Source organism: Arsenophonus endosymbiont of Crataerina pallida (assembly GCF_964020125.1).
In the GTDB taxonomy this organism is placed as follows: Bacteria; Pseudomonadota; Gammaproteobacteria; order Enterobacterales; family Enterobacteriaceae; genus Arsenophonus; species Arsenophonus nilaparvatae.
On record NZ_OZ026540.1, the window covers coordinates 3,140,481 to 3,198,151 of the forward strand.

The 57,671-nt window shown below is 35.1% G+C and carries 41 protein-coding genes, 1 tRNA gene and 6 pseudogenes (2 of these 48 cut by a window edge); 19 read left to right on the forward strand and 29 right to left on the reverse strand.

What is annotated here, in order from left to right; all coding sequences use genetic code 11:
* Positions 1-209 carry the end of a radical SAM family heme chaperone HemW gene (gene hemW, locus AACL31_RS16765; protein ID WP_310511673.1) on the forward strand. It extends 922 nt beyond the left edge of the window, so the window shows 209 of its 1,131 coding nt (coding positions 923-1,131); its start codon lies off the left edge, out of view; it ends in the stop codon at positions 207-209.
* Positions 210-274: 65 nt separating this feature from the next.
* Here the strand turns inward: hemW and AACL31_RS16770 are convergent, their stop codons facing one another.
* From AACL31_RS16770 to trmB, 5 genes and pseudogenes are all read right to left on the reverse strand, one after another.
* Complete coding sequence (locus AACL31_RS16770; protein ID WP_310511672.1) at positions 275-1,327, reverse strand: hypothetical protein; 1,053 nt, start codon at positions 1,325-1,327, stop codon at positions 275-277.
* A 426-nt stretch (positions 1,328-1,753) separates the two neighbouring features.
* On the reverse strand, positions 1,754-2,479 hold the full coding sequence (locus tag AACL31_RS16775; protein WP_310511671.1) for a DUF2884 family protein: 726 nt from the start codon (positions 2,477-2,479) through the stop codon (positions 1,754-1,756).
* Between the two features lie 38 nt (positions 2,480-2,517).
* Positions 2,518-3,449 (reverse strand): annotated as a pseudogene (gene glsB / locus AACL31_RS16780) (glutaminase B).
* A 903-nt stretch (positions 3,450-4,352) separates the two neighbouring features.
* Positions 4,353-4,679, reverse strand: coding sequence for a YggL family protein (locus AACL31_RS16785; protein ID WP_310511670.1), 327 nt, complete (start codon positions 4,677-4,679; stop codon positions 4,353-4,355).
* Positions 4,679-5,398, reverse strand: a complete 720-nt coding sequence (trmB, locus tag AACL31_RS16790) for a tRNA (guanosine(46)-N7)-methyltransferase TrmB (RefSeq protein ID WP_310511669.1) — start codon at positions 5,396-5,398, stop codon at positions 4,679-4,681. The genes AACL31_RS16785 and trmB overlap by 1 nt, the downstream gene beginning before the upstream one ends.
* A 70-nt stretch (positions 5,399-5,468) precedes the next feature.
* On the opposite strand from trmB, the gene AACL31_RS16795 reads away from it, so the two are divergent.
* From AACL31_RS16795 to AACL31_RS16815, 5 genes are all read left to right on the forward strand, one after another.
* Positions 5,469-5,618 carry a hypothetical protein gene (locus AACL31_RS16795; RefSeq protein ID WP_187290952.1) on the forward strand — a complete coding sequence of 50 codons (150 nt, stop codon included), beginning with the start codon at positions 5,469-5,471 and terminating at the stop codon, positions 5,616-5,618.
* 26 nt (positions 5,619-5,644) lie between these two features.
* Positions 5,645-6,685 carry an A/G-specific adenine glycosylase gene (gene mutY / locus AACL31_RS16800; RefSeq protein WP_310510433.1) on the forward strand — a complete coding sequence of 347 codons (1,041 nt, stop codon included), beginning with the start codon at positions 5,645-5,647 and terminating at the stop codon, positions 6,683-6,685.
* A gap of 25 nt (positions 6,686-6,710) precedes the next feature.
* Complete coding sequence (locus tag AACL31_RS16805; protein WP_032115532.1) at positions 6,711-6,983, forward strand: oxidative damage protection protein; 273 nt, start codon at positions 6,711-6,713, stop codon at positions 6,981-6,983.
* Between the two features lie 63 nt (positions 6,984-7,046).
* A complete protein-coding gene (gene mltC / locus AACL31_RS16810) occupies positions 7,047-8,117 on the forward strand; it encodes a membrane-bound lytic murein transglycosylase MltC (RefSeq protein WP_310511668.1) in 1,071 nt (356 codons plus the stop codon).
* Between the two features lie 183 nt (positions 8,118-8,300).
* A tRNA-Phe gene (locus tag AACL31_RS16815) sits at positions 8,301-8,376 on the forward strand.
* 1,042 nt (positions 8,377-9,418) lie between these two features.
* On the opposite strand, the gene AACL31_RS16820 is transcribed toward AACL31_RS16815, so the two are convergent.
* The 18 genes and pseudogenes from AACL31_RS16820 to AACL31_RS16910 form a co-directional block, all read right to left on the reverse strand.
* The gene (locus AACL31_RS16820) at positions 9,419-10,648 is read right to left on the reverse strand and encodes a glycosyltransferase family 4 protein (protein ID WP_310511667.1); all 1,230 of its coding nucleotides are present in this window, start codon (positions 10,646-10,648) and stop codon (positions 9,419-9,421) included.
* Positions 10,649-10,660: 12 nt separating this feature from the next.
* Positions 10,661-12,481 (reverse strand): hypothetical protein, encoded by a 1,821-nt coding sequence (locus AACL31_RS16825; RefSeq protein ID WP_310511666.1) that lies wholly within the window; start codon positions 12,479-12,481, stop codon positions 10,661-10,663.
* 75 nt (positions 12,482-12,556) lie between these two features.
* Positions 12,557-13,678 (reverse strand): glycosyltransferase family 4 protein, encoded by a 1,122-nt coding sequence (locus tag AACL31_RS16830; protein ID WP_310511665.1) that lies wholly within the window; start codon positions 13,676-13,678, stop codon positions 12,557-12,559.
* A 144-nt stretch (positions 13,679-13,822) separates the two neighbouring features.
* Positions 13,823-15,103, reverse strand: coding sequence for a hypothetical protein (locus AACL31_RS16835; RefSeq protein WP_310511664.1), 1,281 nt, complete (start codon positions 15,101-15,103; stop codon positions 13,823-13,825).
* Between the two features lie 54 nt (positions 15,104-15,157).
* Entirely contained in the window at positions 15,158-16,513 is a 1,356-nt protein-coding gene (locus AACL31_RS16840; protein ID WP_310511663.1) for a polysaccharide deacetylase family protein, read from the reverse strand.
* 126 nt (positions 16,514-16,639) lie between these two features.
* The gene (locus AACL31_RS16845; RefSeq protein ID WP_310511662.1) at positions 16,640-17,512 is read right to left on the reverse strand and encodes an AAC(3) family N-acetyltransferase; all 873 of its coding nucleotides are present in this window, start codon (positions 17,510-17,512) and stop codon (positions 16,640-16,642) included.
* 92 nt (positions 17,513-17,604) lie between these two features.
* A complete protein-coding gene (locus AACL31_RS16850; protein WP_310511661.1) occupies positions 17,605-18,876 on the reverse strand; it encodes a lipopolysaccharide biosynthesis protein in 1,272 nt (423 codons plus the stop codon).
* Positions 18,873-19,964, reverse strand: a complete 1,092-nt coding sequence (locus AACL31_RS16855; protein ID WP_310511660.1) for a DegT/DnrJ/EryC1/StrS family aminotransferase — start codon at positions 19,962-19,964, stop codon at positions 18,873-18,875. The genes AACL31_RS16850 and AACL31_RS16855 overlap by 4 nt, the downstream gene beginning before the upstream one ends.
* A 35-nt stretch (positions 19,965-19,999) precedes the next feature.
* Positions 20,000-20,581, reverse strand: coding sequence for an acyltransferase (locus AACL31_RS16860; protein WP_310511659.1), 582 nt, complete (start codon positions 20,579-20,581; stop codon positions 20,000-20,002).
* 17 nt (positions 20,582-20,598) lie between these two features.
* Positions 20,599-21,549, reverse strand: a complete 951-nt coding sequence (locus AACL31_RS16865) for a Gfo/Idh/MocA family oxidoreductase (RefSeq protein WP_310511658.1) — start codon at positions 21,547-21,549, stop codon at positions 20,599-20,601.
* A gap of 38 nt (positions 21,550-21,587) precedes the next feature.
* The gene (locus tag AACL31_RS16870; protein WP_310511657.1) at positions 21,588-22,898 is read right to left on the reverse strand and encodes a nucleotide sugar dehydrogenase; all 1,311 of its coding nucleotides are present in this window, start codon (positions 22,896-22,898) and stop codon (positions 21,588-21,590) included.
* An 888-nt stretch (positions 22,899-23,786) separates the two neighbouring features.
* A pseudogene (locus AACL31_RS21160) lies at positions 23,787-25,647 on the reverse strand (glycoside hydrolase family 3 protein).
* Positions 25,648-25,791: 144 nt separating this feature from the next.
* The gene (locus tag AACL31_RS16885; RefSeq protein ID WP_339053431.1) at positions 25,792-26,664 is read right to left on the reverse strand and encodes an ABC transporter ATP-binding protein; all 873 of its coding nucleotides are present in this window, start codon (positions 26,662-26,664) and stop codon (positions 25,792-25,794) included.
* Positions 26,664-27,710, reverse strand: coding sequence for a FecCD family ABC transporter permease (locus AACL31_RS16890; RefSeq protein ID WP_310511653.1), 1,047 nt, complete (start codon positions 27,708-27,710; stop codon positions 26,664-26,666). The genes AACL31_RS16885 and AACL31_RS16890 overlap by 1 nt, the downstream gene beginning before the upstream one ends.
* A gap of 3 nt (positions 27,711-27,713) precedes the next feature.
* A pseudogene (locus tag AACL31_RS16895) lies at positions 27,714-28,711 on the reverse strand (FecCD family ABC transporter permease).
* Positions 28,698-29,738 carry an iron-siderophore ABC transporter substrate-binding protein gene (locus tag AACL31_RS16900; protein WP_310511652.1) on the reverse strand — a complete coding sequence of 347 codons (1,041 nt, stop codon included), beginning with the start codon at positions 29,736-29,738 and terminating at the stop codon, positions 28,698-28,700. Before AACL31_RS16900 ends, AACL31_RS16895 begins: the two are co-directional and overlap by 14 nt.
* A gap of 138 nt (positions 29,739-29,876) precedes the next feature.
* Positions 29,877-30,335, reverse strand: coding sequence for a TonB-dependent receptor domain-containing protein (locus AACL31_RS16905; RefSeq protein ID WP_339053432.1), 459 nt, complete (start codon positions 30,333-30,335; stop codon positions 29,877-29,879).
* A gap of 215 nt (positions 30,336-30,550) precedes the next feature.
* On the reverse strand, positions 30,551-31,390 hold the full coding sequence (locus tag AACL31_RS16910; RefSeq protein WP_310511650.1) for a CoA ester lyase: 840 nt from the start codon (positions 31,388-31,390) through the stop codon (positions 30,551-30,553).
* A 223-nt stretch (positions 31,391-31,613) separates the two neighbouring features.
* Between AACL31_RS16910 and AACL31_RS16915 the strand changes: the two genes are divergently transcribed.
* Genes AACL31_RS16915 through AACL31_RS16955 form a run of 9 tightly spaced genes read left to right on the forward strand, consistent with a single transcriptional unit; the run spans position 31,614 to position 43,197 of the window.
* The gene (locus AACL31_RS16915) at positions 31,614-33,467 is read left to right on the forward strand and encodes an IucA/IucC family protein (RefSeq protein ID WP_409013909.1); all 1,854 of its coding nucleotides are present in this window, start codon (positions 31,614-31,616) and stop codon (positions 33,465-33,467) included.
* 26 nt (positions 33,468-33,493) lie between these two features.
* Entirely contained in the window at positions 33,494-35,620 is a 2,127-nt protein-coding gene (locus tag AACL31_RS16920) for a TonB-dependent siderophore receptor (RefSeq protein ID WP_339053433.1), read from the forward strand.
* Between the two features lie 10 nt (positions 35,621-35,630).
* Complete coding sequence (locus AACL31_RS16925; RefSeq protein WP_310511648.1) at positions 35,631-37,034, forward strand: Y4yA family PLP-dependent enzyme; 1,404 nt, start codon at positions 35,631-35,633, stop codon at positions 37,032-37,034.
* 11 nt (positions 37,035-37,045) lie between these two features.
* Complete coding sequence (locus AACL31_RS16930; RefSeq protein ID WP_310511647.1) at positions 37,046-38,062, forward strand: cysteine synthase family protein; 1,017 nt, start codon at positions 37,046-37,048, stop codon at positions 38,060-38,062.
* Positions 38,059-39,249 (forward strand): NAD/NADP octopine/nopaline dehydrogenase family protein, encoded by a 1,191-nt coding sequence (locus AACL31_RS16935; RefSeq protein WP_310511646.1) that lies wholly within the window; start codon positions 38,059-38,061, stop codon positions 39,247-39,249. The genes AACL31_RS16930 and AACL31_RS16935 overlap by 4 nt, the downstream gene beginning before the upstream one ends.
* On the forward strand, positions 39,240-40,463 hold the full coding sequence (locus tag AACL31_RS16940) for an MFS transporter (protein WP_310511645.1): 1,224 nt from the start codon (positions 39,240-39,242) through the stop codon (positions 40,461-40,463). Before AACL31_RS16935 ends, AACL31_RS16940 begins: the two co-directional genes overlap by 10 nt.
* Positions 40,460-41,620 carry an ABC transporter substrate-binding protein gene (locus tag AACL31_RS16945; protein WP_310511644.1) on the forward strand — a complete coding sequence of 387 codons (1,161 nt, stop codon included), beginning with the start codon at positions 40,460-40,462 and terminating at the stop codon, positions 41,618-41,620. The genes AACL31_RS16940 and AACL31_RS16945 overlap by 4 nt, the downstream gene beginning before the upstream one ends.
* Positions 41,589-42,773, forward strand: a complete 1,185-nt coding sequence (locus AACL31_RS16950) for an aminotransferase class V-fold PLP-dependent enzyme (protein ID WP_310509717.1) — start codon at positions 41,589-41,591, stop codon at positions 42,771-42,773. The genes AACL31_RS16945 and AACL31_RS16950 overlap by 32 nt, the downstream gene beginning before the upstream one ends.
* Positions 42,774-42,780: 7 nt before the next feature.
* The gene (locus tag AACL31_RS16955) at positions 42,781-43,197 is read left to right on the forward strand and encodes a transcriptional regulator (protein WP_310511643.1); all 417 of its coding nucleotides are present in this window, start codon (positions 42,781-42,783) and stop codon (positions 43,195-43,197) included.
* 175 nt (positions 43,198-43,372) lie between these two features.
* Here the strand turns inward: AACL31_RS16955 and pgmB are convergent, their stop codons facing one another.
* The 3 genes and pseudogenes from pgmB to treB all read right to left on the reverse strand — a co-directional run bounded on the left by pgmB (position 43,373) and on the right by treB (position 48,223).
* On the reverse strand, positions 43,373-44,023 hold the full coding sequence (gene pgmB / locus AACL31_RS16960) for a beta-phosphoglucomutase (protein ID WP_310511642.1): 651 nt from the start codon (positions 44,021-44,023) through the stop codon (positions 43,373-43,375).
* Positions 44,020-46,749 (reverse strand): annotated as a pseudogene (locus AACL31_RS16970) (glycoside hydrolase family 65 protein). Before AACL31_RS16970 ends, pgmB begins: the two are co-directional and overlap by 4 nt.
* Before the next feature lie 41 nt (positions 46,750-46,790).
* Positions 46,791-48,223, reverse strand: a pseudogene (treB, locus tag AACL31_RS16975) (PTS trehalose transporter subunit IIBC).
* 764 nt (positions 48,224-48,987) lie between these two features.
* On the opposite strand from treB, the gene AACL31_RS16980 reads away from it, so the two are divergent.
* The 3 genes from AACL31_RS16980 (at position 48,988) to AACL31_RS16990 (ending at position 51,251) form a co-directional block, all read left to right on the forward strand.
* Complete coding sequence (locus tag AACL31_RS16980; protein ID WP_310511640.1) at positions 48,988-49,308, forward strand: hypothetical protein; 321 nt, start codon at positions 48,988-48,990, stop codon at positions 49,306-49,308.
* An 86-nt stretch (positions 49,309-49,394) separates the two neighbouring features.
* Positions 49,395-50,234, forward strand: a complete 840-nt coding sequence (locus tag AACL31_RS16985) for a hypothetical protein (RefSeq protein ID WP_310511639.1) — start codon at positions 49,395-49,397, stop codon at positions 50,232-50,234.
* A gap of 147 nt (positions 50,235-50,381) precedes the next feature.
* Positions 50,382-51,251, forward strand: a complete 870-nt coding sequence (locus AACL31_RS16990) for a glycosyltransferase family A protein (RefSeq protein WP_310511638.1) — start codon at positions 50,382-50,384, stop codon at positions 51,249-51,251.
* Between the two features lie 111 nt (positions 51,252-51,362).
* Here the strand turns inward: AACL31_RS16990 and AACL31_RS16995 are convergent.
* Positions 51,363-52,283 (reverse strand): annotated as a pseudogene (locus AACL31_RS16995) (2,4-dienoyl-CoA reductase FMN-binding domain-containing protein); the annotation flags it as partial.
* Positions 52,284-53,874: 1,591 nt separating this feature from the next.
* Here AACL31_RS16995 and AACL31_RS17000 point away from each other — a divergent pair.
* A complete protein-coding gene (locus AACL31_RS17000) occupies positions 53,875-54,786 on the forward strand; it encodes a LysR family transcriptional regulator (protein ID WP_339053434.1) in 912 nt (303 codons plus the stop codon).
* A gap of 704 nt (positions 54,787-55,490) precedes the next feature.
* Here AACL31_RS17000 and AACL31_RS17005 read toward each other — a convergent pair.
* Both AACL31_RS17005 and AACL31_RS17010 read right to left on the reverse strand, forming a co-directional pair.
* Positions 55,491-56,300, reverse strand: a complete 810-nt coding sequence (locus AACL31_RS17005) for a hypothetical protein (RefSeq protein WP_339053435.1) — start codon at positions 56,298-56,300, stop codon at positions 55,491-55,493.
* 241 nt (positions 56,301-56,541) lie between these two features.
* Positions 56,542-57,671, reverse strand: partial view of a radical SAM protein gene (locus AACL31_RS17010; protein WP_339053436.1) — the 3' portion only. Its footprint extends 187 nt past the window's final position; the window shows 1,130 of its 1,317 coding nt (coding positions 188-1,317); its start codon lies beyond the right edge, outside the window; its stop codon occupies positions 56,542-56,544.

Below are 57,671 nucleotides of genomic sequence, written 5' to 3' on the forward strand. Positions count from 1 at the left end.
CTTTTGAATTCTTTATGAATCGTTTTCGTTTGCTTGAGGCAGTACCAAGACAGGATTTTATTGATTACACCGGTTTAGCGGAAAATGTCATTCGTCGTCAACTTGATAACGCGCTGGAGCAAGGTTATATCACAGAAACAAAATTGAGCTGGCAGATCACCGAACAAGGCAAATTATTTCTTAATTCTTTGTTAACACTATTTTTATAAAGCCATTTACATCCCATTTAGGGTGGGATGTAAATGACGATATATTATTCTACTTTTCTAATCAACTATACTCTTTTATCTACTATAGTATTTCTATGCTTACCATCTGCATCATCGATATCAGGTTGAGGAATGCCAAATAATTTACCTAATGTCGTATCACCAATAACCTGTTCATTTAGTGATTGAATAGTTTCCGCACTGATAAGAGGACTTTTATTTTCAATTAGAACCTTAATGGGATCATACCTACCATTCGGCCAATCAATGGGATTACCCTTTGTCAGACTCTGAATGAAAATATCAATATGAGGAGCTACTGCATACTTTAGCATGGTATTTTGCCCTGTACGATTATTACCTTGTAAGCACAATTCTCTCAAATTGTGATAATTTCCACTTTGCAATGCATTCTTTAAAAGAGCACCTCTAAATTCACCGTGTAAATTATCTCTATTAGAAAATTCTAAACTTCCCTCTTTGAAGCGGGCAATAAATTTTGCTGAATCAGCAACTTCTTCGATTGCACAAAAATTTTTATGGCTATACTTCGGGTTGCCTAGGTCTTTTTCAAGCTGCTGGCGTATTTTTTCATTATCACTCATACATTGGATACTAGCCCTGATATAGTCATCATTACTATCATTTCCACTACCAAAAATATCAGGGTTATCAGATATATATTGGCGAAAAGCCATGCCTGTCATAACTGCACAAAAAGCTCCATAAGAGGTGGTTGGACTATCAACTATCTCATTAGCTTGATATACAGTATGTTCTGCGATCTGTAATCGATAATTCCATTTACCATATACATTAGGTGGATCAGCATCAATGGTAAAATCTTTTTTGTGTTCAGGTTTGGCTAAATCAATCAATCGTTCAAATTTCAGTAGTTGTTTATTTGGTGAAGTATCATGGCATACCGGCTGATTAATATGATCAAATAATATTTCTATTGCTTGCCGCTTCACGCCACCGTGAAAAAAGTCTTTAATCCGATCCCATAACCCCATATTTTGCGCTTCAGCCAATGTTTCTGCATTCATAACGCGATTAAGTCGACTTTCACTAAAGTTATAATTGTAATTATTGCCTAAATTCAATATGGTAGACATGCATTGTACTCCTATCAAAAACAAATTTTTTAGTAATTTATTTCATATAACAGGTTTTCTTGTTAAGTTTTATACTTAATATTCTATTTTTGTTGAAAGCAATCACTAGCAAAACCGTTTATTTAACGATAAGCATTATTATGCCTACAAACTATACTAATTTTTAGGATTGCTATATCGGGTATTACACTGATTTTTGTCACTTTCATATCCCAAGTACAGCGACATTTATTTTGTCAGGCTAAATTTAGCTAAAATAAAAAATGGGAATATTGAGCTTAACCTGACTAATATCTGCAACAATAACAGATAAAAACCAGATTAAACTTTATTGATTGGATAAATCCCGATCAAATTAAACGCTTAATTTAGTAATAACTTGGTTAAATTGCACGCTTAAAATAAAATATGTGATAGTTTAAAAAATTATTTCAACTTATTTAATAGATCAATACGAAGCTGCTCCATATGGGCAATTTTATGACAAACCTGTTGACCAAACTGGCGAAAATTATCTTCCTGCTTTTTCCATTCTAATTCTAAATCCTGCTGTAGTCCGCTTAGTCCGCCCAGCAAATTTTGCAGCGACTGGTTTGCATCACCACCCGTCAATAATTGTTTACGCCCCATTTCATTAATACTATCTTGCAATATTCCACCTAAACTTTCATTGAGTAAAATACGGCTGTCAGCTTCAATCGTTTTTAACTGCTGATGATGAAAGATCAGGATATCGGCGCGTTGTTCAATAACTTTATCAATCTGCTTATCCAAATTTTGTTTTAGTGTATTTAAGCGATTTCTCACTTGACTGTCTTGTCCCATTACCCGAATAACCAGATTATCGAGTATTTGCTTAGCTTCAACTAATTTCTGCTCAGTATGCTGTTTGATCCATGGTAAATCTGCACGAACCACGCTTTGATAAGCAACAGCTTGTTCTCTTTGCATCGGGGTTAACGGCAATACTTTATTATTAAAAGTAACTTCACCATCAGGTGTGATCTGCAAATTCCCACTGGCACCTTTTACTTGTATCTGCTGTTTGGTAATAATAATGTCATCTTTAAGATTTACAGAACATTGATGATCCTTCGCTACAACAAAAGTTGCCATCAATAATGTGCAAACAATTAGTATAATACGTAACATATTTTCTCCTTTAACCCACAGCTTTGTATTGCCATATACTAAAAAACGGAGCGACCTATTCGTTGCGATAATAATTCTAAGGCAGCGCAACCTGCCAAAGAGTTCCCTGATTTATTCAATTCAGGTGACCATACCGCTACTGTAAAAGCATTAGGCACAACACAAATGATGCCACCGCCAACACCTGATTTACCCGGCATTCCAATACGAAAAGCAAATTCACCAGAACCATCATACATCCCACAAGTCATCATCAAGGCATTAATTTGTCGGGCTTGAATTGGTGTGATGATCTGATCATTATTTAATAATCGTCCATTGTTGGCTAAATAATTAAAACATTGAGCCAATTCCACACAATTCATACTTAGCGAACAATAATGAAAATAAGTTTCTAATACAGCTAAAACATCGCTCTTGAAATTACCAAAAGATTTCATTAAATAGGCAATTGCTGCATTGCGACTTGCATGTTCCATTTCCGATTTCGCAACTTGGTTATCATAACTAATATCCGTTTGACCGGTAAGAGAACGAACAAACTCCAGCATTCGTTGCTTAGGTGGCTAAACCGAAACTGCAACATATCAGTAATAATAATAGCCCCGGCATTAATAAAAGGATTCCGCGGTATCCCCTTTTCCATTTCTAATTGTACCAATGAATTAAAGGGTAATCCTGACGGCTCTTTACCAACCCGACACCAAATTTCATCTTCCCGGTAACGGGTCATCGCTAAGGTAAGACCAAGTACTTTAGAAATTGACTGAATAGAAAAACGCTCATATGCATCACCGGCTGAAAATATCTCTCCTTCGACAGTACAAACAGCCATTGCCAAATGATGATTCGGCACTTCTGCTAACGCTGGGATATAATTTGCTACTTTTCCTTGTCCAATCAGAGCACGGACCTGTTGTAAAATATCTATGAGTAATGTATTAGAAAGCGTTGTGTTTAAAGTTTTCATATCTTAATACTATCCGATATTATTTTTATTTCCTATAAATTATCATGATAAAAATATAATCTATTTATTAGAATAATTTTTATCTATTTCCTATTTATGCTTAAAATTCATTCAATTGATGATTAAAAAATTTAATTAATTTCAAAACTCATAATTATCAAGTACCTATTATACAGCTAAATATCACTTAGTTAAGTTAATGACAAAAAAATCTAGCATTCACTATAATATAAAAAACATAATAAAATTTTAACTTATTATATAAAACATAACCACCCAACATTAAACATCAGTAAAATTAATTAATATATTTAAACAGTTTAATGAATACAATATAAAAATGGATAGCTAGTTAAATACTAATTTAATATTTGTTTTAGCAAATATTATAAGCATGCTACTATTAGCTATTTGAAAAATATATTAATATTTTTTATGTTTGTATAATAAATGGAATGGCAGACAACCAGTTTGATTGATATAAAGCTATTAAAAATATATTGTTGTAATAAAAAACAATATTTATTACTTAAAATTGAAATATTAGAATAATAATTTATTCTTTTTACTCAATCAGTTAATATGAATTTAATTTTCTCTTTATTTAGTATGAAAAATAAGACAGCATATTATTTGCCAATTTGCTGATTAACCATCTTCAATTAAAAGATATAAAAACTAAATTTAAAATTGTTATAAAATACATTTATTTTTCTTTAATTATTATTAACTAAAAATACAGTTTTTATAGTAAAAAAATCTATTGATAGACTTATTTACACCAAAAAAGTAATCTTTAAATATCGATTAAAAAATCCCTTATATCGATTTTTCATTTAGACAAATTAAAGCATGCCAAAAACACTTAGTCACAATAATCTGTCTAATAACATTTAAAGCTGATTAATCCCACCAAATATCAAATAATTCAGAAGTAACCACCTTTTTCATTCCGTGATTTTTTAACCATTCGTCTACTAATTTACGATGCTCTTCTGTACATTTGCCAGTTTTCTCCATACAGATCAATCCTTCCCAATCTAAATAACCACTGGCGTCCATCGCTAAACCATTAGGTTGAATAAGCTCTATAATAAAGGTATCAACCATACTATCAATCTTATCAACGGGCGTTTTAGCGGGAAAAGACCAATTTACTGAGAAACCAACCTCTTGAAATTCGTCTATATGTAGTTTTTTACGTAAACGACGGCTACGCTGTTTAGACATTATTTTATCCTCTCAAACATAAGATCAAATACTCCATGGCCTAACTGCTGGCCACGCTTTTCAAATTTAGTCACCGGTCGCGTAGCGGGTCGCTGAACATAATCGCCTGCTGCTGACAAATTTCGATAATCACTAATTTCACGCATTACATTTAACATATGCTCGGCATAAGGCTGCCAATCGGTTGCCATATGAAATATACCACCTAATTCCAATTTATGTAAAACAAGCTTAGCAAAGGACTGCTGCACAATTCGGCGCTTATTATGCCTTACTTTATGCCAGGGATCAGGGAAAAAAAGTTGCACCATATTTAACGAATCATCTGGCAACATTTTCTCCAATACTTCAATTGCGTCATGACACATAACCCGTAAATTACTCAGATTGGCTTCTTTCGCCGCTGCCAAACAAGCACCAATTCCCGGTGTATGAACTTCAATACCGAGAAAATTTTTAGCCGGATTTTGTTCGGCCATGGCAACTAATGATGCCCCCATACCAAAACCAATTTCTAGGATCACCGGCGCATTATTACCAAATAGTGAATCAAATAATAGAGGCTCGCCGGTAAAATCTACCCCCATCTTAGGCCATAACATTTGCAGTGCATTTTCCTGACGAGGAGTTAATCTCCCCTGACGGCGGACAAAGCTACGAACACGACGTATTACTTTGCCCTCTTCATTAACTTCTGGAGTAATAACATTTTTCATCATAAGTATTGAGATTATTTTTACCAATTAATACTATTCATAATAGAGATAATTATATTATGAGCAGTTGAATATGAAAATGGCAGGTAAAAAGCATTACTCTATTGACGGAATAAAAAGCTTCATCAAAGCTAATATTTGGCTAAAGAGTAAATATTTATTCCTTGCGGAAAAAACAACTAGCAATGATACCATCGCTCATATCAAAAGCTACTTTTTATAAAACTGTTTAGGGTAAAGACTTTTTATATGGATACACTGCAATTTTCGCAAGCTGTACTTAACTGGTATCATCGTTATGGGCGCAAAACACTTCCCTGGCAACGAGAAAAATCCTCCTATCACGTCTGGTTATCTGAAGTAATGTTGCAGCAAACACAGGTCGCTACCGTGATCCCCTATTTTGAGAAATTTATTAGCCATTTCCCTGACATCATATCTTTAGCCAATGCCCCGCAAGATGAAATCTTACACCTATGGACAGGCCTCGGTTACTATGCCAGAGCCCGCAATTTGCATAAAGCAGCACAACAAATTGTAGCTAAATATGATGGCCATTTCCCCAATAAATTCGAACAAGTTATTTCACTTCCAGGCATCGGACGCTCCACTGCTGGCGCTATTTTATCGTTATCCCAAAACCAACATTTGCCTATCCTGGATGGTAATGTAAAACGCGTGCTTACTCGTTATTATGGAATTGATGGTTGGCCCGGTAAAAAAGAAGTTGAAAACCAACTATGGGCTATCAGTACTCTGTTAACTCCTGCTAATGATGCTCAATATTTTAATCAGGCGATGATGGATATCGGTGCTATGATCTGTAGTCGTAGTAAACCTAAATGCGAACTCTGCCCGTTACAAAAAGGTTGCTATGCTTTTATGAACCACAGCTGGCAAAATTTTCCAGCCAAAAAACCTAAACAGCAAATTCCCACCAAATGTGGCTGGTTTTTGATTCTACAATATGAAAATTCAATTTGGCTGGAAAAGCGTCCTCCTTCTGGTATTTGGGGAGGCTTATATATTTTTCCACAATTTGATACGCTTGATGCACTAAACGAGTGGCTTAATAATTCCGGTATTGTATATAACAAAATTGAGCAATTAATTACATTTCGTCATACCTTTAGCCACTTTCATTTAGATGTTATACCTATTTATGTCACTATTAATCAGTTTTCTGCTTGTATGGATGAAACACAAGGACTTTGGTATAACTTACAGCAAGATATAAAAATTGGCTTAGCAGCACCGGTTGAAAACTTACTTAAACAATTTAGATATTAACTTTACCGTTCTGAGGATCCACTTAATGAGTAGAACTATTTTTTGTACTTTTTTACAACGTGAAGCTGAAGGTTTGGATTTTCAGCTTTATCCTGGTGAAATAGGTAAGCGGATTTTTAATCAAATATCTAAAGAAGCCTGGGGACAATGGATGAGCAAACAAACCATGCTGATCAATGAAAAAAAACTTAGCACGATGAATCCTGAAGACCGAAAGCTATTAGAGCAAGAGATGGTAAAATTTCTGTTTGAGGGGCAAGAAATTCATATTGAAGGCTATACCCCGCCTGAAAAATAATTGTTAACCCCATCAGAATTTTTTCCATTCTGATGGTTTTTTATCTGACAAACTGTGAATGATATGAAAAAGCTGCTGCTCCCTCTGATCATTGTCCAACTTTTGCTGGCTTGCTCCAGTAAAAAAGAGTTCTCATTTCATCCTGAATACATCAAAGATACCAATGGATTTGATATTTTAGTTCAGCAATTTGCTCACAATATTGAGAATATTTGGGGAATTCAGGAAGTGCTGATTGCTGGGCCAAAAGATTATGTCAAATATACCGATCAATACCAAACCCGTAGCCATATTAATTTTGACAGCGGCAGCATCACAATTGAAACCATCGCTGGCGTAGAGCCAAAGGAATACTTAAAAAAAGCCATTGTTACTACGCTATTGATGGGCGATGATCCAGGCTCCATTGATCTCTACTCTGATATTAATAATATTGCTATCAGTAAAGAGCCATTTTTATATGGACAAGTACTTGATCATGCGAATCAACCGATCCGCTGGGAATGGCGAGCAACAAAATTTGCCGACTATCTATTAGAAAATAAATTACAGCGACGTCAGTCAGGATTGCACGTCATCTGGTCAATTACTATCCAATTAGTGCCAAATCACCTGGATAAACGTGCTCATAAGTATTTACCATATATCCGCCAGGCAGCGGCAAAATATGGCGTTGATCAATCGTTGATCTTGGCAATTATGCAAATAGAGTCTAGTTTTAATCCTTACGCAGTCAGTCGCTCTGATGCTTTAGGTTTAATGCAAATTATGCCAAACACTGCTGGCAAAGACGTTTTTCGTGCCCAAGGAAAATCAGGCATACCAAGTCGCAATTATTTATTTGATCCTGCCAATAATATTGATCTGGGAACCGCCTATTTATCATTGCTACAAAACACTTATTTAGGTGAAATCACTAATGCTACCTCGCGCCGCTATGCGATCATCACTGCCTATAATGGTGGAGCCGGTAGTGTATTAAGAGTATTCCATAACGATAAAAAGCTGGCAGCACAGATTATTAACCAAATGCCACCCGGTGATGTTTACCAAGCATTAGTGACTAAACATCCGGCTGCGCAATCACGTAATTATCTGATTAAAGTAAATAATGCGCAGAAAAATTATCGTTAACAGCCTTTTTACTTAGTTAAGTCGGTACCCTTATAATAAAGGGTGCCATTTCTAATCGGCAAAAAAGCTTCGAACACTTTTTATATACCAGTTGTTAAATTGTTGAAAAAACAAGCATAAGAAAGCTTATTGCAATAATTTTAATTGACGAAAATATCATAATCAGGTTTAATACGCCCTGTTGCCCGGATAGCTCAGTCGGTAGAGCAGAGGATTGAAAATCCTCGTGTCGGTGGTTTGATTCCGCCTCCGGGCACCACCTCTGCTTTTTATCATCGCAACTAGCTAAAAAACTAGCTGCCACTGCTAGCAATATCCAAGCTTTATATTCATGATATATCCTTAACGATCCACTCTAGCAACTACCTGATTGCCGTCACGGATTTCAGCTTAATGCAAGGGCCGGACGCTAATTTTAGTGATCCCTAGTTCTGTCAGTGTCTTAAGCTATTGTGCATCAACTTTTGCATCGCAAGCCCGTAACTGAGTAACTGATTTCAGATAGGATATCAATCATGCCATCTTTATTGCTATCTTCACGGCCCAATGCGTCAAACCATCGTTAAATATTTTTTCGCCAGCCGCGTCGTTAGCACCTTTAAACACGAAACGATTGTGTTGTAATAAATTCGGACATTTTGCTAAAGCAATACATTGAGCTTATATGCAACATCTTGATATAAAACAAAAATTAAGCTTGAATAGACCACAGGCAGTTAGGTTTGGTGGTTAAATAACGAAAGGAGGGAGGTTTTACACAGTGATTGAGGAAGCCTATATCCATTATGCAATATCAATCTTTACGGAAAAGCGATGATCCGAAAGCGAGCCACGAAGGCTTAAGGCGCTGGCCAGATAATGCCCTGATGGTAGAACGATTTTTGGGCAACTTAAAGCATGATTGATTGTGCTAATCGAGAAGAAATGAAACAAAACTTATTGGATTACCTTGGTTACTACAACTGAATAAGATCAAACGACAAATAACCAATTATCGCCTGTTGAGTATGAGAATGGTTAGCGTTTAGTCCGGTGCTTACATTCATTATTTAAAACTAAATATATAAATATGATTGTGCAGCTATAAGAACATTATCTTAGCTGTAAATAAAATTGTCATTAAAATGAAGGGAAATAATACTAAATAAAAATTAATATTAAATTACAACAAAATTTTTTAAATTAATATAAATGACAATTTTAATTCCTTACTCAATATTATTCAAAATAGATTTTCTATTTTAATAATCATGTCGAAAGAGCAAATAAAAATCTACATACTGATATATAAAGTTTCAGTATTATTTAATGCTCGAAATAAAATCTAAGTAATCATTCGCTAATTTATCATAACGCCTATTATTAATTATCCATTGTCTTCCTTTTAAACCGATTCTATTTACCTCATTTTTACCTAATTTTTTTATTTCGATTAATTTATTAACTAATGCCTCAACATTATCAGGCGGAATAAAATAACCACATTCAGACTCATTTATCATAGAAGGATAACCGCTATATGATGCGACAATAAGCTTTCCTGATAACATATAATCAACAACTTTATTAAGTGATTGCCCATATTTCCATACTTTAGAATCAAAAGTAGAAAAATAAACAACATCCGCTTTTTCAAGTACTGAGCGAACCATTTTCCTTGGTACTTTCGGCGCAAAAACGATATTATCAAGATGACTAAATCTTTCCATATACATTTGCTTTAAAGCACCATCACCGACAAGAATAAATCTAATCGATTTGTCCTGATTAACCATCTCGGCGGCCGCTTTAAAGAAAACATCTAAAGCATTAGTAATACCTATTGTTCCTGCATGAACAACATTAAAATAACTTTCGTCAAAATAGTGATTAATATAATCATCACTAATTTTACAGGTGTTATTCAATATGGATTCATCAAAACCAATCGGTATACATTTAACCAAAGGCTTGTACCCCACAATGTTCTCAACATGTTCAATAAGATTTGGCATCATACCGACAATTGCATCTGAATATCGATATCCTATGTATTCAATTAGGGACAAGAATTGGACAAAAGGATTATATTTACTAAAGTTTCCCTCTTCAACAATCGTTAATGGCCATATATCTCTAATTTCAAAAATCAGTTTACATTTGTATTTCTTTTTCAAGAATAATCCATTGATTATAGTTAACAAAGATAAACTAGAAACAATAATTACATCCGGTTTTTTTAACTTTTTTTTATTAAGAAATAATAAATTTAATTCAAAATGAAACCAACTAATAATTCTTAAGAATGATTTAGGTACTTTATATTTAATAGTTTTCAACCAATAAATAGAAAGTTGATCATAAGTATCTATCTTCAAACGTTCTTTTAACTTATAAGGAATATCGGAAAAAATATTTGAGTCAGAAGTTATTACCGTAACATTATGACCTTTTTTTGCCATTTCATTTACTAAAAACCAATCTCTACCACCTAAAGAATTTTCAGTTTTTGGTGAAAAATACTTAGTTATATACCAAATAGCACTCGCCATGTAACATCCTAATTAAAAATTATACTTTCTTGGGATCGCATTTATTATTTTTATAACATCAGTAAAATCCATATCTAAGACATCAAGATACCAACGAATATTTTCATATCTTGGTTGATTTTCATCTGCTACCAATGTTAACGCTTTTTCACGTGTCATTTGCCCTTCTCTGATTTGATTACTTCTAAAGGTATCATGTTCGGTAAAACCGGTGACTAAATAGTATATATAATTATAGAAAGCAGCTGTTCCATCTCCGATACGCCAGGTTGTATTAGTATCAATCGCTGTTTCCCAGTCATAATCATTGATTAATGTATTATCAATAATTTGTTCATCCCAACGCCAATAATCAAAAATATGAAAATAATCTCTCTTTTCAATAAAACTGCGATAGTATTCACCGCTAAGCGTATCCCAAAGCGAACGATTAAAATACCCCGGGCTATCAAGCATGGCTTTGAATCTTAGTTTTTGATAGGCTAATTGTTTTTGCAAACCATGCGTGTATACTCGTTTTTCTTCAAAATCAGGCGGAATACCTAAAAAACCGGCTTTAAAATGGGTAACTTCAAGCGGATTAACTCCCCACAAATTTAAATTAATACCAGTCTGTTTTTTGACAGTTTCCACATACCTAAAAAAATGCTTATCTCCTGCGGTTAAGATACTTATCATTCCTAAGTGAGGAGATTTTAACCAAGCTTTAAGATTCATTGCGATGTTATGACGTTTTTTAGCAATATCGGCCGCAATAATAATATTTTCAACACCTAGCTTTGCACACATCCTACTGATATTTCGCCGCCCCAGATCAGTTACCATTCCGCAATCATAGGTATAAGTGACTGGCTTCATGCCAAGCTCTTTAACGATTAAATGTAACCCATAACAGCTATCACGGCCGCCAGAAAAAGGAACTATACAATCCAGGTGATCTTGCTTACGATATGGCTCAACTAACTTGAATAACTCCTCTTTAGGTTTAGGATTATTACGTAATTTGTAATTATTACAGTAATTACATACCCCTTTATCATCAAAAGAGATAAAGGGCATAGTTTCAGGTAGAATACACTTACTACAACGTTTTAATTTTAGTAACGGATACTCTAATAATTTTCTTTCCGCTTCTATCTGTTTAAATTTAGGAATGAGATCTTGATTACGAATATGATAATCGGAAATATTTAATTTATCATGCTGTGGAATATCAATAATTAGTTCATTAGTTTTTATTTGTTTGATATTTTCGCCGCCAATTTCCTTTAAGGGAAATTCTTCCGAAGAAAAGTAAATAGTTTTATCTACATTCGCTGAATATAAACTACCATTATTGGAAAAAATAACCATTTTGCCCATCTTAGGTACAGTAATTGCACACGCAACTACCCCTTGACAGAGAGAAAGGACCGCGTGAGAAACTCCCTCTAACTGCTCTGTTTCTTCAAGGTGTTTTTCGGTGATCGCGGCAATAACTTCAGTATCAATTTCATGAAATCGTTCTTTGCCAATCATTGACCAAACGGTATCATCATTAACAATGATACCGTTATGTATGACGCATATACCATTTCTCACCACCGGTTGATTATCAGACAAACCATTAGTAATAAGGCGGCTATGACCAAGAGCAACTTTAGTATGCTGAAACTTCACTTTTGATAACAATTTCCTGATGTCAAAATCAGCTCTATATATATTATAACCAACTGATGATTCTATAATTAAACCACTAGAATCCCTGCCTCTTTGACGTGCATGCTCTGCAAGGAATTTCAGTTTTTCTATATCTACTGAAGTTGGCGAAATGACACCGAAAATACCACACATAGATTTTATGTCCTAACTTTGAATAACTAATTATCTATTATTTCAATATAAATAATAAAGCGGAAGAAAATTATTTTATCTGTTAATTACTGAAAGATAGAAATTGAGTAATTTCTTTTCTTCAATATCCCAATTATATCTTTCTTTAACTGCCTGTTGACCATGCCTACCCATCAACTCTGCTTTTTCAGGGTTCGAAATGATAAAATTAATACTTTCAGCAATTTCTTTAGGATCTAATGGATCAACACAAATTCCACAGCTATTTTTTTCTATAATCGTTTTCCATAAAGGAAAATTTGATGCAATAATCGGGATCCCTGCCCCCATATATTCAAACATTTTAATTGGTAAAGCATCAAGATAATTAATTATCGGATGTAGGGTAACTAAACCAGCGACTGAGTCACTAAGTACAGAAGAAACACCTTCTCTATCTAACCAGCCTTTTTCAATAACGCGATCCCATGCTGGCTTTTCTGTTACTGTTTTTTTGAAAATCTGCTCGGAGAATTCACCCGCTAATACCAATTGTGTTGGTTGTTTAACATATTCCATGGCTTCAACAATTTCATTAATACCTCTGATCTTAGTCAAACCCCCTATATAACACACCTGATTTTTTTTATTCGCCCAATTAGTATCATTTTTGGAAAATTCATCAATTATGGGATAATTATTAATATCTATTGAATTAACGCCCATATTGATAAACTTATCCCGAATATAGGGAGTGGCAGCAATGACGCCATCAAATTTACGGCAAGCCCAGCGTTCATAAACAGCAAAAATTTTAGCCAACAATTGCCTGGCGAATTTATTAAGATAGGGCTTTGCTAATAGTTGCTTAGGGACATCCTCATGGGAGTCAAAAATAACTTTTTTACCCAATTTTCTTAATTTTAAGCCAATAGGAATCAGCTCTGGATCATGCAGATGATAAATATCAGCATTTACCTCAATTGCTTTCTTAAATATACGCTTCGGCACATTACAAATACGATCTAAACGTCCTTTGGAAGCACCTACGTCATAAATACTTACTTGATCTTTAATTTCATCTTTTTTGCCATCTGCAACAATTTGAGCAATTTGATAACCATGTTTAGCTAATGACATACACTCTTTTAAAAAAATACGAATATCATAACGAGTGTGTGCAGATGTTATATGGACAATTTTGCATTTATAAATCATGGTAGATTTCATTTTGTGCTTTTTTTTAAATTTGAACTATTAAACATCTAAGTTAACTTCTCTATTATTTTAAATAATGACATAATAATATAAGTTGTAGCTATAAATAAAAGAGTAAATATGTATAGAAGTATTCGACTAACGTTATTTTTTATAATAAATTTTATTATTATCAATAGATAGAAAAAGTAAGATTAGCGCAACAAATAATCCATGAGTTAGTAATGTTGTCAACAAATCGGATGAAATTAAAGCATCCCTAAGCGGAACAACGACAACACATAGTACAAACCAAACTGGAACCCCTCTGGTGGCAACATAATCTAATATTTTTAAAATAAATCCTAAAATAACAGCATAAATCATAACACCAACTAATCCAAAATGCGCATATCCACTGGCAATAAACCCATTATTTGCATGAGAACCAGTTCCTTCATAATTCCCTATAAGCTCTGCTAGTGGCAGGCTATATGGATATTCGATAAAATGTGATAAAAAAGAGTTGCTCCAATATATAAAATGATTCTCTGCAAAAAAATCAAAATAATCATAGCTAAGTTTTGCAGGAACAAAAAATACCCTTCTAATAAACATAGAGGGCGTTAACATGTCATCAAAAAGAAGAAAAGAAAAATAAGATATAATAATAATTATAGTAAATCCAATAGGTAAAATTAATAATGTTTTAAAATTCTTTAAATAAAACCATATTGAAAAAATTAATATTGGTGTAAAAAAAACACTTTTTTGTCCAGATATACTATAGAAAAAAACTTCTATAAAAAATAAAATCATAAAAAAAGCAAAATTCTTTTTTAGCAATGCATAAGCCATTAAATATACAATAAATACTTTATAAACCCAGCCATTTATATAGCTCATAATACCAACGCTTGCTAATTTATTACTTAATTCTCGAAATTGATAAACTTTAGTAAAGTCCAAGTTAAAATATTTATAAGCACCAGAAAAAAAATACCACCAAGTGACTAATAGAATAAAAAACAATGAAATTATGACAGCAATTTTATTACCATTCTTAATATAATAGGGTTTTATTCTATTCACTAATTTAATTTTTAAAATAAAATATATAATAAAAAAATAAAAAATTGTTATTAGTAAAGGATCAATATTTCTACTTGATAAACCATAAACACTTGTTAGAGGTATTATCAACGATAAAATAATTGTTAAAATAAAATAATTACTCGATTTATTTGAATAATAAGGAGCAAAAGGTAATACTATTAGTAATGATATCCATGATAGTAAATATTTTAAGATTGATATATTTAAATCAAAACCACGATATTCAAAATAACGACTAACAAATAAAATATAACTTATGTCTAAGCTAATTTTAAAGGTGCATAAACCAAATATTAATGGTATAATTTTTTTGCTAATTTTTAAATGCATATTATTTAATACCAAATTTGAATGTCTTTTTAAATAAAATTAACACTATTCCAATTAACCTTTTAGAATTGTTTGATACATGCTTTTTTTAAGTGCAGATTCAAACTCTGAATTATGCCACAGTAAAGTAAAACAACCACCCACGGATCTACAATTTTCTTTTAGCTGTAATATTTTATCGGTTGCCACCGTGCCAACTTTTAATCCCATATTTCCTGCTGACATAACACTACATTCCATCACTATCAACGGTCTTATTCGAATATCTAAAATACGTTGTGTTATTGGATTAAATGCTGGATATTCATAGCATGTACCACAACGGAAACCTGCCCTATCAGCATAGCTCAAAGTGGAATCATAATTTAATTTGGCATCATTCCAGGCTTGTAAAGTTATAGGCTGCTGCCAACGTAAATAGTGCATTCGCCCGCCCCATTCTGTTTGCTGAATACTTTCTTCGTCACATATATTTCTAAGTCGATTAAACTCTTGGGCAATCAGTTGTGGCTGGAGGTATGTATTATAACTAGGATGTAATCCAATTTCATGGCCTCTTGCATGTATTTGCCGTAGAAGTTTTCGGATAGCTATGTCTTCAGGTTGATAGTCTGCATCATATACTGGATCAGTATGACCACAAATAAAGTAGAAAGCACTTTTTAAATTGTGCTTTTCTGAAACATCCATTATCCAATCAAAAGTATTAAAAATATCCATCGGATAGAGTTTATTTTTACTACTTAAATAAATAATTGGCGATTTTATTATACTCATAAAATCGTTTCTTTTTATCATATCGCCAGCAATTAATCGTGGAAGTTTTTTTAAACTAGCAAAACCATAACGGCTAGGACGATCAACATCATGAGAAACTTTAATACTAAATCGATGTTCTTTTAGCTCTAATTGTGGCCAGGCTCTTTTAACTACCTGACTTAAAATACATAGCCATTCATCAACAATAGGTCTTTCAAGATAATTATTTTTATAAGCATGACAGTTTATTGCTGGGAAGCGGCCATGACTATCTAAATCTGTTCGATCAATTTCCTCAACACGATTAAGCATCCAGTAAACTAACCCTAGGATATCATAATGGATTTCAATATTACCTGAATGATCTCTAATTAATGGATTCTGTAAACCACTGACACCAGGTGCGGGAATCGGCAGGCCTAGTACATTATGCCAGCCTTCTCTCTTAGCATCCCATAAACAACAAGGAATATCAGAACGAGATTGAAAGAAAGACGCTATTAATCTCGGGAATAGAATATAATTCTGTGTTTGTCCTGCTAAACTGAGTTTTAACGCTTTATTTTGATAAGACAATATAAATTTATGCCCAAATCGCTCCTGTAAAATAAGACAAAGCCAATTGAGTGCATTTGAAGTAAAATTTGTCATATTTGCCCTTCCCAAATTTGGAGCATATAGAATTGTTATTTAATAAGCAATGATACCTATGATAGTTTGATTAAACCATTACACATCTTTCTATCATTTTTCGCAAAATTTTTTATAATATAAATATTAACTTTTTGAAGCAAATTTAAACATTAGGAACAGTTTTTTAATAATTTTTCTTACTACAAAAAGGGGGATTTTATGCAGCCGATCCCATCTCATGACATTACAAACAAAACAATCAGGGGAATCACAAATATTAAATTTATAATCCAATGCTAATATTTGTTTTTCAATTCGATAAGATTCTTTCGCTGGTACTATTATTGAATAGGCTTTACCTATCCTGCCCGTCTGAAGAATTCCTTCATTAACATAGTGAGAATAGAATTTATAGTAAGAATTGGAACAGAGTCCAAGATCTTTTCTTTTAAAAATTTTATATTCTTCAGCAGCAGATTTATAATAAACCCTATTTAAGCTAGGAAAAATATTTAATTTAAGTAACCCTAAGTCTGCTTCTACTAAATGTGTCGTAGTAAAACCTGGACTACTTTTAACGCATCCTATAAGTACACATTTTCCTTCTAAATCGATTAATTTTCTAATGGGTTCATATGCTGGAGAATTCTCATTATGATCGGCTGTTAAATAACTCGCATATTTGCCTATAGCAACATAAGAACACATTGGATGCTTACTTCTTAATGCATTGGGGTGTCGTAACATTGCATTAGGTAAGGCTCCGGCATAGCTTTTTTTTGATATTTCAAATGCATTTTCAATTTTCGGTTTTTTGATAAATGAGCTGCCTTTAGTGAAAGCTAAAGAAATGATAGTTCCATCTTCACCAACCGTATCTAATAGTGCATCAATAAAACCAGACGCTCCACCTTCAATGCGCCCAATATTTCCCAAATCAGCTCTAATTAGCACAACATCATTTTTACCAATTCCTAAATTATACAATTGTTCAACAATAACGCTTTTTGTTAACATTAAAACCTCAAATAAGAAATTATCTACATTCAAAACTTACTGTAATGAAAAAACACAGAATATAAAAATAAAGTGGATAAGCGAAAAAATAATTAACGTAAAGCTTTCAATTTTCCCTTAGCCATATATCTCAGTAAAAAACCATATAAAATGTAAATAATACTTATAATCATAGAATATCTTACTAAAAATACTTCAAATAACTCATTGTGGGAAATATAAATAATAGCCAAACTTGTTATTAACAATACAATATTAAATAACAAATATATATTCTGTTTTTCCATTACAGTATCAATTGGACTCACCGTCGATACAACAAATCTTATAAAAAATAAAGGACAAATCAATTTTGCATAATAGCCAGCCACTCTCCACTCTTCAGCAAATACAAAAATAAATAATGGCTCTACTGTCAGATAAATAAAAACAAATAGTGGCATTCCTATAATTAGCAATTTCTTAACTGCACTATTAAATGATTTTATTGCTAAACCTGTTTTTTGTTTTTCTTGACTCGCTTGTTGAAAAAAAACCTGCCCTATCGAACTACCAATTAATGTTGAAGGCATTCCAAGTACACGTTGCACAAGAGAATAAAAACCTAAAGTAATTATATTAAATAAAGACGAAATTAAAATACTAATTAAATGCTGAGATAAGTTATTAAATAGAATCGCTAAAACTGAATATTTTGGAAATGTTATATAACGCTTGGCCAAAAAAATTATTTTATTTTTTGATATTTTTGCTACTAGCTTTTTATCCTTCAAAATATTTACCAATAACTTAGTATTGGCAAAAAAATTTGAAATTATCTGACCCGAAATTAATCCACTAGCGCCTGTTTTTACTAATCCAATACTCAATTGTATTACAGCTAAGAATATAGATTTGATAATAACCGCATTTTTTAAGTCTTTATAGTTTTTTCTTCGATTATTAAAATAATTTAATAAATTGAATAGTCCTATGAAAAATACAGATAACGGCACAAAATATAACCAGAAACCTATCTCTTCATTATCTAGCAATTCAGTGAAATAATCATTGAACCCAATTGCCAGCAACATAAAAAATAACGATAGCGTACAGTTGATAATAAAACCTAAGGCAAATATATTTATCGCATCTTCATCTTTTTCAGGCAACATGATCGCCAGTTCATATCTGGCATTAGCAATACTCCCTAAAATAGCTATTATTGAAATAAAAAGTGCCAATACACCAAAGTCTTTTGGGGTATAAATTCTTGTTAGCAAAGGGCTTATTGCTATTGGTATTGCCTGTGCAATAGTTGTACCTGTCATTAAAGTTACTACATTGCGGGCAAATTCAGTTTGTGGCACTATTTTTCTGATCACAAAAAGAGCCCTTTTAACACCTGAATTATTTTATCCTGCGTACTTTCTGTCAAATATGGATGCATCGGTAAGCTGATTACTTTTTCTGCTATCGCATCACCAGCAGATAATTCTACTGAATTATCTGCAACAGCAGGTTGTTTATTTAAAGGGATGGGATAATGAACTGCTGTAGGTATGCCTGCTGTTTTTAATTGAATTTGTACTAACTCGCGGTTTTCCACTTGAATAGTATATTGTGCATAAGCACTGGTATTATATGTTTCAATATACGGAGTTGTTGTTATACCTGCTTGATTTAACATAAAATCATAGCGTTTAGCGACTTGCTGGCGCAGTTGTATTTCTTCGGCAAAAATTTCTAACTTTGCTAATAATATCGCCGCTTGCAAAGTATCCAAACGACTATTAACACCAACCCGGACATGATGATAACGGCGATCCTGACCATGTCGCGCAATCTGTCTTATTACTAATGCTAATTGTTCATCATTAGTAAAAATTGCGCCACCATCACCATAGCAACCAAGCGGTTTACTTGGGAAAAAGCTGGTACAAGCAATTGTCGTTAAATTACATGAATAGTTGCCTTTATAGGTCGCGCCAAAACTTTGTGTGGCATCTTCGATAACAGGAATATTATATTTGCTGGCAATCGTGTTAATCGCATCAAAATCTGCACATTGACCATAAAGCGATACCGGAATAATCGCTTTTGTTCTTGCCGTGATAGCGGCTTCAAGTTTTTGCGGATCTAAATTATAAGTTTTAGGACATACATCAACATATACTGGTCTAGCGCCTAACAGTGCCACTGTTTCAGCGGTTGCTATATATGTAAATCCTGGAGTAATTACTTCATCACCAGGGCCAATACCAAAAGTCATTTGAGCAATCTGTAACGCATCAGTACCATTGGCCACACTGATGCAATATTTGGAGCCAACATAGTCTGCAAGTTTTTCTTCTAATTCAGTAACTTCTGGCCCAAGAATATATTTACCATGAGATAATACGCGTTGAATAGCCAGATTGATTTTATTTTTAATACGCGCTTGTTGGGTGTTCAAGTCAATAAATTGCATCATTTTTCTATTATCGCTTTTAATTTTTACTGTCTGGTTTATGCTTTCACACGCTCAACTTTATTGTCTCTTAAGCGATATTTATTGCCAGTATGGGGACAAATTGTTTCCGCATCTCCATTCAATGGCAGTTCCAATTGCTCTCCAAATTCACTCATCCAACCAATCTGCTTAGCTGGTACACCAACCATTAACGCATAGTCAGACACATCTTTATTCACTACTGCTCCTGCACCAATAAATGCAAATTTTCCAATGGTTATCCCACAAACAATAGTGCAATTAGCCCCTAAGGTAGCGCCTTTTTTAATGAGTGTATTCTGATATTGATCTTTACGCTCAATCAGCGAGCGAGGATTATAGACATTGGTAAACACCATGCTAGGCCCACAAAATACGCCTTCTTCAAGGATGACATTATCATAAACAGATACATTATTTTGAATTTTACAATAATTTCCAATGATAACTCTATTACCAACAAAAACATTTTGCCCTAATGAAACATTTTCTCCGATAACCGCTCCACCACAGACATGCACAAAATGCCATATTCGAGTTCCATTGCCGATTTGCGCTCCTTCGTCAATAATAGCGCTAGGATGCTGATAATAGCTCATGATATTTACCATAATGATTATTTAATTAATTTAGGCAGAAAAGGATGACCTTCTTTCGCTTTAACCACAGTAGGTGATGCAGATCTTATCGTATCTACTGTTTCAATACAGTGGCGCGCATCATTCAAACCATAGCCACGTCCTGCTAATATCTCTTGATAACTAATGGTATGCAAATCAGTAAACCCTTTAGAAAACTCAATTTCCTCATCATCAATCGTAATTGAGCGATAAGTTGTTTGTTTGCCTTTAACTGCTTCAGGTAAATCTTTAGCATCTATAGATAAGAACCAACGAACTCGCGCTTTTTCATATTCGAGATAACCCGCTGCTTTTTGCTCATCGGTGTAATGCAATTCATTTTTTTCTAACTTACCAAATATAAAATGGAGCATATCAAAGAAATGTACTCCAATATTGGTTGCAACCCCAAATGATTTGCGGGGATCACCTTTCCAACTTTCCATATACCATTTGCCGCGGGAAGTAATATAAGTTAGAACAACATCATATTTATCGGCTCTGTTATTGTGAGCCACTTTTTCTTTTAGTGCTAAAATTGCCTGATGATGTCGCAATTGCAGAATATTATAAACTTTTTTACCCATCTCTTTTTCAACTAAAGCCAGTTCATCCAACTGCTCAAGTGTTGGAACTAAGGGTTTTTCACAAATAACATCACAACCAAGACTCAAACCGGCTGTTATATGGGAAAGGTGTAAATAGTTTGGCGAACATATCGCTACATAGTCTAATTTTGTAGCTGAGTTACGCTGTAAACGATGGGCATAATCATAAAAACGCTCAAATTCAGTAAAAAACTCGCTTTGTGGAGATATACTATCAATAATTCCAACCGAGTCATTGATGTCATAAGCAACAGTTAATTCATTATTAGTTTCTGTAATTGCTTTCATATGACGAGGCGCGATATAGCCTGCTGCGCCAATTAAAACAAATTTTTTCATAATATTTAATCCATTAACTTAAAATTAATATAGTGATATTACGCTTTAACTATATTTTTTGCGGGTTCTCGATAAATCCCACGAGTATCAATGAGTAACTTTGCATGAATTTTAATAAGTGGATAGTCAAATTTATCATGATCAGTTGTTAAGACAAGAGCATCAAATGAATCGATACTTTCTGCTGTAAGGTCTTCACTGGTTAAATCGAAATGATGCTCGCGCATATGAGGAAATTTTGGCACATGAGGATCACTATAAGAAACGATAGCACCTTTTTGTTGAATAATCTCCATTAATTCCACTGCTGGGGACTCTCTCATGTCATCAACATTTTTCTTATAAGCAATACCTAATAATAATATTCTACTACCTTTTAATGCCTTACCTTGTTTATTTAGGCCATCAATCAATTTATTCAAAACATATTCAGGCATAGCTCGGTTAATTTCACCTGATAATTCTATGAATCGAGTATTAACACCATATTCTCGTGCTTTCCAGGTTAAATAGAATGGATCGATAGGAATACAATGTCCACCTAATCCAGGCCCTGGATAATAGGGTGTAAATCCAAATGGTTTTGTTGCTGCGGCTTGGATAACTTCAAAAATATCAATATCCATTTTATCTACCACGATTTTCATTTCATTAACCAAACCAATATTAACGGCACGATGAATATTTTCCAATAACTTAGTCATCTCAGCAGCTTTCATTGAGCTCACTGGTACTACCTTATCGATTGCTTGACTGTAAATTGATTGACCAATTTTCAGACATGCTTCAGTACATCCACCAATTACTTTAGGGATCGTTCTGGTTTCAAAATTAGGATTACCCGGATCTTCACGTTCAGGAGAATAGACAAGAAATATATCTTTTCCAACTTTAAAACCTTTTTCTTCAATTCTTGGTAATAATTCTTCTTCAGTTGTACCAGGATAAGTTGTACTTTCCAAAGATAATAACTGTCCTTTACGTAAGAAAGGTTGAATTTTCTCCATTGTATTAACAATAAAGCTAATGTCAGGTTCTCGATATTTATTTAATGGGGTAGGGACACAAAGAATAATAACGTCACATTCAGTAATATAAGAAAAATCCGTTGTAGCTTTAAAGTTATGTTGTATAGCAGAATGAATTCTTTCTGAAGAAATATGTTCGATATAACTTTCACCGTTATTTAGTTGAGTTACTTTAGTATTATCAATATCGAACCCGATTACTTTATAACCAATTTCATTGTATCTAAGCATTAAAGGTAAACCAACATAGCCAAGGCCTACAATAGCAATAATGGCGGATAAATTATCAATTTTTTTTTCTAAATTACTAACTGTTGACATGTCTAATCCTAAAACTTTTATTTGTAAGTAAAATCTTAAATAATATTTATATATAAACTACAAACATTTGTTCATAGTTTTAACAGTTATTTAATAAATGTTTTTTAGCAACGATACATCAATGTAATTAATCATACTAATGCGCTTAAACATCAGCAGATGATTCCAATTGAATATCACTAAGCATCAATAAATATGCCCATTAGCAAAATTAAAACACATAAAAAAGCAATATCCATAGCCACAAGATCGCAAACACATTTACACTCATTCAATAGAAAATTATTTTGCATAATTAGCAATTAAGTATTTTTTATTGAATAACATAGTTGGCTTTCATGTCGTTTATCATTTTTTTATTGGCACTTCAAAAATAGTCAATAACTGAACTATAATCAGCAAACTCTTATCGAATAAATAATAATTCAAGATTACTAAGATTCTGTATAAAAATAATTACTTATTAAAAAATTTACTTTTCATAAATAATACAAATGATTATTTATGAAAAGTCATCTAAAATAAATAACATTATACATACAAAACAACTACAACTAACGTAATTATTAAAATAGAGTATTAATAACGGTATCAAAAAGACACGCTACCGCCTCAGGCTTAATAGCTACCTCTACACTAACTAAGAATGATAAAATTTGCGCGGATTATAAATCTTTTACATTCAAACAACAATATTCGTACGATAAATGTTGTTACAAAAAAATATATAATTTTGATAAAAATAAAAAAATACTTAACTATTATACAGATAAACTTTACTCAAAAAATTTTTATTTTTGAGATAATAGTCAGATTTTATAAAAAATATAAAAAACAATAAGTTGGCTTAATATTAAACAATTCTATAAAATATCTTAACTAATAATTTCATTTATAACCCAAACCATATCCATAAGGATAGAGGATGCGGTCTAAATCGGGTGTTTTGATATCAACCGGCAATTTACCTGTCGGTGAATTCATTAAGCGCTTATCGGGGGTGAGAAATAGGGTTCTTAGTCCGCTACCTATGTTAGCTTCTAAATTATTTCTATTATTATCAGTCGCATCAAAACCGGTAATACCATAAATGGCAATATTGGCTTTCACGCCTTGCAAATAAGCAATATCATAAGGATTGCTGGTCGATATGACCACCACTGGGATAGCATTACGATTGGCAACATTGAGTATCCTCTGGGCATTAATGGGCGCTTTTTTTAGATTATAGGTGGCTAGAATAATAAGATCTGTATGTTGAATTTCTGCAGTTAATTGATTTTCCGATCTATCATCCGCCATCATTGTAACTACATCATCTTGGGTAGTAATAGCAATATTTAACTCATTCGCTATCGTCTGTAAATGCTTTTTAATTAATTGATTACGGGCTTTTTCATCTGAAAAAATAACAATTTTATTATCATTTTTTAATTGAAACGGCAGTAGGTTACTGTTTTTTATTAGTGTGATCGCATTGTCAGCCACCATATTCTCAATATCTTTATCTATTTTTGCTGCAACAATTTGTTGCGCTTGCTGGGCAGACTTATCTTCTGCTGAAATTCTATTTTTTAACTTGCTAAGTACGACCCGATAAGCTGATTCGTCAATCCGACGTTTTAATTCAGCATCGTTTTCCGCTTCAGTTTTTAGATAGTGATAGAGCTGTTCTAGTTTAGTAACATCCTCAATATCGCTAATTTTTAATGGCATTAAAATAATGTCATTGCCGGCCAATATTGCCTGTTTAACTACCCAGCGACTATCAAAGTTACTGGCAATAGCCCCCATATCCATCGCATCGGTGATCACTAAACCGCGAAAATTAAGGTTATTACGTAATAACCCAGTCAAGATTGGCTTAGAAAGCGTTGCTGGCACACCGGTTAGTCGATTATCTATGGTAGTCAGTTTAATCTAATGCAGACATCACGATATGGGCTGTGATGATTGCATCTGCATTTCGCATGGTATGCATGAATGGCAGTAACTCAAATTTGCGCCATTGTTGCTGATTAATATTAATTGTTGGCAAGGATAAATGGCTATCAGCAGTCACGTTTCCATGACCGGGAAAATGTTTAATTGCTGTTAAAACACTATATCGATGAATTCCTTGAATATAACTGTTGGCCATTTCAGCCACCAGCTGTGGCCTGTCTGAATAAGAACGTACACCAATGATAGGATTAGCTTGGTTATTATTGATATCAACTACTAGCGCAAAATTAAAATTAAAGCCTAAATGGGTAAGTTCATACCCATGGATCATACCAACCAATTCAGTCAACTGTTTAGAACGCGTTGCACCTAATGCCATATTACCCGGCATCTCAGTACCATCACGCAATCGCGTGACATAGCCACCTTCCTGGTCAACGCTAATAAATAATGGTAAGTTGCTGCGAGCCTGTTGCAGCGCATTAATCAGGTTTACGGTTTGTGGCGAATCGATAAAATTATCTCTAAATAAGATCACCGAACCTAAATGATAATGGTGAATAATATTGGCGATTGCTGGATTGAGTTTGGTCATCGCCATAGCATTTTTTTTTGCGTCAATCCCCCAATGACGAAACCCCAACATTAACATTTGCCCCAGTTTTTCTTCAAAACTCATGTGATTAACTAGTTGTTTAGCTTCTTCCTTTGGTGATTGCCATAGATCAGCTAATTGTTGATGGGTAATCACTTTCGCAGAACAAAAAAAACTTAACATACACAATGATAAAGCCATTTTATTCATTTTTATTCCTACATTGATCCGCCAATAAACCGTTAGTCACCTAAATATTTGGGGTTAAATATACTGATGCTAACACGCTTCTCTAAGCAGCATATATTTTAACAAAAAAACCTCACTTTAATACTAAGTAAGGTTTTTTATTTCTCATGCCATATTCTCTGATTTTTTTATTTTCAATCCTAAAATATAAAAAATATTCTGTCGATTATTTATTTTATATTTTGGAATAATTAATGGTTTACCCGATTCAGGATCTGAAATAATACGGCATGGCAAACCAAATACATTTTTAATATTCTGTTCAGTAATAATTTTTTCAGGTTTTCCTTCAGCATAGATTTGCCCCTCTTTCATCATAATTAGACGCGAGGCATAACGTAAAGCCAGGTTAATGTCATGCAGCACCAACACTAACGTTTTCCCTTGCTGATGCAAACGTTGACAAAGATCAAGCATTTCAATTTGATGGGCTATATCTAAATAGGTTGTTGGTTCATCTAATAAAATGATGGGCGTTTGTTGAGCAAGTGTCATCGCAAACCAGACTCGCTGACGCTGACCGCCTGATAATTCACTGACTAATTTTTGCGCCATAGGCCAAAGATCTACCGCCTTTAGTGCATCATGTACCGCCCGTTCATCTTCTGCTGACCACTGTAATAAAAAAGATTGATAAGGATAACGTCCGCGTGAAACAAGTTCATAGATAGTCAATGGTTCAGTGATAACAGCGCCTTGTGCTAATAATGAGAGCTGCCGAGCAACCCATTTAGGTTTAGCATGGAAAACATCATTATCATCTAATCGAATTTCACCAGACTGCGGCTGCATAATATGACTAAAGGTTTTTAATAAGGTTGATTTACCACAGCCGTTAGGTCCGATAATGACACTAAATTCGTTATCATAAATAGCTATATTTACATCTTTAATAATGCTTTTTTTGCCATATCCAACAGAGACATCATGGGCTGTCAGCCGTGAAGCAACAAAGGGAGAATGAGTAGATGATACCATTAGCCTATTCTCCTAAATTCCATATACAATAAGTACATTAAATAAATCCCACCAATGACTGCCGTGACTAAACCTACCGTTAAACGCCCAGGCGTGGGCAATATTAGAGTAATAAAATCAGCACTCAACATTAATAAAGCGCCAACTAGCATAGAACAAAATAGTGCTACACCTTTATGCAAAATGAGTCGCCGGGCAATTTGCGGTGCCGCTAGCGCAACAAAAGCAACCGGCCCAACAACCAATACTGATAGGGTGGCAAAAATAATCGCTAATAATATGCTGATAATTTGCACCAACCGAACAGGAACACCAAGTGTAATAGCGATATCATTACCTAAACTGATATAGTTCAACTGCTTACCCAACCAAAACAGAATTGGCATAAAAACCAACATACTACTGATCAGCACAACATCCTGCCAACCCCGATTAGCCAAACTGCCACTTAACAGTGACCGAATTTGTTGCGCCTGCTCAATACGCGTATTCGAAATAGCAAAATCAACTAACGCCATACATAAAGCAGCTACAGCAATACCTGAGAGAACAATTTTAGCCGTCTGTATTTCGCCATTTACGGCGCCATTAGCAACATAAACCAATAATACCGCAACAACAGCCCCTATTAACGCTCCAACAGGAATAGGTAAAACACCAGGCCAGAATAGTAACACCAACATAATGCCAACCGCTGCTCCGGCATTAATACCAATAATATCTGGACTGCCTAATGCATTACGCGTAGTGATCTGAAAAAGTGCGCCTGAAAGCGCCAACGTCATACCCGCACCGATGGCAACTAATGCTCTAGGTAAACGGATTTGTAATAGAATAAATTGCTGATAACGGGTGTTCATCTCTAACCAAGGATTATCTATCCCTTCCCGTCCAAACGCTAAAATCAGATATAAAAATAAAACTAACAAAAGAAATAAGAATAATATTCTACTGGACGTCTGCCATGAAGGGGCAATAAATCGTATATTTCCTATGCCAAATGTTTTAGTGCCCGTTTGATTAGCTGACAAATCGATCTGCATCATACTTTATTCTACCATCCTGCTATCAGTTGGTTTTTTGACTACCCAATAAAGCAAAGGCGCACCAACTACCGCGGTAATAGTACCAACCATTACTTCTTCTGGCGCAATGACTAGTCGTGCTATCACATCAGATATTAATAACAAACATGAGCCAGCTAACATGCTATAAGGCAATAACCAACGAAAATCACTACCTATCCAGGCTCGCATTAAATGTGGCGCCACTAAACCTATAAAAGCAATCGGCCCAGCCATTGCGGTTGCAACAGCCGCCAGCATGCTAACACTTAATAGCGACAATAGACGGGTACGCGCGACATTCCCCCCCAAAGAATGCACAATGCCGTCACCAAAGACCATAATATTTAATGCTGCACTCAGTGAAAATGTTAAGATAATAGCCACTAATAAATAAGGGATTAACCAACCAGCCTCTGTTAACGATACTGCATTTAAAGCGCCCATGATCCAAAAACGATAACTATCCATCGCTTGTGGGTTGATTAGAATAATGCCTTGCACTACCGCCAATAAACAAGCATTGATAGCGACGCCAGTTAAAATTAGCCTTACCGGGTTAGTATTAAGGCGACTACCACTCATAAAATAAAACAGTAAAGTGGATAAACTAGCGCTGCCCAAAAATGAGAAACATTAGTTAGTACTGGCACTAAAGAGCATAAAACCACCGCTGCTGCACCGGCATTGATGCCTAATAAACCAGGATCGCCAAGCGGATTACGCAGCAATCCTTGCGTCACTGCGCCTGCTAACGCTAACGCTGCCCCCGCCATTAATCCAATAAAGGTACGGGACTCTCGTGCCTCAATGATTAAATCATAATAATTAACTTGACTATTAAACCAATAATGTTGCCAAACTGCTGATAACGGTACGGGTTTTGAACCAAAACTTAAACTGGCCAGAATACAAAGGCAGGTCAATAGCAACATTAATATTAATCCCAACACCCGGGAAATACGCCGCTTAGGATTTATCATGCTTGGCTAACTCCTGCTGCAGTAATAACATAAATTTTGGTAATCCCCAACGTAAACTGAGTGGCGAGCCATACGACATAGATATGACTAGCGCTTGATCCGTTAATGGAATATAAACGCCCTGACGAACTGCCCGTATCGATTGAAATAGCGGCTGAGATTCGGTTTGTTGTCGCTCTTTTTCGCTGTTATACCAGGTCAACAAAATATCAGCATCATTCAGTAAATCAGCATTTTCCAAACCAATATTGACAGCAAAACTACCAAAAGGAGCCGTGACGGTTTTTGCCAATGGCAATAATGACAAACCAATATGAACCAATGTATCTACCCGTGGATCATTTTTTACATAAATGGATAAACTATTCGCTGTCGTCCCAGCCTTAATATAAGCAAATTGATAGTTTTGTATATTAGGGATGCGATGACCGGCTGCGACTAACATCGCATCAAGTTCAGCGCTCAATTTTTTTCCCTGCGGCTGTTTATCTAATGCATTAGCAATTAATTTAATTTGCTGTTGCGGTGTTGTCTGCCAGGGTTTATCTGGATATGCCACCACCGGAGCAAAATAAGATAACGCATTAAAATCCGCTTGGGTGATACCTGATTGGGTTGCCAGAATTAAATCAGGTTTTAATTTAATAATTTTTTCTATATCCAATTCTGGATACATTTCAATGATAACCGGTAACCTGGCGCCACGCCGTTCAATTTCCTCCTTAAACCAGGGTAAATATCCTTGTCTATCGCCACCCCAATAATGTGACTCAATCGCAATAGGCACGATCCCAAGGGCTAATAAGATATCCTCACTACCGCTTCCCAATGCCACAATCCGTCGCGGTGATTGGTCAATTTCCGCTTTGCCAAGTGCGGTAATGATAGTTTTAGGATAACCGATAGTCTCTGACGCTAAATTGCTTACTACTGGCGGTCTATCACAAGCTGTTAATAAAATTATCATTAATACCAATGGTACTGTGAACCCCATTTTATAAAATATTAATCGTTGTCGCAGTACCATTATTAATAACCTTTAAATCTATTATTTAATTAAAACTGATAATTGAGTGTTGCTTCAATATTACGAGGGGCACCATAGTAATATTGTTTGTAATCACCCAATTGCGTGTAATAAGTTTTATCAAACAGATTATTCAAATTAACTGTTAGCGAAAGCGCTGGTGTTAAATTGATAACGCCCCTTCAAGTTAACAACAGCAAAGCTTGCCTTTTCAGCTTTAACCGGTTTCTTACGCGGCCCATCGAGCAGCTGCCAAGTCTGATCTTGCCAGTTAACGCCACCACCAATCGTTAGATTGTTCATCACTCCTGGCAAAGTATAAGTTGAAAACAGTTTAAATAATCTATTTGGCGTTTCTCTATTGATACGTTTACCATCCGAATCTACACCTCGGAACTGGGTATAACCGGCATAAATTTTCCAATCATCGGTGATCTGACCGCTGACTTCAACTTCAAAACCTCGGGTTTTAATACCATCAATAGCATAATAAACCCTAGCGCCATCCGGACGTCGCGGAGCATTGTTATCTAATTGGGTAAAGTTATTCTGCCGGATCTCAAATAGTGCTAATGAATAATCGACACCATTATCCATCGCAATACCCTTAATTCCTAGCTCAAAATTTTACCCACTGACTGGTTAATGGTTGAAACAGTCAGACTGGAATCTAAAGTTAGCGCATTGTTACGCCGTGCTATTTATTAATGGCTTAGTAAAAAACAATAATGTCAAACCGCTCGCATACTTGACGTACAATATTGACGATATGTTAGTGATCCTTGTCTATTCTATCTTTTCAGTAATTATTTTTATTTAAATTTTCTGTCACTTTTTCCCAGTAGACGTGAAGCCTGCTTTATCAATGGTAAATCTACCATAACTCCTTCTACCTGAAAAGCGTAATTATCTTTCGATTGCTCAATAACCTTAATGACCCATTGTTTTTGCTCCTCACTTGGCGAGAACACTTTAGCTACAATAGAAACTTGTTTTGGATGAATACATAATTTCGCACCAAAACCCAATGATTGAGCATGCTGTGCATCAACAGACAAAGTATCGGATGAAAAAAAATCAGGGGTAACACAATCAATTGGAGCTGAAAGGTTAGCAACACGTGAGGCTACAACAATTTGGCTCCGTGCGTAAAGAAATGCATCCGACGTTTGCTGACAATTTATATCCAGAGAATAATCCAGAGAGCCAAATGCTATTCTTGTAATACCACTTGTAGCAATAGCGTAAGAGCAGTGTACTCCTCGGGCTGTTTCGATGATGCCAATAAATGGGAGTTCTGTCAGTTTATCTGTTAAATGATTTTTTATTCTATCTATCGTATCGCCAGATTCCATTTTGGGCACCATAATACCTGTTATCGAAGCCCCCACTAATGAATTTAGCATTTTTACATCGTGAATAAAGTCAACACATTCTGGATGGTCAATCCTGATATAAATTTTCGTTGTAATCGAATCCCCATTCACAGCAGCAAACCAACTCACAATATTCTCACGCCCATGAGTTTTTTCTGTAGGGTGAACAGAGTCTTCTAGGTCAATAATTATTGCGTCGGCACCGCATTCAAGAGCTTTAGAAAATAACTCCTTTTTATTTGCAGGGACAAAAAGATATGTGACATCTTCCTTCATAAAAACCACCTAATTTGTTGATAATAAATTAATTTTATCCATTTTGCAAACTGGTCACGATAATAGACAATGCGAATGATAATGATATTTATTATCATTTACATGAATTAATTTTGATGCTAACTTAGTGACTTGAATTTTTCAAGACTCGTAACGTGATTAGTATTATTTTTTCAAAAAGTATGACTTTTATAGTTTCAACACTCTAACCTAGAAAGAGAAAATGATGGAACAGCCAGGGAAATTAAGCACGAATAAGAATAATCATACCAATTTATTTGATTATTCAATGCGCAACGCACTGACCAGAATAGTCCGATGCCTTTTTGCAGAAAAGTTATTGGATGTGACACAAGTTATTATTTCTAATAATCAGGTTTCATACCCTCTTTCTGATGGCATTAGCAAACTTCATTTTGAAAAAACAACAATTTATCCAGCCAATACAATTATTAATAGAGGGAATATATTCCTTGAAAGTTCCAATGGCCATAAAGTACAGATTCAAACACATGAACATTTGATTGATATTATTCTAAATGATCTTGATTTCAGGCCAACCATGGAAGGGATAAACCAATTCAATGATGATGTCGCAAATAGCATCCACAATGACAGAATGGCTAGAAAACACAGGAAGAATTGGCGGGCAACTATTGCCAAAAAAATGGCAAAGGATGATGAAAGATTTTTTACCAAATGGGTAAGGGCACACCATGATATACGTGATGGAGCGACTCTCCTCGATCAATGGGGAGCACTGGAAGGACATCCCTACTATCCAACCTGGAAATCTCGTCCAGGATTGAATGAGCAGGATATTGAAGATTTATCTGCCGAATTTGGTGCTCGAGTTACCCTTCGTATAGGGGCTTTACGAGCAGACATGACATATTGCGAAAAAATGCCTCATGTTAAAGATATTCATCAATGGCTTTCAGAGGTTTTTCCTGATACTTGGCCGATATGGTGTGAGTGGTTGAAAAATGAAGGACTCGAACCTGGCATGTGGCTTCCCCTTCCTCTCCATCCATGGCATCTCAAACACTGGATCCATAAACATTTTGCGAAAGAAATTAAAGATGGAATACTCCTGACCGATGGCCCTATGCTTGAAACAGCACCTTCCATGTCATTCAGGACTATGCTACCAACCTCATCTAAATTGCCTTTTATCAAATTACCAGTCGCAATCTGGATGACAAGTGAAATGCGCAGTTTGCAAGCTAAATCGATTCATATGGGTCCACGCATTAGTACAATCATTGATGCGATCTTAAAAGCGGAAAATGGCTTTGATGGTATGCTTGATTGCTTCCGTGAAGAGGCTGCATGGCATTTCCTTCATCCGGAACGGAAAAATGATGCGGAAGGTGAATTCCTTTCAGTCGTATTCCGCAACACATCACCTTGGCAAATAGAGTCTAATACGCTGGCAGTAACGGTCGCGGCGTTATTTACCGAATTACCTCACCGACCACTACCCGTAGTCAGTGAATTTATTGAATTATCGGGTCAGGATCCGAGTAACTGGTTCCGTAATTATGCGTACATTGTGCTTAAACCTGTCCTGGCAATGTATCTGATTTATGGAGTAGCTCTCGAAGCTCATCAACAAAATACTCAGATTTTGTTTGATGAAAAGGGTATGGCGCAGGCAATGCTTATTCGTGACTTTGGTGATGGCCGCACTTGGGCTCCTGCTCTTCGTAAACAAGGTTATGAACTTAAACCTTATTCATGGCCAGGTATTTTATCCACTGTATTTGAAGACGACATTGAGCCCGTGAGAACATTCGTCGTGGATGCTTGCTTTGTTAGTCACTTACACGAACTTGCTTGGTTTTTGACCGATCTTTATCACATTACAGATAATCGGATGTGGAACATTCTCGGTGAAGAACTAGAACGTGTTTTCAACGAACTACGACCACGTCTTGATGAACAATTCTGGGATCAGGAACGACAGCATTTCATGCATCATCCATGGTTCACGCGTTCATTAATGAGAATGCATTTACAACAATATACCGATTACCGTATACAACATGGTCTTAATAACCCTCTGCTCGCCTGATAAGAGTGATTTCTGAGAATAAAGCGATGACAGTAAATCGTAATAAAACTATTTTGCTATGCCATCTTACTACTTTTGTTTTTACTAGCCACATTACGCTGAGCGCTGCCAGCGAGGAGGAACCAATTGTTGTTATCGGAAAAACATCAAATGCAACTGACGATGGCGATATTATACAACGAGCCAATATTGGCCTGTTAGGAAGTAAAAACGTACAAAATACCCCGTTCAGTATCAAAGGTTACACTTCTAAATATATTAATGATCGTCAAGCCAAAACACTTGGAGATGTTATTCAACACGATTCGTCAGTCCGTGTTACCGCTCTTTCTGGCGGTATTCTGGATTCCTTTATGATAAGGGGATTTCCTCTTGGTGAAGGTAACATTGGTGAAGTCGCACTGAATGGTGTTTATGGTGTTGCTCCTAACTATCAACTCTTAACCCAATATCTTGAATGCATTGAGGTGCTTAAGGGACCAGGTGCTGGGTTGTACGGTATGTCACCTAATGGCGGTGTTGGCGGTGTAATCAATGCAGTAACTAAACGTGCAACCAATAGGGATGTTACTCAGATTACAACAACCTGGGAATCAGATAGCCAATTTGGCACCTACATCGATGTTGGCCGATTATGGTCAAATCCAGATGGTGAAATGTGGGGAATTCGTTTTAATGGTGGAGGTAATAGTGGTAATTTATCACTAAATAATGCCAGTAAAAATGCAGCTCTTGGCGCACTTGCACTTGATTATGCAAAAGGTGGATTCCGGGTATCTCTTGACTTACTGGATCAATATCAGCACGCAAAATCACCTAACCGACCTTTTACCGTTTCCCCCAATATTGATGTCCCAGCAGCTCCAGATGGAAAGACAAACATTGCTCAAAAGGGAATGTGGTGGAAGATCCGTGACCAAGGTGTATTACTCCACACTGAGTACGACATTAATGATAATGTAACCTTTTTTGCTAACGCAGGAGGTGGTCGTTCTTTTGTCTCACGCATATCGGAACAAACACCAAAAATTATCAATGAACGGGGAGATGTCGTATCAACTATTACTAATTTTCGGTTTAATGTAAATCGTTACACTTTAGAAACAGGTGCTAAGAGCTATTTTACAACCGGACCAGTAGAACATGAGATGACGTTTCAGGCCAGTTACTATCATGATCGCCTAGCTGTTGCTAGTACATGGGGACAAAAGGTTAATTCCAATATTTACTCTCCAACAGCAGAAGATGTCACTATGCCACCTACCCCAACTCATGTACCCAAAATATCTTCAAACCAACTGAGTGGTCTGGCATTAGCCGATACGCTTACACTTCTCGATGGCAGTGTTGATATTATCCCTGGTATTCGCTTCCAAAGAGTTCGTTCCGATAATTTTTCCGCTAACGGAGAACGCTCATCGACGTATGACGAATCGGCCTTTACCACAATGCTTGGACTGGTCTATCGACCATGGCAATCTTTGTCACTATACGCAAACTATATTGAAGGACTTAGTAAAGGCGATATAGCTCCTGGAACTGCTAAGAATGCAGGCCAGGTTATGCGACCTTATCGCTCAAACCAGTACGAAGTCGGGGTCAAATATAATCTAGGTGAACTTCTGATTAACCTTGCACTCTTCCAAATAACAAAACCAAGTGGAGCAATTGATAGTAATAATACCTTCAGCACTAACAATGAACAACGCAACCGAGGGATCGAACTGAATCTTTCAGGGGAACCACTGGAGGGTCTACGCATGACAGGAAGTCTCTCACTGATTGATGCTGAACTGACTAAATCACCAACCTCTGGTGTTCGAGGTAATAAACCTGTTGGCGTATCTCCAGTACAGGCAAACCTAGGCGTGAAATATGCCTTACCAGTATTAAATGGACTTTCGCTGAACAGTCAAATCAATTACAGCGGAAAACAGTATGTCAATCAGGCAAACACTCAGTCCATTGGTTCATGGATAACAGTAGATATGGGGGTTGCCTATAAAACTCAGGTTTATAGTATTCCGGCCATCTTCCGTTTTGATGTGCAGAATGTGTTTGACCGTCATTACTGGGCAGGCGTTGCTTCCTACAGCACGATTGCACAAGGCGCTCCACGCACTTTCCTTGCTTCAGTAACCGTTGATTTTTGAGGTAATAAAAATGTCTTCACTACTCAACATTGCTAATCCCCAAAAAACTTCCTGGCAGGTAAACTTTGCCAGAGATTTACCTCCCTACCTCGATCCAGTAATTACTGACTGGTTACTACAGTCGCCAGAAATTCTTACCTGCTTAACGGATATGTATAGCTCGCCACTCAATATCGTCTGGCCGCATACTGTGGCTAATAATCTTAAAGCTATGGCTGCGGTTACAGCGAGTTTCGGTATTAAAAGTAAATTTTATTATGGGGTAAAAGTTAACAAATCACAGGCGCTACTACAAGCTGCAGTATCTGCTGGAGCTGGTGCAGATGTTTCCAGCCTCCAGGAATTACATGATGCCATACGTGCTGGATGCCATGGAGTTGATCTGTGCGCAACTGGGCCGGCCAAAACGCGTGATTTTTTGCAGGAACTAATTCTTAAGGAGGCACGGATTGCGGTAGATTCTTATCAGGAACTACGGGATATTATTGAACTTGCTCAGATCTGGAGAGGAAATTTCGAAAAAATTAGTCTATTGCTACGACTGCGTCCAAATGCAAATTGCTCCAGCCGTTTTGGTATGTTAAGCGATGAAATTATCATCGCTCTTCATTCTCTGGCAGACAATAAGCACCTAGAACTTGCTGGTTTTCATTTTCATCTCAGCGGTTATGCTCCTGAAACAAGGGTTAGTGCTTTGCTTGACACCTTACCATTAATTACATACGCCCGTAACCTTGGATTAGATCCTCGAATTATCGATATCGGAGGAGGGTTACCAGTACAGTATGTAGAAAGTCAGTGTTACAAAACTTGGTTATCCTCACAAAAATTTGTAGATTATCGTACGGGTAAGATTCCTGCATGCTTTTACCCATATGGTGGTGAACTCAATGCTGAACAATGGTTAACAGTATTTCTAGAGAGTCAAAACTCTGTAGGTGATCGTATATCTGATATTTTGTGTAAGGAAGGTTTAACACTTTGTATTGAGCCAGGTAGAAGCCTGGTAAATCAGAGCGCCATAAGCGTATTTCGAGTATGTCGAGTCCGCCCTCACACCGATGACAGTTCTGTTATATTTGTTGAAGGTAGTAGTTTCAGTGCTTGCGAGACCTGGTTTAATTCTGAATTTCTAATCGACCCAATCCATCTTCGATCCAGTAATCACGCTCAAAATCACTCACCAGGGAAAGCATGGATTGCTGGGCATAGTTGCCTGGATGAAGATGTCATTACTAATCGACTGATTTCGTTTCTTCACTTACCTCAACCTGGGGATCTTTTGGTCTTTGTTAACACTGCCGGTTATCAGATGGATTTACTGGAAAATCAATTCCATCGTCATCCACTCCCAACACGACTTACCGCATTGATGAATCCCAGTAATAAATTGATGTTCACCGTTGACAATTAAGGAATTTTTAAATGATTTTCAGCAAAGTAACTGATTTAATTGGCAATACTCCTGTCATACAGTTGCCATTGACACAAGCAGACTCCCGGTTATACATCAAAGTCGAGAAAAATAACCCTGGTGGTAGTATGAAAGACCGTATGGCCAGAAATATGATTGTTGCGGCACTTAAATCTGGGCGCATCCAACCGGGTGGAACGATTGTTGAGTCATCTTCTGGAAACACCGGTATTGGATTAGCGTTAGCCTCTATTGAATTTGGTCTTAAATTTATCGCCGTTGTCGATCACCATGCTGCTCAGGACAAAATATCCATCATGCGAGCGTTGGGGGCTGAGATCCGCTATATTAAAGGTGACTATGGTGAAAATGAAGTCGCTGTTATTGAACGCCAACGTATGGCCGCCGAGATTGCCAGTGAAATATCAGGTGCGGTCTTTACGAATCAATCTGATAATGCCGCCAACGCAGGTGGGTATGCTGATCTGGTTCGTGAAATTGTCCACCAAATTGGTCGGGTTGACGCATGGGTAGGCTGCGTCGGCACTGGTGGTTCGATAACGGGTATTGCACACGGGCTCAAGATTCATAATCCTGATACTGTCACTATCGCTGTTGAACCGGAAGGTTCCATCGTATTTAGCAAACCAGGCAAGCCATATTACCAGTCAGGGACAGGAACACCAAAAGGGGATACGGTTGGCCTAGTGCTAGATTATAGCTGCATTGATTACGGCGAACAGGTTTCTGACGCTTGCGCTTTTGAAACAGCCCGTTATCTTGCTCGACGTTTTGGTTTATTGGTTGGCGGTTCTACTGGGGGAGCAATTTATAAGGCGCTAGAACTAATCGGTAAAGGGATAATCAAGGGCAATGTGGCGCTGGTCATCGCTGATGGAGGTGAAAAATATCTGCACACTATTTTCAATGAAGAATGGCTTAAAGAACGAGATTTGACTGCTCCAGAAATCTGGGATCAACTTGATAACTGGTTTGCTTCTTCCGCAATTCTGGAGTGTAAATCATGATCGCTGAGTATAAACTGAAAGTAACTATCTGTGGTGCTGGTAATACCGGTCACCTTGCAGCGGTTTTATTCAGTCAAAATCCTAAAGTCGACGTTACGCTTTTCAGCAGCCAACCCGAATTTCCTGCCACCTATAGAAAAAATGGTGGGCAAATTCATGCGTTATTGAATGACGGAACCCTATTAAAAGCGAGTCCCTCTTGTGTAACAGCGTGTCCTTATGAAGCTTGCCGTGATGCAGATGTTATTATAATTACTACACCAATTCATGTAAGAGATAATGTACTAAAACTTATTCAGCCAGCACTGCCACGTAATAAACCGGTGTTTGTCGGTGCAATTCCTGGTTTTGGTGGTTTTGACTGGCTGGCAGAGTATCGTTTAGGAACTCTTCCTAACATCGTATTATGGGGGATGAAAGATGTTTCCCATATTGCTTTTGAGCTTATCCGGGGGAAAAGTGTCAAACTTGGTGGCGCTAAATCACATCTTTATGTTGCATTACACCGTAGAGAAAAGCCAGAAATGGCTGAAATATTAATTGGTTATCTAAACCAACTTTATGAATCACCTGTGATGCTACTTGCTGATTACCTGGAAATTACCCTAACTCCAGGTAATCCAATTATGCATGGCTCCGTAATTTACGGTTTAATCGGCCCATGGGGGCAGTGGCACAAACATTCCTTTAGCCATATCCCTTGTTGGTGGAATGATTGCCCAGAGTTAGGTGCCTACTTCCTTGCCCGTTGTGATGAAGAAAATCAGTTGCTACGTAAAGCAGCTGAGGCTGCACTTCACATCGATCTCAGCTCAGTACAACCTTTGCAGCAGGAAATCGTCGAGGCCTACGGTGATCTTATTGCTGATTCTCGTACATTGTTAAGTGTTTTAAGAACGAATCAGGCATACGAAGGAATTCCGCTCCCTCTCATTAAAGCTAAAAATGAAGAAGGATATGTTTTTGATCAACACCATAGAGTCTTTCAGGAAGATATTGCCTGTGGTCTTAGCCTTTTGGTTGCTATTGGAAAACGCCTTAATGTGCCAGTGCCTTATATCAATGAAATCTATCTTTATATCAATGAAATCTATCTTTGGTGTTGTGAGTATATAGGGGAAAACAGTGCCACCGTCCCTATCCCCGCCAGTTGGCCGGAAATTAGGGTGGTAACAGAATGCGCGTGACAGGTAGCGTAGTGTTTATTGTTCAGTTCTTGTTTATCGTACAATTGCTCTCAATGGGCGCAATGGAGATGAGCGGACCTTTCTGGCCGTTACATTTAGCAAGTATGACATCGCAGGAACTGCTGAGTTTTGCCGGCACCGGTGTTTATATTGCCCCTATGCTAGGCATTATATTGACAAGCGCGTTCTGGGGGCGCGTTGGTGACAGGATCGGCAATAAAACAATGATGATCCGCGCACTGGCTGGCCTTGCTCTAACGCAGTTAGGACTCGCCTTCGCAAATGATGTATGGATTGTACTTATTCTGCGTTTTGTTCAGGGCGCTTGTGCCGGGTATATCGCTCCAGCACAGGCTTATGGTATTGCCATGGTACCGGCATCACAACATACACGTTTATTCGCATGGTTGCAGGTTTCTACTAATACAGGAGCACTTTTGGGTGCTATCACTGGCGGAGCTATTCTCGATCTATTGAGCTTTTTCTGGATCAATCTGAGTGCATCCATTATTTGTGCTCTATGTGCTCTTTTGGTGCTCCTAGTATTACCTGATGATGGCCCGACTAAAAGCACATCGACCGCCTCCCCTCTCCCAGAAGGAAAAAGCACTTTACGTACCGTCAATAATAGAGCAATGGTTGGATTATTGCTTATTCTTAGTCTGCTATTAATGAGCAGAATGATAACGCAAACCCCGTTTTCACTTTATGTTACCAGCCTTTTCAATGCTCCGAACTGGTTGATAGGATTGGCATATGGTTTACAGGCTACTGGTGTAATCGTTTCTGCTACATTTTGGGCACGGTGGTTCGAACCTCATAATATGCACGCCACCCTAAAGCGTATGTTGAGCATAATAATCGGTTGTTTCCTTATAACCTTGCTGCTTGCAGCTGTGCGTCAAACTGGGTTGTTTATTGCCCTCTATTTTTTGTGGGGAGTATTGCTTGGCGCAACAACACCCATACTAACCGCATTAATCTCTCGTGCCGCGGCTAAGGGAGAACAAAGTTATGTACTTGGCCTGACACAAAGTATAAGCCAGTTTGCTTCTATTGCGGGTATTGCTCTTGGTGGAGTAACTTTTCTTTGGCCAGGATTGCCTGCTTTGTTTATTTGTGTCGCTGTAATGTATCTCATCACATTTTTTATCACGTTGAAAGTTAGCCACTCCTCCAAAGAATCAAATAAATCTATAGGGTATGAGCTATGATAGTAAGGTTTTTATTTTTTACCATACTGCTAATTTCTTCCAGTGTACAAGCGGAACAAATAGTTACTTCGGTGACCGATCTCCTCGGTAGAACTGTGTCAGTCAAACTTCCGGTTCAGCGCGTGATCCTAGGCGAAGGTCGACAACTTTACCTCGTTGCAATGTTAGATAAGGAAAATCCAGCTAAGCGAGTGGTTGCCTGGAGAAAGGATTTAATTCAGTCAGATCCAGCGACATGGCAACAGTATCGAAAACGTTTTCCCCTTTTGGAAAAAATCCCTACTTTTGGTGGTAGCGAACAGGGAACTTTCGATGTAGAGCTGGCCATTAGCCTCAAACCTGACGTTATCATCATGAACATGGATGCAAGAAAAGCGATCGTAGATTCAGGATATGAGGCGGCGCTTTCCAGCGCCGGGATCCCTATCGTCTATGTTGACTTTCGTTATGAACCAATAGCACATATTCCCCCGACGGTAAAACTGTTTGGCAAACTGTTTGGCAAAATGGAGCTTGCCACCGCCTACCTTCAATTCCGTGATATGGAGCTAAAACGTGTAACCTCCCAGGTAAATAAGTTAACGTCTCCCCTACCTAAAGTGTTTCTTGAGCGTCTAGGGGGATATTCAGATGAGTGTTGTATGACGTTTGGTAAAGGAAGTTTTGGGCGATTTGTCAAACTTACTGGGGGAGAAAACATAGCTGCATCGTTATCTCCAGGTTCCTTTTTTACCATCAATCCAGAGCAGATAGTATCAGCCAATCCCGATATAGTAATTTTGACCAGTGGTAATTTTCAGGCATCAGTACCTGGTGGGCGATGGATACCTCTCGGCCCTGGTGCGGATATTAAAGAAGCCCAAACTAGACTAGCATGGTTTACTACCCGCCCTGCCTATAAAAACAGTTCAGCTCAGCATAATAATGCATTTTTCGCTATTTGGCATCAGTTCTACAACAGTCCTTACGATGTCATTGCCATCCAGCAATTAGCAAAATGGATCCATCCTGAACTATTCAGTGAACTTGATCCCGATGATACATTTCGTCGTCTTCATCATGAATTCCTTCCCATTCCGTACTTAGCAGGATATATGGTTAGTCTGAAAGCAGAGGGGCATAATAGTGACACTTTGTCTGACACAGCTTCGCGCTGATACTCCAGGAACGGAGCATGTCATCCATTTTAATAATGCCGGGGCAAGTTTAATGCCTGAACCCGTTATACGTGCGATAAAGGAACATTACTCCAGAGAAATCACCATCGGTGGCTATGAAGCTGCTGTGACCCAGCGACAGTCAATTGAAAATGTCTATCAGGAACTAGCAACGCTTATCAATGCAAAACCTGCTGATATCGCACTGATGGAGAATGCGACTCGTGCCTGGGATATGGCTTTTTATTCTTTACCATTGAAATTTGGTGACATTCTTCTTACCTCAACAACTGAGTATGCAGGAAATTATATACCTTATCTGCAAAGACAAAAACGAGATGGTATAAAGGTTAAAGTACTGAATGAAGATGAAACTGGTGCTGTTTGTTTGGAACACCTAAAGAAAGCATTGGATAATCCCAATGTCCGATTAATAAGCCTACCATTGCTTGGTACACATGGTGGGCCAATACAACCCGTCGAGGAAATTGGCGCACTCGCGCGTGAAGCAGGCGTATGGTTTTTTCTGGATGCCTGCCAGGGAATTGGGCATTTACCATTGGATATCAAAAAAATTGGCTGTCATGTACTAACCGCTTCTGGTCGCAAATACTTACGTGCTCCACGTGGTACTGGTTTTCTATGGATAGATAACATATTAAGCTCAACTATAGAGCCAATATTGCTTGATCATCATGCCGCGAAGCTGGAAAGTGCTAATCATTATCGCATTAATCATAGCGCACGTCGTTTTGAATGCTGGGAAGCTAATATTGCGGATCGTCTTGGTCTGGGAGCTGCTGCCGCATATGCTACATCATTAGGCCAGGAAAATATAACTCAACGAATTCTTCATCTTGGCAAACAACTTAGAACCGGTCTGAAGGATTTACCTCACATTCAGATACATGATCGCGGGAAATATTTATCTGGGATTGTTACGTTTACCGTCAAGAATATTATTCCAGAAAATGTACAAAAGTATCTATCCACTCATCCACGTCGTATGAATGTTTCCTGTTCACGATTTAATTCAACATTTATTGATATGAAAAATCGTGGACTTGACGCTGTCGTACGTGCATCTGTGCATGCATACAACAGTGAAGAAGAGATTGATACCCTACTTAACGTACTTGCTGATATTAGATGAGGTAAACATGATATATAACGTAGTATTGCGACCACTTGCATTGATCCGTCCATCTGAAGAGGTCAACATTGAACATGTAGAAATATTAGTAGAGGAGATTATTCACTGTCAGAGATGGATAACGGCTGTCCCAATAGAAAAACAAACTGGGATTATTATGGATGGTAATCATCGATATTGTGCTGCATATCAGTTAGGTCTAGCATGTCTTCCTTGTGTCATGCTTGATTATACCTATGAATGTGTAAGTGTTTACCACTGGTGTAACGGTGAGCCTTTTTGCCCTGAAAAAATTAGAGAACATATTGTAAGTAAAGGGAAAATATTTCCATATAAAACTACCAGACATCTATTTTCTCCAGAACTTCCTGTTGTTGATTTTAGTATTCAGCAGTTGCAAAACATGCCCGTTACATATTCTTAAATACATTAAGGTAATGGCTGTTATAAATGCTGACAGTGAAAAAGCGCTGTCAACATTTATAAGTAAAACTATATATCACCAACCTCAATGACTAGTTTGTTGCCTGACCTAAAGATGGAAAAGAGGTTATTTTACTAAATGTTTACTATTTATATTAAATAATTAAAGCATTCAGTTATAGACATAACAGTTGCTCAAAATTAATTTTTTCAAAAGAGTCTACTCGTAAATCTGCACCCACTAAATTGTCTTTTGACGATATACCACCAGAAAAAATATTCGCGCTATTTAATGCTGTAATTCCTGCTTGTGAATCTTCAAAACCAATCGCTTCATTAGGTAATACATCGATTAAATTGGCCGCTGTTAAAAAAATCTCTGGATCCGGCTTACCTTTAGATAAAGAGTGAGGATCAACAATTACATTAAAATAATCTTTAATATTCAGTTGCTCGAGGATCATTGTGGCATTTTTAGAAGCGGAGGCTATCGCACAAGGTATTTTCTTTTTTTTGGCTTGCTTAATATAAGGCAATACCCCAGGCAAGATATTTTTTTCTGTCAGTTTACTGAGTGATTTTACATAGTAATCATTTTTACTGTCCATCAGGGCATTTTTTTCTGCCACACTAAAAACATCGGCTTTATTACCATAATGCAAAATTTTCTCCAATGACTCAATTCTGCTTATTCCCTTCAAAGTTTCATTAAAGGTCGCATCAAAATCAATATCGATTTGTTTAGCCAAATATTGCCAAGCTTTAAAATGATAAAAAGCGGTATCGACAATAACACCATCAAGATCGAAGATCATGCCCTTCTTCATGCAACTACCTCATTTTTATAAACAACATTAGCAATTTTACCGGCAGAAATCCGATACTGCTGCTCACCCACCTGTATCTCAGTATCCTGATCACATCCAATTGATAATTGTTCTCGAGTGATAAAAAATTGGTAATTAATGCCTAAATGGCACAGCTTAAATTGGAGATGCTGCCAATGAGTAGGTAATGAAGGATTGATTTTCAATAACGGTTGACGAATATCTACCCCACCGTATGTCATAATTGTCATATTGAGGGTGGCCGCCATTACGCCAGTATGAATACCTTCTGAGGTCGTTCCACCCTGAATATCTTGATAATCAGAAAATAAAGCGTCTTGATATAATTGCCAAGATAAAGCTGACGATTTAATATTCTCAGCCAAAGACGCATGAACAACACGAGATAGTGTCGAGCCGTGGGAAGTGCGAGAAAAATAATAATTGAAATTTTTTTCTACATAATTATCAGACGCAGGATAATTCATTTTCTCTAATAATGAACTAACAACATCTTGGTTAAAGTTATTAAATATCATTAATAAATCTGGCTGTTTGGCAATCTTATAATTATCGGCTAATTTCCCTTCAGCGCGTAGGATTCTATCTAACCTATAAATATTACCGTATTTATTGCGATATTTTTGCCAATCAATTTCTTCAAGGGCAAAATAACCATCAAATTGCCCGATAATATTTTGCTCATTAATTGACAACGCTAAGTTTTCTTTAATGGTTTTTAGTTGCTGCCAGAAATCATTATCGATATTAACTTGATTTAAGATATTATTTAAATCCTGTTTTGACAAAGATAAAACTATCAGATCAATTTGATTAAATAACTATGCCACCATTAAATTAGTGTAAGCATTATCCTGCAAACCGGCTTCTTTATTACCTAAACTATATTCATGAAATTCATCTGGCCCCATAACGCCACCAATATGATATCGATTAGTAGTCGCATCCCAGACTGTTTTACTCAGCCAAAACTTGGCAATCTCAATTAATAATTCCAACCCAAAATCGATCATAAATGGCTTATCGCCAGTATTTAACCAATATAGCCAAACATTATAAGCAATGCTTAAAGAAATATGACACTGTAAGTGACTATGATCAGGATCCCATTGTCCTGTCAGCGGATTTATATGTAAGGTTTGCGTCTGCTCACTACCATCATGACCTGATTGCCAAGGAAACATAGCACCTTGAAAACCAGCTTGCTGAGCGGCATGTTTTGCAGCCGGCAACCGCCGATAACGGTACATTAATAATTGGCAAGCGGTTGTCGGAAAATGCATAATATAAAATGGCAGAATAAATATTTCATCCCAAAAAATATGCCCTCGATAAGCTTCTCCATGCAAACCTCTAGCAGTAACAGAAACATCTAATTTATGTTTACCATTCGTTAATGGGGAGCAAGAAGCTAATAGATGGTAGGTATGTAAACGCAGTAGTTTTTGCGTCATCATATCACCAGCAATGACAATATCGCTTTCCCGCCAAAGCGTTTGCCAGGCAAGCTGACTCTCTGCTAACTGGGCAGCAAAATCAGGCAACTGCCATGAATTTACCTGCTGCCAATCTTGATTAAAAACAGTAGAAATAGCGATCGCCACATTTTTCTCTAACCGATAACAGTTACCTTGTTGAGCAGAAAAAACCACCTGTTGAACAATACTATTTTCATTTATCCTATTTTCGACATTATTTGGCGCAAAAAAATCACCGCTAATTTCTGTCGAAACGCCAATCCCGATTTGACTTTGAAAGGTTTGCGCTAATAAATAAGTTTTATGCTTATCAACACTTAAATCTTTTATTTGATAATGAGAGGAATTGAGTGAACGGTAGCGTTCAACACCATAATTAAACGTTCCACCATCTGTTTTGCTACAAATGGTGATTTGATCAGAAAAATTTAAAGGACAAAATTGATATTCAATACTATAGTGCGTCATTCTTGCCATATTAGTAAATTTTCGACAATCTATTTTTAAGCGACGGCCTTCTTGATCTTCAATTTGTAATTCACTAGATAAAATTCCTGTCATTAAATCTAATCGACGATAAAGAGAAATAACTTTAAAATCCGTAAGATTAACAAATTTACCTTGGCCAATACGTAACGAGATATATTGTGCATTGGGTGCATTAACGAAATCTTCATTATGAACTTGGTGGCCATTTATTACAGAAATAGCTTGATTATAAAGCCCTGCAAGATAAGTTGCCGGATAGGTATCATCACTGATTACCATTTCAGGTAATGTCCCGCGTAACCCTAAATATCCATTTGCTACGGTCAATAAGGACTCAGTGGTATATTCCGCTTTGCCTGGATTATAACCGCAATAATCAATGCTCCAAGTTATTGTTTGTTGTTTCTCTGCTAAGGCATGTTTTAATGTCTCTTCACATTCATCAACTAAAACTTCTGTTCGAATAAAGGGGACATTGAATATTTCAGAGAAACATTTCTCCATATCAACAACATCATCATTAGCAATTTTGATACAAAATGGCGAATAAAATGCTAACGCATCTCCTTTTAATATTCCCCCTTGAATATTGGGAAAATCTAATTTAATTTGTTTAATTAATTCTAATAACTCTAATATATTAATTTTCTGATAGGTTATCGGATAAATTTTCTTATTCATTTTGGCTTGGTAAACCACTAATTCTTGTGGTTTAAAAACAACATGCAAATAATTCATATTCAAATTCACTATTAAAAATGTATTAGTCAAATAATCCTTTAATCAGAAATAAGCGTACCTTTTCGCTGTTGGTAACGGTAAATTACTATCGTCAATATGATTGGAACAACAATAGCAATGATTGTCGCAAATGAATAAACTAACCAATAAATCGGTTGGATAGAAAGAATACCAGGCAATCCCCCCACACCGATACCGTTTGAAAGTACGCCAAAAGCGCCACAGATAAAACCGGCAAAAGCAGAACCTACCATGGCGCAAAGCAAGGGAAAACGATAATAAAGATTAACACTATAAAGCGCAGGCTCAGTAACGCCTAGATAAGCGGAAATTGCAGCCGGAATAGTCACTTCTCGTTCATTTTCTTTACGGCTAATAATAATAATGCCCACCACAGCAGAAGCTTGTGCAATATTGGAAAGCGCAATTATCGGCCAAATTGGCGTTCCACCCTGCGCTTGCATTATCTGCAGATCTATAGCCAACGTAGTATGATGAACGCCACTGATTACTAATAGAGGATAGGTAAAGCCAAAAATAGCGGAGCCAATTGAGGCAAAACCACCGAACATAACAAATCTGACTACTTCTGCAATTTGGTTACCTATCATTCGCCCTATTGGACCGAGTATTGCATGCGCAACAAAAACAGAGATGCTCAAGGTAACAATCGGCACAATCACAAATTTCAAATAACCAGGAACATAACGACGTATAAATATTTCAAACCAACCTAAAAATAAGCCAGCAAAAATAGCGGGAATAACTTGAGCCTGATAGCCTACTTTTTGGATAGTAAATAGACCAAAATCCCAAACAGCAGGTAACTGACTACCTAAATTATAGGCATTCATTAATTGTGGCGAGACTAATGTAATTCCCAGAATAATACCTAGTATTGGTGTTCCGCCTATTTTTTTACTGTTGACCAGCAAATTGCTACCGGTAAAAAATGAAAAATAGCCTCACAAGGCAACCAGAGAAAATCATAAATCGGTTTTAGTGTAGGATAAAATGCCATTAATGGCTTATTGTTTACTATTAGCATTTCACCTAAAACATTCCTCAAGCCTAACAACAAACCGCCACAAATTAGCGCAGGCAGCAATGGGAAGAAAATTTCAGCTAGATTAGTAATTAACCGCGTCCAAAGTTTTGTCTTTTTTTTAATCGCTATTTTGGGCGCTTTTTTATCGTCATCACCTGTTGAGATATCAAATTGTTGTTGAATTGCTTTATAATATTTGTCTACATTGGTACCAATAACAATTTGTAATTGCCCTGCTTGATTAAAACAACCTTTAACTTCTGGTAGTTTTTTTAAATCCTCTATATTTACCTTTTCTGGTTCATGTAAAACAAAACGTAATCGAGTCAAACAGTGGGTAAAACTATTTACATTATTTTTGCCACCAATCGTAGAAATAATATTGTTAATATGAATATGATTTATTATGATTTTTTTTAACATAATTTTAATGATTTTGTATTTTTACATAATAAAATATAAAATATCTCATCAATAATCATATTACATAGAGATCAATCACAAAAATAGACATAAAATCAATTGAATACATTTTTTTGAAAATTTATTATTTATGTTGAAAATATAATGGTAATTTCCACGATTTTAATAAGTATTGGCTATTATTATTTTTGTTTAAAATAAATATAACTTATTATGTAAATTTACTTTGATAATAAATTTTTTATTCTAAAAATTAGAATAAAAAACACTTAATGATTTTATATCATTAAATTTTTAATAGCTATTTTTAATAAAAATATTTTTTTAAACTAAAATAAAATTCATCTTAATCACTATATTTAAATGTATAGATTGAAATTTTACTCAATTGTATCTAAAAATGTTATTACTTGGTTTCAATTATTTTAATAACGTTTAACGTTGATCATTTTTTTGTGCTTATTTAATATTTTTAATAAACTGTTTATACATATCTAATTAATATAAAATTTTAATGTATTAAAAGTTGAAATAAATTTACAGTTAAATGACAAATGTTATTTGAAAGATTTTTATTTGTATATCAATTATAGCAAAAATTACTTCTATTTTTGTGGCAAATATTTTTATTCGATGCTTATCACAAAATATATTAATAATTATTATAAAATAAGAAAACATTTATATTATATATGATAAATATTTTTTTATTTAAAGCAGAAAAATAAAAGGTAGGGAATTAATATGCCTTATAAAAAAAAGTTATGTTTATTTCATTTGACGCCATAGCAGTTTCAGGAATTACAGTTGAAGCAACAAAATTAGCATGTTATTTAAATAATCGAGGTTTTGAATCCTTTATTGATTTAGGTTATGACATAAAGATTGATAAAGGAAATTTTGCCAAACCCTATTCATGTTATGAAAAATCAATTTTTGATAAGCATTTTAAATTAGTGCGAATTAATGATATATATTTGTTAAAAAATTACACGGTTGAATTTATCGATAAAGTAAATAATATTTTAATTAATGGAACTACAAAAGCGAATTTAATAGAAAAAATAATCTGCTGGAACAGGTAAATATTGTTACGAATGCATTATCTGAATTAATCTTTAATACATGGAATAAATTAGAGATCACTCATCTTGTTATTGAAAATGGAACATTGCCTGAGAATATTATCTATACTAAAGCGCCCTATAAAAGTATAGAAAAATATGGTTTACAAAAAAATCTAGCATGTTTTGTATTATGGCGAGATCATGATCTAATGTGGAACAGCGAAACATTATCAAAAAAATATGGTCAAGAGCCTTGGTATTATGCAATAAAACCTATTAAATCAAAATATATAAAATATGTTACTTTAAATGATTCATTAGCCAAAAAGCTAAAAGATTGGAGTAATCAAGATATCAATATTGATGTTATGCGTAATACTTATTTATTTAATAATAATCATAATAAAATGAATATAAGAGATAGATTTAACATATCGAAAGATGATTTTTTAATCGCTAGAACGACTAGAATCATTCCTGAAAAAAAATTAGAAAGAGATATTTATCTAGTAAGAAAGCTTAATGATTTATATATAAAAAAAAATAAATCATGCTCTATATATTTAATTATTGCTGGTGATGAAAAAGAAAACAGTGATTATTCAAATTATCTAAGACAATACATAAAAAAACTAGAAATAGAGAATTTTATAAAATTTTCTGGCCCGCTGCAGCATGACTTTATCGAAAATGAAAACAATAAGCCGACTATTCAAGATCTCTATTACTCCAGCGATATGGTTTCATTCTTAACATCATATGATTATGACAGTTATGGTAATCCAATAGGAGAAGCAATTAGTCATAAGCGCTGTTATATATCCACAAGTTACGAATATTATCATGAAGTTTATGGACAACATGGTTTTAAAACTGAATTAATGAATATTTCACCAAAAAAAAGATGGACTACCGGACGACGATTTTATCCATCGAGTTTATAATTTAATTAATGATCGAAATCAGACAGCTGCGTTAGTGAAACATAATTTTAATATAGGAAAAAATTTATTATCTAATCAGATAATAAATAAAATATTTAATATCTAGTATTAAAAATTAGATTTTATAACCTTTAATATGGATAATTTATGCGTAGAGAAACCTTTATATCTATTGTATTCCCTTTTTATAATGAAAGTGAACGATTAGAAAGTGTCATAGAATCAATTTATAATCAAAAATTTAAGTATAAGCTATTTGATCTTAGTAATACTGAATTAATTTTTGTAGACAATAATTCAACCGATAATTCTGTTAACAAAATTATTACTTGCCAAAATAAATATCACAACCTTGATATTCACATTATTAATGAAAAAATTCAAGGTGTTTCTTCAGCAAGAAAAAAAGGGATGGATTATGCCTCCCAACGAGCTGAAAAACGGCGTGTTCAATTTGGCAATCAACAAAAACATTATATTGTATCAGCTGACGCTGATTGTATTGTAGACCAATATTGGCTTGATGAACTTATCTACACAATGATCACACAAGATGGTGATTTAGGTACTTGTAATTATTTTTATGAGAAAAATGACTTTATCGAGCGGCCTAACTTATATAAAGAAATAGATAAAACCTTACGCTGCCGTGATTTTTCATTTTCCTTATTTGGTGGCTTTCCCGATGGAAAAGGATTTGCTGTTGAAAAAAATATGTATGATATTGTTGGCGGTATTGAAATATTTTACCAATTACAAAATGGTAAATTTGTCGAACATTTATCTGACGATTGGGATTTTGGTATAAAAGTTATTGCTTATGGTGGAAAACCGGTATATTCACCAAAATCATATGTAAAAATTAATAGTAGGAGAGTCGATACCTTATTATACGATGTTATTAATGGTATCGCCTATGGCGAAAATGGCGTCATTACAATGAAAGATGTAAGGCCACTAGACCATCAATTAACTCATTATCAAGATTTAACCGCGAGTGATGCACAGCAGGCCTGATTTTATTCAATAAAAGATTATATTCCGAAAAACATTATATTACCGACACTATTAAATCCTAATATTTTAATTCACAACCAACAAGTTATTAATTTTTTACACCTGATGTTGCTCAGCACAACCGTCAGATAAAATCTTTTCAGCTACCTCAGGTGAATTGATACGATTAGTGCAAATTAAGGGGATTGATATTTTTCCCATCAATTTTTTAGTGACCCAAGTAAAGCCTGCTCTTGGTACCATCATTGCAATCGTCGGGATCTTTGATTCATGCCAGCCAATACCTGTACTAATCATCGATGCGCCTGCATTTTCGATTGCTTTTGCTAAAAGCTCAATCTCACCCCAATTGGAGCCTTTTTGAATTAAATCAAGCATAGATAGCCGGTAGATAATAATGAAATTATTCCCTACCTGTTGCCGAGCAGCTTTAATGACTTCAATTGGAAAGCGGATCCGATTTTGATAACTACCGCCCCATAAATCATCACGATGATTAGTATATCGGGTAATAAACTGGTTAATTAGATAACCCTCTGAACCCATAATTTCTATACCATCATAACCCGCTTGCAAAGCAAGTTCGGCGCAATTGGCATAGTCTTCAATTGTTTGCAAAATTGCAGTATCACTGAGTGATTTAGGCAAAAAGGGATTAATACTAGCTTGTAATGCACTAGGTGCAACTAGATCTGGATGGTAGCTATAGCGGCCAGCGTGCAGGATCTGTAAGGCAATTTTTCCCCCCGCTTGATGAACCGCATGAGTAATTTTTTTATGGTGAAAAATTTGTTTCTTACTAATTAGGGTTGCCCCATGTTTGGTTAGGCTGCCAGAGTGATTAGGGGCGATGCCGCCGGTAATAATTAATCCAATATTATTTTTTGCCCTGTCTGCATAGAACTTTGCTAACCTAACACTAGCTTGAGGATGCTCTTCTAGCCCAGTATGCATAGAGCCCATAATTACTCTGTTTTTTAATTGGGTGTAACCTAAGTCTAATGGCTTAAATAGATGAGGAAAGAGATGCATATCCATTTTCCTTATGATGGGTTCTTAGTATTGGATTATTGTTTTACTTAATAGCCAATTGCAACGCAAATTGTAGAAACATTATCTTAATTTAACCTATATTAATAGTTGAAAGACTATATTATTATTAATAAATTGTGATTTTTATCATATTTACCGATGTATTGTTTTATAATTATTAAATTGCCGTAAAGTCCTACACTAAATAGTTAGGATATAAATAACGTTGTAAAAGTCTAAAAATGCAATTTTCATTCTTTTGGTAGTTAAATGTTATTAATTTTAGTGTAGGGTCACATTTGAATGATAGGAGATTTGATAGAATTGTGCTTCTTCATAGATCTATTTTCACATAATGATATCAATTGAATTTTTACAGGATAGTTATAAACCACATATTTAGTAAGCATGGTTGTATAATTTTAACATATTGATTTAGAAAAGTTATTTATAGTAATCGACAATTTTTTGTATTCACTTTACTTACGGTCGTTGGGAGTAGACTATAAAATAGTTATATTATTGTGTTTATTTATATGTATAAGATTTTTGAGACTTAGCTAAAATTTAAGTAAACAAAAATTAGTATAGTGAAGAATTAACCAAAATAGTTTTAGAAGATATTTGGTAGTTCTTTCTTATTTTGTTTTAGTGATAATATTTTTAATGATTAAGTTTATCCTGATTATGTTGAGGTATTGTTGGGTTTTGGATGAGCAAGATAAAACTAAAAAGCCGTGGCAATTTATAAATATATAGGTGGTTATAAGAAGGGTAATGGCTCTAATCGAAAAATAAAGAACAAAAAAAATTAATGCTAAAATATGATGAGCATCTGTAGAAATATAATCCGGATGAGTAATAGTTCATTTTTCATATAAAATTAATTATATTCTATATTAACAATAGAATTTTTATCTTTAATTAAATCTATAATATGAGGATGAATATAATACTTAGTATTTGGTGTTTAATCCATAAATCAAAGAAGGTAATGTTATAACAAGAAATTTATTTCACAACCTTTTGTTATAAACTTCATTAAATTTAAAAGTCTTGTAATGTACAATAGTAAAATAAAATTTATATTATAATTTGCTAATTGTAATGTATATATTCTAGTTATTTATTTTTTTATTTAAATGCACTAAGAATTATTAATTTTACAATATCACAATTTCTATTTTTTAAAAATGTAAAATATATGTATTTTTATACAGTTTATTGTAAGTGGTTAAATATGATAAATTTTTAAATTTTAAAAATTTCATTATTATTCTTATAAATGATTGCAAATTGATGATAAGTAAACAATAAATGAAAAAAAGGTATGTGACATTTTATTATTTATAAGAAGTAATAACAATTGATAGGGAGAAGTTATATGTAGCTATATTAGGATAAAATAAAAGTTTACATTATATATTATTACATTGAGAATTCTAAAAATATAAAAATTATTGAGCTGATTATTTATATGTTTTGAGTTGTTTTTTTAATAAAATTTTGCTTCTATCTAATTTTTTATAGAGAAGATAATATGTTTTTCGTAAAAAATTTATTTTTATCAGATTTTCATATAGGAGATAATATGTTTTTCTCAAAAAGAGTTGAGCAATTTATAACTATTGCCCAAAAAGGAACATTTAAAGAAGCGGCAGATGAGTTATGTATATCTCCTTCTGCCCTTAGTAAGGGAATGAAGGAAATAGAGGGGCAGTTAGGTGTTCAACTTTTTCAACACTCAGGAAGAGGAGCAAAATTAACTTCTAATGGGGAAAAATTATATCAAGAATTATTCCCTCATTATCAGGATGTAAGTGCTACAACAAAAAAATTAATGTTAGGTTTTTCTAGTAAAAAAAAGTCTGTTATTAATATAGCGACAGATGATGCTTATTTTCCTGATCTGGCCTCAATAATATCAAAAATAGATTCAATTGAATCGGGAATTCTTGTTGATATTAAGAAGTATTCTAATCATTTAATATCAGATATTATATGTCGTATTCAGGCAGATATTTTTATTGGTTCAAGAGAAGAGGAGAATTTACCTGCTAATATTGAAAGTCTATCACTATGTTCTAAGTTAGAATTAGGTGCAGCTGAAAATATTATAAATCACTACAAAGATAAAGATAAAGATAAAGATAAAGATAAAGATAAAGATAAAATGGAATTACTACTTAATAATAATATTATACAAACAGAAAGTATGTTGTTATCGAAAGGTTTTGAGAGAATAAAAAATATATTAATGGATAAGCATAAGAAGAATATAATTTCAGTTCCAAGTATTGATGATGTTTTTCATATATTAGGTGATGGAAAAGGTATTTCGTTTATTCCTAAATCCAATAAAAATATATCATTAGGTAAGCAACATAAAGTTAATTTCGCTATCCCTCCTGCCCCTTTCAATATCGAAGTTCGAGGAAAATTATATTACAAGACTGAAAAAAAAGAATCTTTACAATGGCTTATAAATTTAATATGTGATTAATATGATGTAATAAACACCAGGGAATCTAATATTAAACCAAAAATATATAATATAGCAGTTTTTCTGTATCAAGTTTTATTTTAAAGTTATGTTCTGGTTTTATTTATTACATGATATTTATTGTTTCATTGAGCGATGCCTATTAGATTTTAAATAATATCAATTTTAATTTGATTATCACTTTAATAAATGATTCAATTGCTTTTGTTATTCTAATGATTTATAAATATATTATATTCAAATATAATAATGGATTAATCTTTTTATTTTAATTGCTATTTATTAGGGATGTTATTTCGTGTGACTTTTAATATAATAATTTTAAAATGTTGTAAGGTGAATTTTATTAATAATGAAATGTGGAAATTATTTTAAAATAATTTAGTGTTTACATGATTCTCATTAAGTATGGTAATTTAAATAATTATTATTTTTCTCCACGACTCATATTATTGGTATTTGAAAAAAACTTTTGCTAGTAAAAATATATTTTTTAAATTGCTTATGAAAACATTAATTTTTTATCCGATAAATAAACTACTGTTTAAATGATTTTTATACTTTAAAGGTGTTAATAAATTTATTATTGAGTAATTTTAAAGCTACTATTCTTCATCAACTATAGCGATATCGCATAGCAGTGATAAGCAGAATAGCTTGATTATGGAGCTTGATCACTGCAGTCGAACTTCTGGTTTATTAATTTAACCTAAACTTTCCGCTACTGACAAATAATCAGTATAAATTTGAGGTGAGCCGGAGAAGGATGCAAATTGCTTCCACTCTTTATACATAAGTTTAGTATCCTGATGCGCGCGCGCAAAATGATCAGCTTCATCAGTGGCTATATCTGGTTTGGGATAAAATAGATTAAGTGCTGCAAGACTTTCAATCTCCATCATTACGATATATTGATCCAGGCGATTTCCGCGTTCACCTTTTAACAGGTGAAATTTCCAGCCGGGATAATCCTCTATTCGATGATGGTTTTCAGCAATAAAAGTTTCAAATGTTTCTGCCTTAATCCCAGGTCGTAGTGCTAGGTTGTGGATCCCTATTATTCTGGCGATAGGCTCTTGGTTAGGTAGTTCCTGATAGCGTGGGCCATAACAGACGGTACTTTTTTTATTTTCAGCGAGTAGTTGATAATCAGTGTAAATAGTTGGAATTTCACTAAAAGTACCATAACGTTGCCATTCGGAAAGAATATCATGTATTTTTGGTGGTTGTTGCTGCCAGAATTGATTGGCTAATTCTGTTTTATTGCCGTTACTAGATTGATAGCGATTACGATGTTCTGTGCTTTCTATTTCAAACAGCATCAGGTATTGTCCAACCCGCTCGCCACGGAGACCACGCAATAGCGTCCAACGCCAGCTAGGATAGCATGGAATATAGACACCTTTTTGGCGAACGAAGGTTTCGAATTGCGCGGGTGTGATACCAGCCTCGGTATCGATTGCAATGTAATAAAGACTGAAAACGGGTAAGGGTGAGTTATATTTTCTTTCCATTAATGATTTCCTTACATTTTTGCCGCAGATAGCCGGCTATGGCACTTGCCTGATATTATGTCATTGGCCATCTAGTGCGATGCTGATTGCAAATAATAGGGTGGCCATCGAGGAGTATCGGTTGCTACTTATTAATAACGGGTTTTATACATCTGTCGCGATAATGACGTTATCATGTCTGTAAGCCATGCCGAAAAATGTGGCATCAAATAAATAGTGTTTATTTTTTTATTAAGCAATGTTAACAAAATTGGGTGTTAATAATGGATTCAACTAATATCGCCGCTTCTTTAGTTAAAAAAACCCTGTTATTATCAATAGAAATAAGTTTTCTATGCTGTAATGTTGTTAGTGCATTATTAATAGTTTTGTTTGTAAAAAAACTTTCCCCATCAAATTTTGCTTTATAAACATTATCATCTACTGGGATCAAGCTAGATAATGCCATTTTAAAAGCATTTATTCTTTTTTGATTGTTTGAAAAACCTCTAATAGAGTGGCAAGGTAGTTGGCTTTTATTAATAGATTCTTTGTATTGTTTATAGTTTGTTATATTTATCATTTCAGAGGAGATAGATTTTGAGCTGCCACCTAAGCCAATCGCTATCTCTGGATACTGTTTATTAAGATCAGTAATAAGGCTTTTCCATTTTTCAGGGTAAGTATTTTTTTTATAAAAATACATGGTCGGGTGTTCGTTATATTCCATGGTGAGATATTGATCTATTAAATCACGCATTTGATACTGTTTTCCTAAACTGGGTATCGATCTATCTGCGACAGTAATTATTTTTTTCTGCCACAAACTATCTCTCTCTCCCGATACGCCGGTTCTGGTTTCCATAAACTCTTTCATATGTAATTTAGTGCAAACAACATGCGAAATATTGAGTTTTTTTATTATTTCCATATCGTTTTTTACATCATCAACAGTTTGACCGAATAAACCATAAATGAGGTCAACGCTAATCAATTCAAAACCTAATGCATTAGCATCTGCAATAGTTTTAAAACATTCTTTTGCAGTATGTTTTCTGCCACATGCTTTAATTAAATGATCCTGAAATGATTGTGTACCAAAGGATAATTTAGAAAAACCTAGTTCTTTCAGTAACGATAAGTATTCTTTATTAAGACTACCAGGCTCTCCTTCAAATCGCATGGTAGTGGATGAAAAATTAAAATTATTTTTATAAAAATTTATTAATCTTTTTAATTCGCTATCGGGCAGAAGAGAGGGAGTACCGCCAAATATATTAAATTCACCGATGTTTACATTAGCAAGATTTGGTACTTGCTTTAGCCAAAGAGTGGCTTCTTTTATATTAAGGTCAACGATTTCTTTAAATAAACTGTCAGATTTTGCTGACT

Coding starts and splice junctions, on each gene's coding strand:
- AACL31_RS16770 (WP_310511672.1), bottom strand. CDS start 1,327: ATGTCTACCATATTGAATTTAGGCAATAATTACAATTATAACTTTAGT.
- AACL31_RS16775 (WP_310511671.1), bottom strand. CDS start 2,479: ATGTTACGTATTATACTAATTGTTTGCACATTATTGATGGCAACTTTT.
- AACL31_RS16785 (WP_310511670.1), bottom strand. CDS start 4,679: ATGTCTAAACAGCGTAGCCGTCGTTTACGTAAAAAACTACATATAGAC.
- trmB (WP_310511669.1), bottom strand. CDS start 5,398: ATGATGAAAAATGTTATTACTCCAGAAGTTAATGAAGAGGGCAAAGTA.
- AACL31_RS16795 (WP_187290952.1), top strand. CDS start 5,469: ATGAAAATGGCAGGTAAAAAGCATTACTCTATTGACGGAATAAAAAGC.
- mutY (WP_310510433.1), top strand. CDS start 5,645: ATGGATACACTGCAATTTTCGCAAGCTGTACTTAACTGGTATCATCGT.
- AACL31_RS16805 (WP_032115532.1), top strand. CDS start 6,711: ATGAGTAGAACTATTTTTTGTACTTTTTTACAACGTGAAGCTGAAGGT.
- mltC (WP_310511668.1), top strand. CDS start 7,047: ATGAAAAAGCTGCTGCTCCCTCTGATCATTGTCCAACTTTTGCTGGCT.
- AACL31_RS16820 (WP_310511667.1), bottom strand. CDS start 10,648: ATGGCGAGTGCTATTTGGTATATAACTAAGTATTTTTCACCAAAAACT.
- AACL31_RS16825 (WP_310511666.1), bottom strand. CDS start 12,481: ATGTGTGGTATTTTCGGTGTCATTTCGCCAACTTCAGTAGATATAGAA.
- AACL31_RS16830 (WP_310511665.1), bottom strand. CDS start 13,678: ATGATTTATAAATGCAAAATTGTCCATATAACATCTGCACACACTCGT.
- AACL31_RS16835 (WP_310511664.1), bottom strand. CDS start 15,103: ATGCATTTAAAAATTAGCAAAAAAATTATACCATTAATATTTGGTTTA.
- AACL31_RS16840 (WP_310511663.1), bottom strand. CDS start 16,513: ATGACAAATTTTACTTCAAATGCACTCAATTGGCTTTGTCTTATTTTA.
- AACL31_RS16845 (WP_310511662.1), bottom strand. CDS start 17,512: ATGTTAACAAAAAGCGTTATTGTTGAACAATTGTATAATTTAGGAATT.
- AACL31_RS16855 (WP_310511660.1), bottom strand. CDS start 19,964: ATGATGCAATTTATTGACTTGAACACCCAACAAGCGCGTATTAAAAAT.
- AACL31_RS16860 (WP_310511659.1), bottom strand. CDS start 20,581: ATGAGCTATTATCAGCATCCTAGCGCTATTATTGACGAAGGAGCGCAA.
- AACL31_RS16865 (WP_310511658.1), bottom strand. CDS start 21,549: ATGAAAAAATTTGTTTTAATTGGCGCAGCAGGCTATATCGCGCCTCGT.
- AACL31_RS16870 (WP_310511657.1), bottom strand. CDS start 22,898: ATGTCAACAGTTAGTAATTTAGAAAAAAAAATTGATAATTTATCCGCC.
- AACL31_RS16885 (WP_339053431.1), bottom strand. CDS start 26,664: ATGGTATCATCTACTCATTCTCCCTTTGTTGCTTCACGGCTGACAGCC.
- AACL31_RS16890 (WP_310511653.1), bottom strand. CDS start 27,710: ATGATGCAGATCGATTTGTCAGCTAATCAAACGGGCACTAAAACATTT.
- AACL31_RS16900 (WP_310511652.1), bottom strand. CDS start 29,738: ATGGTACTGCGACAACGATTAATATTTTATAAAATGGGGTTCACAGTA.
- AACL31_RS16905 (WP_339053432.1), bottom strand. CDS start 30,335: ATGGATAATGGTGTCGATTATTCATTAGCACTATTTGAGATCCGGCAG.
- AACL31_RS16910 (WP_310511650.1), bottom strand. CDS start 31,390: ATGAAGGAAGATGTCACATATCTTTTTGTCCCTGCAAATAAAAAGGAG.
- AACL31_RS16915 (WP_409013909.1), top strand. CDS start 31,614: ATGATGGAACAGCCAGGGAAATTAAGCACGAATAAGAATAATCATACC.
- AACL31_RS16920 (WP_339053433.1), top strand. CDS start 33,494: ATGACAGTAAATCGTAATAAAACTATTTTGCTATGCCATCTTACTACT.
- AACL31_RS16925 (WP_310511648.1), top strand. CDS start 35,631: ATGTCTTCACTACTCAACATTGCTAATCCCCAAAAAACTTCCTGGCAG.
- AACL31_RS16930 (WP_310511647.1), top strand. CDS start 37,046: ATGATTTTCAGCAAAGTAACTGATTTAATTGGCAATACTCCTGTCATA.
- AACL31_RS16935 (WP_310511646.1), top strand. CDS start 38,059: ATGATCGCTGAGTATAAACTGAAAGTAACTATCTGTGGTGCTGGTAAT.
- AACL31_RS16940 (WP_310511645.1), top strand. CDS start 39,240: ATGCGCGTGACAGGTAGCGTAGTGTTTATTGTTCAGTTCTTGTTTATC.
- AACL31_RS16945 (WP_310511644.1), top strand. CDS start 40,460: ATGATAGTAAGGTTTTTATTTTTTACCATACTGCTAATTTCTTCCAGT.
- AACL31_RS16955 (WP_310511643.1), top strand. CDS start 42,781: ATGATATATAACGTAGTATTGCGACCACTTGCATTGATCCGTCCATCT.
- pgmB (WP_310511642.1), bottom strand. CDS start 44,023: ATGAAGAAGGGCATGATCTTCGATCTTGATGGTGTTATTGTCGATACC.
- AACL31_RS16980 (WP_310511640.1), top strand. CDS start 48,988: ATGTTTATTTCATTTGACGCCATAGCAGTTTCAGGAATTACAGTTGAA.
- AACL31_RS16990 (WP_310511638.1), top strand. CDS start 50,382: ATGCGTAGAGAAACCTTTATATCTATTGTATTCCCTTTTTATAATGAA.
- AACL31_RS17000 (WP_339053434.1), top strand. CDS start 53,875: ATGTTTTTCTCAAAAAGAGTTGAGCAATTTATAACTATTGCCCAAAAA.
- AACL31_RS17005 (WP_339053435.1), bottom strand. CDS start 56,300: ATGGAAAGAAAATATAACTCACCCTTACCCGTTTTCAGTCTTTATTAC.